A 51,457-nucleotide genomic window follows, 5' to 3' on the forward strand; every position below is an offset into this window, starting at 1 on the left:
GTGCAGTGACAGCGGCGCTGGCCGTGCCTGCTGGGTCAGCGCCTACTTGGGCAGGCGTATGCGCGCTGGCCTTTTCTTCGTGTGCAGTGACAGCGGCGCTGGCCGTGCCTGCTGGGTCAGCGCCTACTTGGGCAGGCGTATGCGCGCTGGCCTTTTCTTCGTGTGCAGTGACAGCGGCGCTGGCCGTGCCTGCTGGGTCAGCGCCTACATCACCAGGGGTTAGCTGAACCGCGCCTGTCTTCCCTGCTACGCTTGCCACGCTGTCCGTATTGTCGATCTTGGACCAGGTACCACCGCCGCCATCGGCGGGCGTCCAGAGCAGCATGTCTTTATTGCGGTACTCAACACCGCCGATCGTCACGCCATCGGCCGCGCCGGTGACTAGCCAATAACTGGCGCCCGCTGGCTCACTCGGCAATGTGCCGGTGCTGGCATCCCATGCGCCTTGGGCAACCATGGCGTTAACTGCGCGCTGGCGTGAGATCTCGGCCCAGTGCATGGCGGAAAGTTCGGTACCGTCCCCTTCTGGCACTGGCGAATCGATTGGATAATTCGCCCAGTGCTTGGCTTCTAGGGCATCCTCGGCCGTGGCCACGCGATCAGCGGCGGTGGCGGCGGCGTCTTCTCCAGTAGCAACCCGGTCCTCTCCGGTCGCTATTCGGTCGGCAGCGGTTGCGGCTTTATCTTGGCCCGTGGCCACGCGATCAGCGGCGGTGGCGGCGGCGTCTTCGCCGGTGGCGGTGCGGTCAAGGGTGGTTTGCTCGGCATGGGCGCTTGCGCTTGCCTCGGCCGCCAGCGCCTCATCGCGCAGCTGCTGAAACTCAAGGATGATCTGCGGGGTTAGGTTATCGTAGCCGATGGAGGAAACGACCAGGGCGTTGATGTCCGCCTCCGTGTTATCAGCATTGATAAGCACGCCAGTGGCCAGCGTGTAATAAGACTGACTGGTCTTCACGCGGATGTCGTAAGTGCCGTACTCAACGCTGATGGCGTAGTCGCCGCTGTTGTCGGTGATCGCTTGCGCATTGGTGTAGCTGAGCACGGCGCCCGAGGTTCGCACCGCATCGAAGCGGATAACAGCATTGGGCAGTGGATCGCCGAAGGGCGTGGTCAGGCGACCGGATAAGCTTAGGGGCATGAAATTCTCCTATCGTTTTACGCCAAGGCATGAAAGGGAGGATAGCTCCGCCCAGGTTTCGCCATTTCCGTAATTAAACGCTGTCATTTCTAGGCTGTAGGTGTGAGATCCCGAACCGGGCGACCTTATTACCGTGGCTGAGAATGGCTTAGTGGCCGAGTTGCTGTTTGTTTCAAAATTTCCGACTATTTGTTTTCTGAAAACAGTAGCGCCATCTTCCTTTAATGTTACATATACCGCTGATCCCGCTCCTGCATCTGCGTAAACGATGGCGCTTACAGTTACCATTATGCTGCCTCCCTCAGCGTCAAGCGTGGCCGAGTGAAGAGAAACGCTATTGTTGATGTTGGTTACGTAAAAATACCTCTTGCCTATAGATGACGAAGCGGCTGGCACTGTAACCGCATTTTCACCTATTTGGAGAGACCCCACTTGTGCGTCAGCAATTTGAGCCGAGGTAATCGCCGCGTTTTGAATTTTCGCGCTAGTGATGGCGCCGTCTTGAATCTGCGCATTGCTGATAGAGGCGTTCTTTATTTGAGCCCAATCCACATTGAGTTGATCGACCGCGATGTACTCAGCCTGTAATTTTCCATTCTGGAAGATCAGCGAGCCGGAGCTGTCGCGCAGCTTGGTGAACGTCAGCGATTGTATCAGCGCCTCTTTGAGATACAGCGCGCCATCGGTGAAGATGAACGGGATCACCTCCTCTGCCCCATCGCCCGGTTGCGCAATGTAGAAGCGATCGGCCAACACCCCAAAATCGAACACGTCCTGATCTTCGTCGTAGGCAGTACCAAAGCCCGCCACGCGGCCGCCACCGGTAATGTTGAGCACATAGCTTGAATTCAGGCCGTCAATGTTCTGACTCAGGTCGGAAAACAGATCCGTCTGCTTAATCTGACCTGAAATCACCTGCATGATCTTGCTGGGGTCATTCTCCGTCGTGGCTTGCACCGGGTACCAATCGCTGACGCCGTAGGCATTGATGCCGCGCACGTAGTAGTAATACGTGGTGGCGGGCGTTAGCTCGGTATCGGTCAAGCTGCTGGCCACGGCGCGGCGAATCGCGTTGCTCTCGATCATGCTTTCATCAAGCGCGGTCGTCGCGCGCCAGAACTCCCACTGCTGACCAGGGCGGCCACCATTGGGGATCAGCGTCACCGTGAACGTGCCCACCTCGATATTGATGCTATCCGGCGGGATGGGCAGCAGCAGCCCTGCCACGTTGGTCGTAAGCGCTACCCAGGGCGACAGCGTGCCAATGCCGGTCACGGCTCTTACGCGCACCATCCATTCGCCGGCGCCCGCATCGGTGATGTCGAACGATACGCCGGTACCGGTGTATGCCGTCCGCCAACGCACGTCGTTGGGGCCCTGTACTTCGGCAATGTAGCTGGTCACGCGCGCGTCATCGCTTGGCGTCCAGCTGATCGTCAGGCCCTGGTGTTCGGTGCCGCCCGCAATATACCGCCACGTTTCAACATTGATGCTCAGCGGCGAGGACACTGGGCCCGTGGGCAGCAGCGACGTATCCGGCTCCGGCAGATTGAGGCCCTGCTCGACACGCGCGTATTTGGTCGGGTCGTGCTCGATCCCGGTGACCTGGTACTTTGCCTGCTCTTGCTCGGAGACAGACGCAACGCGAAACAGGCGCGGCTCGACTGACTGACTCGACAGCATCCACACGGCGCCGATCATCGGTTCCGCCGATAACGGGGCGGCGAGATCAACGCGATGATCAACAAACGCGTCAACAGCCCGTCGCTCAATGCCGCCGCTGGGTAGTAGCACGTCAATAAACCAATCGCTGCCGCCAGCCTCCTCCGGCACGGCATCCAACTGCAGCGACTCAAGGCCCACGCCACGGAGGCGGCCGGATAAGCGTGCACCAACGGTAATCGGGTCAGATTGTTGGAAGATTTCTCCAGGGCGAACATCAGCGTGATCAGCTGAGGCCGTATAGGTCACCGTATCAGTTTCGGAGCGCTCTTTATCCAGTATCATCTTTCCGTATCGGTGCGCTTGCCCCCTTGATTTGCAGCCTATCAAGGTAACTTCAACCGGCTTCCACCCGAACTGCTGAATCGCCTCCGCATCTTCAACTACTTCAACTTGTAGGCGACCGCCGTCCTTAGGATCGTTCCAGCTAACCAATGCAACTGAGTGGCGAGCTTTCAGAGCTGTGCCGGAATACTCGAATTCACCATCAACCACGTTTGCCGGGGTGACTAGCTTCACTGGGTCGCTAGGCATATCAGCGGTGACCATTACCGTATTAGAGCCCCAATACGTCATGCCCATAAAAACAGACGCCAGAGTATTCAGCGCGGTGATGGCTTCCTCACGGCTGGCCAGTACGGTGTTAAATGTGAATCTGGGTTCTAGCTCGCCATAGCCATTAGGCACGAGCTCATCACAATACTGAGCGATCTGATAAAGACCCCACTTGTCGACGTTGTCCAGGCCCGCGCCATAGCGTTTGTTGGTTGCCAGGTCCATGAAGACCCAGGCGGGGTTATCCGTCCACGCCAGTTTCCAAGAGCCATCCCACATGCCGCTATAGGTTCGGCTCTCGGCGTTGTAGTTGCTGGGAACGCGGATGATCAGGCCTTTCACGTCATACGCGCGCGAAGGGATCTGGTTGCCGAATTGCTGTCTATCCACCTCTAACCCCACCAGGGCGGAGTCTGGGTACGTCAGCTTGGCGTCGATGATCTCGGTGTACGTGGCCCAAAAGGTTTGGTTGCGCAGCGTTGAGGCATCGCTATCTGCCGTAAGCCGCCGCACGCGTACTTGCCAGGGCCCGGCGCCAGGCAGCTCAACCCGATAGGCCCGCTGATACGGCGATATAGTTTTGCCGCTAATGGTATCGGTGCGCGCTGTTGACCAGCTGCCACCGTCGGGGCGCACGTCGATCGCCACCGACACCAATGTGCCGTTTAGATCACCGTTTTCAACGTTCTGCTTTGTGAGCGCAGGCAGCTGAACAGTGATGCGGACCGCGTCGGCATCCAGGTTATTGACGGTGCGCACGATCGGGAGGTCATAGGTCACCTCGGTGGAGACATCGTTCGCTGTCTCTACGGATGGAAACCCTGCGATATGCGCTTGATCCGGCTCACCGTCGCGGGTGTGAACGGTCACGCCGTTGTAGTTGTAGCTACCGTCTTCACCTTGCAGCGGCGTCTCGTCAATGAAGATCGACTTGTGGCCCTCGGCCAGGCCGACAATCGGGCCTTCGCCCAGCATATCGAGGATCCGCGCCTTGCTGGTTGAGCGCAGCGTGTTAGGCGCTTCGCGGGGTGTACGGCTGGAGCCACCGCCGCCCTTGCCACCACCTTCACCGTAGAGCGAGGACTGCACGTCGGCTTGATACGCCTCATTCATCGTCAGGTCGCTCATTCGTCCAGTTCCTCAGCGGTCATGCCCGCGCTAATCACCACGCTGCCAACCCGCACACGGCCGTAAATCACCGGGACTGGCAGCCCCTGGGTGCTGGTATTCACCGGGCCATCAAACAGGAATGAGGGCCGCTCGGCGGGGGATTCGCGCTCGTTGTAGTTTGAGCCCGGTACGGAGGTGGTCATTTGCACTACGCCGCCGATGGCCATACCCGCGCCAGCTGAGATCAAATACGGGTTAAAGCCATTGAGTACGCCCACTGCAATCAAAGCCGCCCCGGCGATGACGTTGAATACTTCGCCTGCACCTTCCACGGCGGGCATGATGTGGATCTCGTGCTGATTCCCAAGCGCTACGGTTAAACCGTCTTCGTCCAGGTCGTCGCCGCTTTCCAGCGGGCCGCGAATCACATGCCAATTGTTCGCCTCAATAGCAGAGCGAAAGCCGGGCAGTTGGACGGTAAGCGCGCGGACGGCTTCGGCGGGGTCGCGGACGTCCAACGAAAAACGCTCACCGAAGTGAGCGCCTAGCGAACCGTGCAAATGGATCTCTTTCATTCGTCCCTCTCGCTATGCCGGTACCAGTGCGTGATGTAGTGCTGCCAGCGCCCGACCGGCTCACGCCGTGATAATCGTGCTGGGTCTACCGGGTTACGGGCAGACGGGTGATGCAGGGTCAGGCCGTTATCCAGCAGCACGCCGCCATGGTTGGGTACCGGGCTACGGAATTGTGCCAACCACATATCGCCCGGCTTGGCGTCTTCCGCCTCGATGCGCCGAAACCCTGCTGACGCCACGCCATCCAGGTAGAGGTTTTCGCCCTGCTCGTGCCACTGCCAGTTGCGCGGGTACTCCGGCAGAGCAATGCCCAGCTCCTGCGCGTAGTAGTCACGAATCAGCGCGTAGCAATCCGTAATGCCGTGGACAAACCCGCGGCCGATCAGCGGCGCTTTCTCCACGCCTTCGCCCCACCAGCGGATGGGCGTGCAGTTCTCGCCGTTGGTGGCCACAATGCCCCAGGGCACGACGGTGGCGAGCTGCCCGCGCATATCGGCCGCGCTGGGGCAGTCGGGAAAGTCGGGGTGACTGTGCACAACGGCCTGCAGGCCGCGCTTGATAGCGGCGGCCATGGTGCGCTTATCGACCTTGAAGGTGCTTTCGGGGTCGGTGGCAATGTTCTTCACCTGGCGGCATTCGCCCGGGGTGATGAGCCACACGGCTTCATTGGGGTACGCCTCGAGCGCGCCGGCATTGATTTTCTCGCGGTACTTATCAAACATCAGCGAACCCTCCCCACACCGGGGAATCCCCAGAACGGCAACGCGCCGTTTTGCCCGAATCGCAAGCGGCAATCGCTCAGCCGTTTGCCGCAGCGGTCCTCACCTGGTGCCGCTGGAGAGCCGTTTGCCTCGAACTCATCGTTGCCCGCATAGGGGCACGTGACGCCTGCGTACTGGTACTGCGAGCCATCCCAATAGCGGTAACGGTGAGTGCATGTATCACGCAGCACCTGGCGCGCCGGTATCTGTTTGCCCTCCTGGTCCATCTCGACCGAGAGCTCAAACTGAATCTGGCGCCGGTTCTGGCTGGTCTTCCGCTCGATCACGTAGTAATCGACCGGGAACAGCGCTTCGGGATCTGGGTCGGTACCGTCATCCAGGTGCTTTCGGTAGGTGCGGATCCGCTTTACCGGCATACCCACAAGGTCGTCTTCCGAAAGCACCAGCGAAAGAAACGCCAATTCCATGGCGGTAACGGTCAGCGTAGGCCGGGGAAGCGTGCCTTTACCGTTCCACTCGAACCCTTCTGCCGTAATTGGCAGGGGCTGGTAGGTGTAGCCGTTAAAGCGAACCGGCCCGCCGTCTACCGCCTCCGGAGCAAAGCGCAGGATGCCGTCACCGTACTGTCGTGCGTCCAGCTCGAACACCGTGACGATTGCGTCTTGCTCTAACCGCTGCACGTCGGAAGCAATCACTTGGCTCATGGGTTGTGATCCTCTACTAGTGTGGCGGTGATGGAGCCGAGGTTCGGGCCGATCGGGCGAACGCTGCTTAATTCAGAGCATACCCACCGCTTTAGCTCGTGCTCCCAGGGCGGCTGCCAGTAAAACGCATGCACGCCTTTACGGGATTTCAGGAAGGGGTAAAGGATGTCGTAGCGCTCACGCTTTAACGCGCTCCATTCCAGGCTCCATGATTCGCGCACGCTGTTGGCCCCTGCCTCGCGGCGTTGTTCATAGCCATCGCCAAACTGAACGCGGTCCACTGAGAATTCAGGGCTCACCGAGGGCGAGTAACTGGCGGGGATGTTGGGCAAAATATCCATACGGCTCCTTAACTGGACAGAAGCCCGCCCTGGCGCTTCTCGTTCTGCATGATCTTCAGCACTTCGTTACGGAAGGCTTTGCCCATTTGCTGGCCCTGCCGGCGGGACTCTTCGGCGCTCATGCCTGGTTTGGCGTCAACGCTTATCGCGACCTGGAAGTTAACGCCGCCAGAATCGCCTCGAGGCTCAGTGTCACGCTCAAGTCGCGCCAGCGTGGCGTCCATCTTGGCGCTGGTTTCCGCCGTAGTGACGCGTTCGCCTTTCTTGAGGTTCCATGTGCCATCCTCAGGTACTGACATGATGCCGTCGTGGGCCTGTCCGTCGATCGACACACTCTGAATGGTGGAAACAATACCGGCGGTCTCAGCGGCCACGGTGGCCATGGCGGGGATATTGGCCGGAAACTGGAGACGCGCGGCTCTGGCGATACCCTCCTGGATGGCCATTATTGAAGAGGCAATAGCGAAGGCTTTCTCAGCGGCAAACATCGTTTTATAAATATCGCTTTGCTCGCCGGCAAACGTTTTGGTTACGTCCGCCATATCGCCAAAGGCGCCCTCTGCAGCGGATAGCCTGGCCATCATTCGAGCGTCTTCAATGCGCGCCAGTTCGTCTTCATGCTCTTGCTTCAGGGCGCGCTCTTGCTCGTCCCATTCCGCATTAAGGTCTGAGCGTTCCTGCCGGAATTGCTCGAGCATTTCGAGCTGCGTGTCATACCACTGCTGAAGCTCTTCTTCTGCCTCATCGATCTTGGCGAGTTCACCAAAGGCACCGCCAATGCTGGCATCCAGCCCGCCGTACTCGGGGGCGTCTTCAAAAGAAGCCGCGGCAATCTTCCCGGCAATATCCGCATACTCATCACTTGCCACGTTGACGGCATCAAGCACGGCCAGACGCTCATGCATCTGATCAGTTAGCTGCTCTTCGGTAGTGCGCAAGTCCTCGAGGAGTTTTTGATAATCGTCAGCGGCTTTCTCGCTCTCCTCATAGGCGGAGATGGTTTCGAGGGCAGCACGTGCTGCTGCTAGCTGTTTTGTAGTCGCCCCTTCTTGAGCCATTTCATAAAGGGCGGCGGCATCTGAGGCCATGCCAAGAGTTTCAACTTGCAGCTTTAATGCATCAACCTGCTTGTTGATCGCGTCAATGGCCTCCTGCTCTTCCTTCGTTGGCTTATTGTCATCGTCATCGTCGTCATCGTCTTTCTTGGTCGGTGGCTCAACCTCTATGGCCGCTGCCGCCTCGCGAGCCTGGCGTATAAATTCATTTAACCGCTCTGATGGAGCAACACCCTCGGCAAGTTCATCCAGTTCGAATCGGGCATTTTTTAATGCGCCTTCAAGCGCTTCTACTTGCTCCCTCATGGAGTAAGTAAAATCAGGCTGATTGACAAACGCGACATCAATGCCGGGCACGTTATTCATTTGCTCAATAAGGAAATTGAGGGCGTCTACAGGGCCTTCAAGAATGGCTGTTGTGGCCGAGGCCATACTTCTAGCGATAACAAGCGCGAACTCTCGCGTGCTAACGCCAGCAGTTTGAATAAGGGTGTCTATATCCCAAACCGCATCAAGGAAAGCGCCCAGGTAGTCAACAGATGTATCCACCATCTGTTGAACAACAACTTGCATATCGCCAGCTTCTTTGGCGGCGTCACTGAAGTCTTCAGCCAAGGCAAGTACAAAGGGGGCTAGCTCTATCGCTAACGCGTCTCCCATGGAGCCTACCAGTGCGCGCCCTTTATCAAGCTCTGTTGCCACCTTGGATAGTTGCGCAACCTCAAGCTCTGACATGACAATGCCGAGCTGGTCGGCTTCGTCTGCCATTTCACCCAGCCGCTCACCGCCGTTACGCAATAGCGGGATCAGGGCCGTGGTGTCGCTGGCCATCTCTTCCAGGTAGGTCGTCATCTCTTGCTGAGAGACGTTAGCCTTTTCCAGGCTGTCGTAATACAGCTGGAGCGCCTCGGGTCCTGACAAGCCCTTGAAGGCCTCAGCGGTTAAACCAATCTTGGGTGCGACGTTTTCAAAAAACGACGCCATGGGCCCGCCGCCTTCGCGTAGGAAATCACCAACGCGATCGTTCACATCCTTGAGGATGTCCGCCAGCTTCTCTTCTTCGATGTTAACTTCACGCACGCCATAAGCCATGCGCTGAAACTCTTCCACTGTGGCGTTTGCCAGCTGGGCTTGATTGGTCAGCCCTCTCGCGTTTTGAGCCGCCCGATCTGTAAAGGCTATAAGTGCCGTAGCGCCAGCAGCAGACGCCGCTGCAACGGCGGTTACCGCGCCCGCCACCTTCTTAAAGTCATCTGATATTTGCTTAGTTTGGCGCTTAGTTCTACGCCCCGCCTTATCCATTGGGCCTAGAAAATTGCCAGTTTCCAGCACTAGATCCAACGTCAGGCGGCCCAATGAACGAACTGACATACTTTTCTCCAGACGTAAAAAAACCCGCCGTGGCGGGTTTTAATTAACAAAAGAATTACGTGCTTGGTTTATCTCGACCTATCAGTAACCCCGTGACCAGAAAAATTGCGGCCAAGAAGATGCTAAAAAAGCCGGTAACCAATGTAGCTCCACCGTAGCCAATCGCACTGCCCACAGTGTGGACAGAATCTCCCTGCGGGCCACTCGATAAAAGCGAGCTAGACATGATGATTGCCGATATAGGTAATGCTAGCGAGAAAACACCACAAGAGATAAGAAGCCTCCGCCATGCTTTTGACGCACTATTAGCTTTCCAGGTAATACCAACAGCAATAATAAAGAGAGCCAGCATTAAAAGCCCACCTACTCCATCATCTTCTAACGGGCCTATGGCCATTGAAATAACCGTAAAACCGAGAATGGTGAACATTAGCCCACCCACCAACGCCGCAACAATCTTCCAAAAGATGCCCATCGACTGCCCCCTTTTTCGCCTATTTGGCAACTTTTGCTATCGGTGCGCCAGCCAAGGTGGTTTAACTCAACCCAGCCGCCACAGCCCTCGCAAAGCTCCATGTAAGTTTCTCCGGGCTTACAAAGTCCTTTAAAGCTTCGGGCCGCTGTTGCTTCTCCGAATATACTTACCGCGCAGTCCCTGCAATATTCAGCCACGCCAAATTCCCCGTTGAGCAAGCCCAACAGGGAACGTATCGCACTTAGCTAAATTTGGCTAGGCTTAATGCGCCAGCGTGCTTTCCAAAAAGCCGCCGCTTTTTTCGGGTGAGTCGGCAAATTGATTGACCCCCATACGCCGCTGCACGGCATCGAACTCTTCGTCCAGATTTTTATGTAGACGGCTTGCCACTGATTGACCGTCTCTAAAGTGGTCAATCATCTCTGTACCGGCCCGGCTTCCCAACAGGCGCATTGCTTGGTAAAGCTCGTAACGCTTAAAGATGTCGTAGAGCACTTCTAGCCTGGTCGTCACAAACCAGACATCGTAAAGCTGAATGTCGGTCAACATGGCACCGCCCTGAGCCGGTTCCTTCCTTAGCACTGGGAGCGTCTGCTGTTCCAGGTAGTCACCTTCTAACGCCATGCGGTGAACGTATTCCACGGCAGCAGGCACCTGCTCGGTGCTAAGCTCGTCTATGTGCTCCACATTGAAACGGTGGTGCACCAAGCGGTAAGCATCGCTGTGCATCATGCCGCGCTTGGTGGTAAGCATGGTAACGGCAGCGCGCAGGCCCGCCCGCTCGTCTGGCGTGGCGGTGCGTGGATTTACTGCTTGACCTTTCTGCCAGTAGTCGCTGAGCACGTCGAAGCACTCTGCCTGGTATTCAACCAGCTTCTCGCGGATCTCTGGCTTGACCCGTGAGGCGTCTACGCCGAACAGCCAGCCGTTCAGTTTGTTCAACGGAAGGGTCGCCAGCTTGCGACTTTTACCGTCACGGGCAACCGTAGTCATCATGACTACGGTTGATTTTAAAACTGGATGGCGCTTGATGCGGTGCCACTGTGATTGCCAGCCGAGGCCGATAGCGTCACAGATCGGTTTCATGGCCACACGAACGACACCTTCGACGTTAAAGGTCGGGATGTTTGCGCCATGGAAATTGATAGAGACTGGGGTAAAGGCTTTTTGGACTGTCATGGTCTGCTCCGCTACTAAACGGTTGACCACCACGAATGAGGTGGCCGGGAGGTTAGTAGCCGTGCAGCACGGTGTGACTTCTTCCCCTTGCGGGTCTTGTATCCGTCACCCTCCCGGCCAAAATCTGGCTGGGTTGCCCAGAAACAGGCACAAAAAAACCACGTCTATCGGGCGCGGAAAGCCGGCTGCATTCGAGCTACTAAACTCTTACCGATAACCTTACCCACGGTTAGCGTAGTCGTCAAGCGTGAGACGTCTTGTCTAGCGCCTGGCGTATTTCCTCAGCGGTCTTCCCTTTCGTAGTCAAGCTGTCGTTACAGCGAATGGCAGTAATTTCGGCGTCATTCAGTCCAAGGTGGCGCATTTCCTCTACCCAGCGCAAAAGGCGCTCTCCTTGGGTGCGGCGCGAGGCCTTTGGCTGGAAACCATTGAGCATCTCACGTTCACGCTCACATATTTCACACATGTCTTGGCCGCCATACTTTTTATGCCATTTCCCCAACTTTTTGCGTAGCTCATACTTCCCGCAGTCGCACCGGACGACCCACCAGGATGATTGGCCGTTAGGAGTGGGGCGCAGCCAGAACATGGCTGTCATTCGCCCATTCTTCGCTCCCTCATGATTCCTGACTACTTCAGGACGGCTGGGCCGTCTCGGAGGCGCATCCAGAGTTAATCGTCTCTTTGGGCGATCTTCCGTAAACTCTACGTCAAAGTGAACGCCTGGAAAAAATCCAACACGCAGGGCTTGGCGATCTATGGGAGCGCCATGTGTCGAATCAATCATCCGCTGCCTCCTCTGAGAGATATAACTGGCTGAGCGCTACCTGTTCATTATGGTGGCGTCGGGTGCCTTTCTAAAGAGCCATGATGTGCCTGTTTAGATTTACAGTTACCCCCAACTCTCCATAGCCTCTTCCAGTGTGGCCACCGGCTCATCGGCGTGGGGCATGAAGGCAGTGAGAGTAAACGCCTCCGCGCCCTTCTTCCGGTTCATGTTGGCCTGCTGGCAGACGATCTGGGCAGCGGCGCGCTCGATGCGCATGCCGGTGTGGAGCGTGCCGCGCTTTTGACGGAACGCCACCCAGCTTAGGAACTCTGGGTAGCTGACGCGCTCTTGGGCTTCTTCGATGGTGCGCCCGCCGATGCCGTTGAGGACGAGCTCGTGCCAGAGTTCGGCTTCGTCACTGAGCTCGCCCGGTGCTTTCCCAGGCTGCTGGCTTCGCCAATCACCCGCAGTAGCTCATGCGTCAAGCCGTTGCTAAGCGGGCCGCGCTCTGGGTCGGCTTCGCCGGTAATGTCGCCCACGCTGAACACCGGCGCGCCCTCATCATCCACGATGCAGTGTGCGATGCGGGCGGCCAGCGGGTCGCTTTTCAGCTGGCTGGAAACAATGTCGCTCTTGGCCGTGGCGTAGGAGAGCGGTAGCACGTTCACCGTCGCGGTGAACTCCTGACCTTCATGGCTCCACTTGATCTCTTTTTCCACGGCCTTGCGGGAAACAAAGCCGCCATGGGCGGCCAGGTTTTCAACAGTTAGCTTCATGTGGCGGGCACCTCAGCTTTCGGCACCCAGGTACCGCCGCCGCTGCGCTGTAGCGAGCAGTTGGTGGCGACCAGGGCGTTGGTTTGGAAGTCGAACGGGAAGTCACTGACGTAAGCGGCGAATCGGTACCAGGTTCGGCCAGTGGGCAGCGTGACTTCATCTGTTTGGCTATCGTAAGTAGGAAGATCGGTACCGTCTGACCAGCCCACAAACCACTCTACAACCTCGGCTTCATCGCCCTCCGCCATTTCGTGTAGGCGAATATGTGACGGTTCCTTAGGGGTGGCGTTCACGGTAAACGATGCCTGGCCAGGGGTGCGCAATCCCCGCAGATAGGTACGGCTGTTGGTTTCTTCCAGGTCGGTATCTTCGATCTGGTCCGCCGGGTTGGTGCCGGGGTTGAACGCGGTGGCTTTACGTAGCCGCACGATCGCTGGACCGCCTTCGGCGTTACGGTCCAAGAAAAACACATGAGTGCCTTGGGTTAGCACGGACATGATGACGCTCCTCCGCCGCTGGCGGTCAGGTGGGGTGGTACCAGCTCACATCTAAGCTGGTGGTTTTCAGCTGGGTGTTGGGCTCGGTGTCGGTACCGCCGAGCCTGGTGATGTAGCAATGCGGCTCAAGCGCGCGGCGCATGGCTTTCAGTACATCGTTAGCGCTGCTGACGGTGTCGGCGTAAACATCAATCTGGATATTCCATTCGTCGATGTCGGGCGGTTCATCCATGTAGTTTTCAGGCACGCCGTTCAGCACCTGGTAAACCGCGTAGGGCTTGGCGACGTTTTCCGGCGCGTCACCGAACGGGAACAGGCGCGTTGGCCCGGTGCCCAGCAACGCGGTAACCCCCGCGTTAGCGGCGCAAACGGCAAACAGTGGGGGCATGGGGTCACTCCGGTTAGTGCTCACCGCGCTTGATGGCGCGGTCTAGGGACTTGTTGTAGTGCTTAATGAATTCGTCGGTGGCGGCCTGGATGTTTTCCGACAGGGCGCGGCGGGCAAACGGCTGCGCCGGGGCGTTGATCGTGCCGAGCTCAAGGAAGCGCCAGTAGAACGTATCGCCGCCCGGGTTTGATTTCCCTTTGCCTTTCACCTCACCGCTGGCAGCGGCGTGGCCACTTGCCCCGCCCAGCACGCCGACACGAAACACCAGGTTACCGTTACGCTTGAAATCCTTGGGCGAGAAGCGCACCACGATATTAGCGGCGATCTCTTCTGGCGTTTTGGGGTCGTTGACTTTTTCCGCATTTGCTCGGGCTTTATCCCGCACCAGGTTGGCCGCTTTGCGCATGGCAAAGCGCCCGCCTTTCTTGCGCAGATCAAAGCTGAGGTTTTCCATGCGCGCCAGCAGTGGCTCCAGGCCTTCGACGTTGGCGGAGACGGGATCAGCCATCGTTCACGCCCTCGCTGTAAGGCAGCGTCAGGTATTCCCGACCACTACGGTTATCGGGTAGCACGCCCTCAATGTTGTAGATCGTGCCGCCCTTGCGTACCCGCATGCTGCTATCGATCTGAAGGCCGGGACGGTGCCTCATGACCAGTTGCCCGGTGACTTCCGACTGCGCCGCCTGGGCGGCAATGAACGCCCGGGCGCTTAGCGGCTCGATGGCCATCCAGACCTTAGTGACTTCCTCCCACCCCTCTACCATCGCACCGGTGTCGGGATCTTGAGCTTGCCCGCCCGGCTTTTCGATGACGCATTGATGCCGAAGTTTACCAATTCTCATAAACGCCTCTGTTGTTAATCTTCTTCATCTGGATCGAGATAGTTTGAGGCTATATCTGTGTCGCTTTTTTCTGACTGATCCTGAATCAGGTAGTCCACCAACATCCGGTTGCTTTCTGCCAGATCGCTGATCGCTTGAGTTTGGTCTTTGATAGCTATGATTAGTTGCTGGATATTATCTTGCTCAGAACTCTGGGGGTCTTCGCCAGCATTGGAAACTGTGTTTTCTTTATTTTTCATTTTTTCAATCACCCCACGCAATGGATTCGATACGGCTCTAACAGCATCTCAACGCCCATTGGTATTTCGGTGGCAACGGTGCCGATCGCTACGCTTTCGCGGTTTTCATACCAGTGGCCAATCAGTAGCAGCACAGCCACGTCGACATCTGACGGAGTTTCTTCAGCGCCAGCGGTGGCGGTAATCGTGACGCTCTCGGGTTCGTTGGTCGTATGTGGCCACTCGGTGCCCCACTGCGGCGCCAGCAGCGGGTATATCGGCCGGGTGTCGAGCCTCAGTGTTTCGGCATCGAGTGATTGCTCGACACCCTCAGCATCGATGTAGTCCAGGGACTCAATGGCAGTGACCGGAGACCACGGAAGTTCAATGGAGCCACTGCCCTTAGGGAAGCCATCAAGTACCAACGTTTTGGTGGCCGTAGCCAACGTTGCCTGGGTGTAATTCTCGGCATATTGATAGGCGGCGTTGATAAGCCCTTGGATGATCGCGTCTTCATCGGTGTTGGCCGCTGCTTCCTGTTCGGTCGTGGCTAACCGCAGGTGCAGTTTGGCGCGTGTGAGCGTGAGCATTCAGGGACTCTCTGTCGTCGTAGTAGCCATTAGTCAGAAACAACAACGCCGCCAAGCGGCGGCGTTGCTACAGCGTTATCGGTGACAAGGCTCAAACCTTATCGGCACCTTCAGTGCCCTTTGCTGGGGTTTGTTTCCCCGCGGGCTTTTCTTCATTTTCTTCAGCTTTTACATCAGCACTACGCACCGCAATCTTTCGATCTTCCAACTGCTTAGCGCGTTCTTCCGGAAAGCCTGCGCGGTCGCCTTTGGAGTAACGGCCCCAAGGTTTACGGAAGGTCATAGATACTGTCTTGCGTTCGGTCTTCTTGACGGCTGCCATGGTGGCACTCCTTTAATGACAAGGTTGGCAAGCACTACCCGCCAACGGCGGGCAGGCTTAAAGGGTGGCTGAAATTACCAGGGCACTTCAGTGCCAAGCACCAGGCCTTCCGGATGACGGAAAGCAATGTCGTGCTCTTTCACCACGCGCAAAAGTGACTGGTTACGCGAGAATGCGCTGACCAGGTTGTCGCCAGCATCCTTGTAGGTCGCTTCACGGCTGAAGTCGATTGTCATCATGTCGCTTTCACCGATAACGACATCGTTCCAATCAGCAAAGAAGATCTCGGTTTCGTTGTTGTTGGTGGCACCCGAGGTATCCAGGTTATTGGGGATAGTGGTGGTGTGCTTGATCGGCCAGCCTTTCAACTCCCCTTGTGCCATTTCTGGATAGACCTTGTTGCCATTGCCGTCGCGCAAACCTGCAAGCTTCATGTAGGTACGCGGCGCCAGCGCCCAGCCTGGTGCGATCAAGAGGCTATCGCTTTCCATCAGGGTCAGAATCAGTGCATCGAGGTATTCATCAATGCCTGCCATATCAACCGTGCCTGACCAGGGAACTACGCGGCCTTCATCCAGGCAGATCTTGGCAAAGCCTGTCGGGGTGTCGCTGGTACCGGTATCGCGTAGAAAAGCCTTGTCTTCACGAACGGCCATGCTGCCGATCATGTCGTTAAGGAATAGCCGCTCGACGTTGAACCCGGCGCGACCTATCAGCTGGTTGCTCATCGGTACCAGGGTGATCATGGTTTTGGCTTGCAGTGCAACATCATCAGTGCTGCCTTCAGAGGCTAACACATCAGACCCTTCACCCACATAGCTGGACGTGGCGCCGGAAGCCATGCGCGGGATACTCAGGTTGCCATTGGGTAGCGGCATGGTCTGAGCGCCCAGGCCACGAACAACCGTGCGCGGGCGCAGGAGCTCAATCACTTCATCGTGCATGTTCTGCGGGATCAGTGAGCCACCTGATGCAGAGCTGGTATCGATCGCCATGGCCACGTCGGCGTCACCAATTTCACCACTGGCAAACTTGGAGGCCAACTGCATATCGCCTTTGCCTGCGGCAACGGCCATGGCCATACGCGCCACTTTGGCGCCTGGGTACTGCTTAAGCTCAGGCTTGGTGTGAACGGCCGGGGCCTTGCCACCGCCAAAGGCGGGCACGGCTTCGGATGCCGCAGCGTTCATGCGCTCGATGCTTTCAGCTCGAGTCAGGCTCGCGCTTAACTTGTCGAACTCGGCGGCCAACTTGTCAAATTCAGCAAGCTGCTCCTCGTTGAGCTCGCCGTTTTCGGTTTCGACAGCCGCCAGGGCCTGCACCTGCGCGTTAATCTCGGCACGCTTGCGGCGGAGTTCTTCGATATTAGGCATGATGTTTCCTCTTCGTTTAGGCGCAAAAAAAGCGGCTCGTGGCCGCCGATATGTCGCTCCGCCGCGTGGCTAGAGCTGACAACTGGTGTCGAGCGCTCGCGCCTGGGCGCGAATGCTCCGGTTATTTCGTGGGGTGGTCCCGGTACTGGTGGTGTAACGTTGGGCGATGGTATCGATCGCGTCTTGCGCGGGGGCAATTTCATCAATGAGGTTGGCGCTAAGGGCCTCTTTTGATCGGTATAGTCGCGCCTGGGTGTCTATCACCGCTGACACGTCTAGCCCGCGGAAGCTGGCGACCGACTCTGTGAACTCGGCATAACTTTCATCCAATATTTTGTTGATTTCCTGCACGGTTTGATCGGTGATCGGCTCATGGGGTGAGTTGTTGTTCTTGTGATCGCCGCGATAGTAGGTGTTGAACGTGATGCCCATCTCGTCTTCCATGCGGCTGACTTCGTAAGTTTCGACAATCACGCCAATGGAACCTACCCCCGCCGTTGGGCTGGCGACAATGCGCGAGCAAGCGGATGCCAGGTAATAGCCAGCTGAGTAAGCGGCGAAGTTGACGATCGCTGTGATGGGTTTGATCTGTGTGCTGGCTCGGATGAAGTCGGCAAGCTCCTTGCAGCCCATGGCATGGCCACCGCCGGTGTGAAAGTCGAGCACGATCTCTTCAACCATCTCATGCTTGAGCGCGGCGTTGATTTGGCCGCGCAGCTTTTCATAGGAGAGGATCTCTTCGCAGGCAGCGTTGATGTGCCCGCGGCGCGCAACCAGTACGCCATGCACGGGAATGATGGCCAGGCGGCCAGCAACGTTTAAGCGCTGCATTTCGCGCTCTTCGCCACTGCCTGAATCCAGACCCAAGCTTTGCGGCAGGTCATGGGTGCGCCCCAACAGGCGAGGCTCGAGGACGTTGCGCACGGCCTGCACCAGCGTGGGCGTGGCGTAGAGGGGTGTGTTGAACACCATCGACGCGATATGCGGGTAGTTGATCATTGCTGAGTGCATGCGAGTATTCCCTCGATCTCTTGCATTTGTTGGGGCGTGGCGTTGAGCGAATTCTGTACCTGCGAGTCGACCATGTTCATGGGGGTCAGGTAGCGGTCTCCACCACGGATGGGCGGCATATTCTCAAGCCGACGGATGTCGTTAACGCTGAGCCAGCCCCACTGGCGGGCAATGGCATAGGCTTCAAAGCGAGACTTCTGGTCACCGCGTAGCAAGCCGGACACATTGAATTCGATGTAGAGGTTCTTGCGCTCTTCCGGCAGCAGGAGGTCGCGCATCATCGCGGCCTCTTTGCGCTTGATCCACGGCATCAGCGTGTATATGACGAACTGCAGACCCAGGTGCTCGATGTTGTTGAACGTGGCTTTGTCCAGATGCTGGATCATGTTGGGCGCCACGCGGTAAAGGCGGCAGACTTCAACCACGCCAAAGTTGCGCGACTCCAGCAGCTGCGCTTTTTCGTTGTCCATCGCCAGCTGCTTGTACTGCATACCCTCTTGCAGAAAAGCAACAGAGAAGGCGTTACGTAAGCCGCCACCATGGCGCTGCGTGAACTTGTCCAGTATTCGATCAACGGCCGCCTGGTCTTTAATGGCTGTCGCTTCTCGGGGCCGCTCAATCACGCCTGACATCGTGGCGCCGCGCTGAAACACCGCGGAGGCGTGTTGCTCGGTGGCCATGGCAAGGCCGATAGTGTCGGCGTTGGTGGCAATGGGTGAGATGCCGACATAGCCATCCAGCGAGAACCCTTTGACGTGATGCACGGAGCGCATCGGTAGAATCTGGTTCTTGTAATCCAGTAGCTGGTAGTAAGGCAGCCCGTCAGGGCCTTTCAGCACACCCACCTTTTTGGGGTGGATGGGGATAAGCTCTGTTGGGTATCCCGCGCCGTCACGCTCAATCAGCGAGAACTCGTTGCCTTCCAGCGCCAGGTGCCCCATGCCCTGCTCGTAATACTCGAACGAAGTGTCTTTCCTGTTGGGCTGGCTATGGATGACGTCGTATAACGGGTGATCCGTCGCCCGATCGCGGCCGCCCCGGTCGTCACGGCGGTAGAGCTCGCAGGGCAACTGCGCCAGCGATTCAGCCAGCAAGGTGACGCAACCCCGTAACGCGCTAATGCCAAGAGCGGTTTCGGAGTTCACCATCGTGCCCGCCGCGCTTTGGCGGCTGGTATTGGAACTCACCCAGTTGCCTGTCCAGTTCTGGCTTTTCTGGGGGCTGCCTGTGGCGCTTGAGTTGAAGAGGCTAGGCCAGAACATTAGCTATCCTCTTCGTTATGGGTGATCGGTGCTGGTTGTTTAGCCTGGGCGGCCGCCTTGGAAGCGAGCCACGACCAGAACAGGCAGAAGCTACCCGCGACGATATAGCCGGCCGCGGGCAGAATCAGCCACGCGCCAAACGCGACGAGCCCGACACCCAGCAGGCCGACTGTGAAAGTAATGAGATTGATCAGCATGTAACGTCCGAGGTGTCGTAAATGGATTCTTCCGGCTCGTCGTTTTCGGTGAGCACGGCGCGACCGAGTGCCATCAAGATGGCGATGATGCCGTCGATCTTGTTGTCGGGCTTTTCTTTGCGTGGGTAGATATTGTCTTTGGCGTCGGCCTTGGCCACGACGTTGCTGGCCATCCAGGTCAGCACTGGATCCTTTGAATGACGGAAGCGGCCGCCGGTGATGGCGGCTTCCATTTCCCGCATGGCGGGGCTCATGTTTTGAACTGTATTGCGGTACTCAACAATGCTGGCACCGTCTGCCATGAGCTGGTGCGCCAGTTGGGTAGCGCGCCAGGGGTCGTAGGCGATCTCGGTTATCTCGAACAGGCCTGAGAGGTCTTTGATGTCGTCGCGGATCACATCGAAGTCGAGCTCTTCGCCGTCGGTGATGATCAGGTCACCGCTATTCACCCAGGTTTCGTAAGCAGCCTTGTTGTTGCTGGCCCGCTCTACGGCACCTTCGGGTAGATAGTTGCGAACGAACACAGTCCAGCGAGTCTTCATGCGCCCTTTCTTGTCGGGCACCTCATCACGAAATAACAGCGCGATACTGGCGATGTCGGTTTTGCTCGCCAGGTCGACACCTAACCAGCAAGGTTTACCGATGAAGTCTTCAAGCTTTAGCGACTCATCACCCAGCGCGTGCCAGCTGGCCATGTTGAGCCACGCCGTCCTTGCACTTACCCAGACGTTCAAGTGCTTGGTAAGGAAGCTGTTCTGGCGGCTGGGGTAACGCACGGCGTCCCGCTGCGCCTTGAGCAGAAACTCCTCACCTACCGATATACCGAAATTTGGGTTTGCCTTGCGCAGTACCGCAGGGTCTTTCCAGTCATCGCCCGGATCGATCGTGTAAATGACGGCGAACAGCTCATCATTCGGCAGCGATTTATCCAGCATTTGCTGGGCCTGACGGCGCTTGTCGTAACAGGGCCCCGCCAGGTTGAACCCCGCGGTAGTGATGATGAACATCAGCCCTTGATCCCGAGAGCCCATGCCGGTGGCCATGGTGTCGTACAGATTGGGCTTATCGTGTTCGTGGAACTCGTCAACTATCGAGCCGCTTGGCGAAGAGCCGTCGCCTGGGTCGCCTATCAGCGGTTCCAGACGGCTGCCGTCTTCAGGGATCGAGATGTTTTTGGCCATGATCTCGATGCCTGCCGCGCTTACCAAGGCTGGCGACTTCATCAGCATCAAGCGTGCTGGGCGAAACACCTCCCATGCTTGTTTCTCTGTGGTCGCACCACAGTAGACCTCTGCGCCATACTCGCCATCAGCGCAAAACAACAGATTCGCAATGGCTGCTGCCAACACTGACTTGCCATTCTTGCGCTCTACCTCGATGTAAGCCTCAGAATAGCGGCGAAGCCCTGTCTTCTTTTTCAACCAACCAAAGATGCTGGCAACGATAAACAGCTGCCAGGGCTCAAGCTTGATGAGCCGTTTCTCACGCGCCCATCGGCCCTTTGTGTGTGGCAGCAGTTGGATGAAGTCACAGCACCGCTCGGCTTCGTCTTTATCGAACCGGTACGGATTTGACCGGGACTTCTGCGCCTTGAGATCGTCCAGATGGCGCTGGCAAGCCTGCCGGACCTCCTTGCACGCGGGGATCCTGTTGGCCACTACGTCCCGAGCGTACTTGTTCGCGGCGTTGACGTTCGGGTAACTGGCCATGGAGCTTCATCGCTTTTTGCCTATCAGGTCTTTGAATGGGTTTCCGGCTTCTTTGGCACCTGGTACCGCAAGGCGCGCTCGGCTTGAAGGATCCAGACCAAGAGCGCTGCCAAACGTCACAAGCTGTTTCAGGGATTCATTCGCGACGGTGCAGGCCGGGTTCTTAACTTCGGAGTTCATGCCCGCCACCGTGATACCGTTCCTGGCGATGTCTTCCTCCGCCTTTCGCCACCGGGCATAGGCTGCGCAGTAGGCTTCAAGGTTGGCAATGTCGGAGCCGGTCAAGATCTTTGAGCTCACCAACCAGGGGCCGATTTTCTCCCACATCTGAATGCCGATCGGATCCAGCCATTCGGGTGGCAACGGCACTTCGGTCAGTTCATCGCCCTGGGGTTCATCGTGGTTAACGGCGCGCTTTCCGGCATTGCCTTGCACTGCTTTCAGGTGGCTCGGTTTAGGTTTGCGACCTCTTGTCATTTGCCACTTCCTCTCGCCGACCTGATTTTTCAATTTCGCGGGTATAAAAATTTAATTATGGCGTCGGTGTCCGCTGGCGAAAGGCTGGAGGGATTTGATCCCCCCTCCCCCTCAGGCGTCCACGCCACGGCCCCGGAGGGCTTCTTCCTGCGTCTTGGCCTTGTGGCACGGGTTGCATATCGCCTCAAGGTTATCGTCCGCGTCGGTGCCGCCTGAGGCTTCGTTGACGATGTGGTCGACTTCCGCTGCTGGCGTATAAATCCCTTTGCGAAGGCATGGCTGGCACAGGCCTTTATCCCGCTGCAGTACGCGTTCACGAATACGGCGCCAAGGCCGACCACCTCGACCCGACTTCTTGTGGGCTGGCTTCTTCCAGGTAACCGCCTGGTCGGCGTGTTTATCGCAGTAGCCGTGCTTGTGCGTGGTCTTGCCTGCGCACATCGGTGCGCGGCATGGGCGGGGCGGAGATGTAGGCATCAGTCTTCACCTATGTCTTTACCCACGATCTCCACTACCGCCGCCCGGTCCGCATTGAACCGGCGGCGTAACGCCTCGTACTCAGCAAGCAAAAGCAGCAGCCCGCGGTTGCTATCCAGCTTGGGCTCGGGTGCGGGCAGTTCACTCGTCAGATGGCTCGGGATCGTCGGGCAGTCGCACGCCATCACCGGTGGTTGGCTGCTGAAGCTCGCGCACCCAGTCATCAACAACGCCAGGCACGCCCCGATCAAGCCAGTCACGTATTTCCGCATTCTGCTCTCCCAGTTGCTCAAGCGCGGCGTTGCTGGCGCGCATGTCGTCGGCGATGTCGTTCAGCGTCTTGTCACGTGTGGACATGGCATCGTTGAGGGTTTCTATCTGCTGGCGCTGCCACTGCTGATGTTCCTGCAGTATCTCGGCGCGATCGCGCTGGCGCTCGGCCTCTGCCTGGTAGGCGTCTCGTTCACCGGTGACGTGCTGCCAGTAGAAGATCACGGACACCAAGGCCAACCCGCTTACCACCAGGCCAATCGCCTTGGCTTTCAGTGAAGCAATCATTTGAGCCACTTCTTAAGGAAGCCGAGCAGCACTTCATACAGGCCGTCAGCCTTAGCACGGATCCACTCAAGCCCCATGATCGATAAGAACACGCAGGCAGCGAAGGCAAACTCATCAGGCAGACCGTAATAGTCCGTCAGCCAAAGGAAGCCGGGGTATAGCGACAGCGATAGAATAGTGCCAACAGTCGCGCTCATCAGCGCCTTACGCCAAGGCCCACCGTTGTGCAGCACAGTGACAAACCCCACCGTGAACGTCGCTGCACTCAGCAGCAGGTACGGAATCATGCTGATCAACCACTGCCAGTTGTTTGGGTCGCGGTTAGGCATGGGCCGGTTCTCTTTAATTCGTTTGTGCATGGCGCACCTCGCGGGCGGGCCTCGTCAGTTAGTCGATGGAAATACCACCAGCCGTCTTGTAGACGTCCAGCAGTTCATCTGTTGCCACTTCTCTCTGCCCATAGCCAGCACCGGGCAGGCTCGCCCAGATCTTGCGGCAGGCGTGAATGGCTTCTCGGATGCGGCCGTCATGGATCAGCGACAGCGCCTTGCACTGACGGATCAAATGAACAGCGCCCAGGTCCTGGCTGGTGGGCGTGAAGTCCGGCAGGTCAAAGCGCTCGGCCAGGTCATCCCAGGTTCGGGTAAGGAACTGATAGCGCCCTGCCGCACTGGAATTGATCTCATATGCAGGCAGCCAGACCAGCTGGCGTGGATGGTCGTCGTAGGATTCGAAAAGCTCACCACCCACCAGCACGTTATAACCATCTTCATCACCGAAGCGCGTTGTGCCCTCCGCGCTTGCCAGCATGTCCAGGAACGCGGCCACGTTGCCCGCTCGGGTATCAACAGGCTCGGGAGGATCGAAGCGCAGAAGCTCCGCCTCCTCATACCAGTGAGCAGGCGAATGCGCCGTCATATCGAGACCTCAGAAATAGAAAAGCCCCGCACGAGCAGGGCAAGGCGCTACCAGGTGGCAGCGCAGGGGAACAGCGGAAAGCAAAAAGCCCCGCCGGGTGACCGGCAGGGCTTAGGGTGTTTGGCGGCTAGCGGCAACATGCGCCAGCCTATCAACATAGTAGGACAACCGTGGAGCTAATACAACATGTGCCAATCAGGTTTTCATTAGCAATCGATTGATGACAGCCGTTTTCGATTCGCCTGATCGCGATGCCTCTGCATCTAGCGCCCGCGCCGCTTCTGGCGTTAGCCAAACATCCAGGCGTTTCGCGCCTTCTTCTTTTGATTTTTCGCGGGATTTCTTAACACGCCGAGTCAACGGCTCGGGCGATGCCTTGTTGTCTGACATTCGCTACTCCTTTACGGGTCTAATTGTCGTTGGCAATTCCGCTTCATCATCAACGTTCACAGGGATAGGAGGCATCCACTTCAATGAGAAGGTTCGCTCATCTTCTCGACCTGGATCTCTAGGCCCTTTCCAAAAGCCGTGCCAGTGAGCGCGTCTTATGTGCGCGCGAGGCCTTGCTCTACCTGTATCCGGATCAACCTCCGTCTGCCGCGTTTCGGACTGCTGATAAGCCTTGCGTAGCGCAGAGCCAATGCGAACGCCAACATCCCATTGCGTTACCGACTTGGCAGGAAACAAACGCCACCCTTGCTTCGTCCGCTTTGGGCTCGGGTTTTCTGGTTTGCGTCCAGCGCCTGTTACTTCGTCTGCCTGGCTACAGAGGAACAATAAAAGCGATAGCAACGGCGCTATATTTTTCGCCACTACATTGACCAGGCCCTGAGACTTAAGGTCAGCCGCCGACTTGGGTAAATCATTCTTGACCGCTTGCCGCATGGACTCGCTTTTCAAACGGTCCAGCGCCTCGATTAATGACCAGTTACCCAAATGGAGCGGCAGCACTGCAAGAGCATCATCACTATCCATGACCAGCCTGAGCTCATGCCGCCCGGTGTTGATGTCATATTCAAGGTGGGCCCAGAAGCCATAAAGCTGGTTGCTTGGCCAAAGCCAGTGCATATCAGGCGTTTCAACATACACGCACCATTCGGGCAGCCGATAAAACACATCGCAGGGCAGGTCTCGGTCAAGCGGAGTGTCTGCCACACTCTGATAAATCGCAGGGTCAAAACGATAGATGCCCTGGGTGACTCGCCATGTCGCCAGGGCAGCAAGACGAGCAGGATCATGGAGTCGCTCTGGATGAGTGTGACCCAGCATTGATCCATCAACCCCGGCATCATCCGCAACGATGCCGTAGGTAGCGGATATGGGGATGAAACACCAGTCTGGCCAGTCAGGGTACTGGCGCCCTTTCTCTGACCGGAAGTGATCAATACGCTTCCAAGCACCTGTGTAAACCTTGCCCGCTTCTACCAGGTGCTGCTTGGGTCTAGGCGCTTCACTCATTATGATGCCTCATGCCAATTCACTCCCCAATCATTTACGCTACGCGACCACCAGGCTGCATTGCTCATTGCGCCTTGAGTCACCAGGCTATAAACCGTCTCGCACCAAGCATGCTTGTAGCCCCCTCGCGCCAGTTCCCTCTCCTTTGGTTCCTCAAGAAACGCATACCCTGATGCGTTCAATGTGTACCCATTGCGCGGCTGGCTCCACTCACCCATCACCCAGCGCCCATCTTTGCCATACATATGCAGCGCGGCATCTAGCGAGTCACCTAAACCTAAAGCATCACGTCGCATGTCATCACTTGCATCAAGCAGGTAAGCCACATCCGGCGGACACGCATCAGAGTGCAATGTTACTTCTGCATCATGCAGGCTGCCGCCACATAGGCGCGTAAGCGCCAGCAAACGCTTATCCAAACCAGTATGCCTACCACCATCTTTGCGGCGAATTAACAACACCACATCGCCGTTAGCCGTGATTTCATCGGTGGTATAGCCTGGTGTAACCGCCACTTTCTTGCCCGTTACGCGGGTATTGGTAGTGCGTTTAACACTTTGCCACTGGCAGTTTTTCATGCCAAAAGCGAATTCAAGCTCTTGATCTACCTGACGCTCTACCGCATGAACCAGCCCACCCAGTCCAGTAACCGCAGGAAAACCAACGGCCACCATGCCAGAAGAAATGTTCATTCCCTCAACCCGAGCTCGCAGGCATACGAAATTGCCGCGCCATTGGCTACCACCCTTAACATCAGCAACGCCCCTGCGAAGCATCCTCACGGCACCACGCTGCACAGAGAGCGGGTCACCATGGTTCGCCCAGGCAGCGGGCGTTGGCTGAATCGCCCACTTGCGGTAAGGCAGCTTTAGATCATAAAGACGATGCCAAAGCTCATGCAGAACACCAGCACTAGGCAGGGGCGTTAGCGTCAGATAGTCATCATGTACACGCCACTGATGAAGAGGCACCAATAGCTGTTTCACACGCCCATCGGTTAGATCTGGAAGTTCAACGCCACCCACCATGGTTTCGTCAGGGATTAATAGCCGGTCACGCTCTTCCTTAATCTGAACCGCATTACTAGGCATGGAAAAGAAGCGCTGGCGCTGATCGACCGTCTTGGAGCACACCAAATGCAAGGGAACATCCCCCACAATGCTGGCGCGAACGCCCGGCTGCTTAAGCCGGGCATTGAACATTTTGGCGGAATGAGTGCCGATCATTGCGGGTCACCTTCTACCCATCCTTCAGAGATCATTAGGCCCGCTAAACGGCAAAGCTCTTCATCCCAAGTAAGTGCATATAGGCGGCTTACCGTTTCCACTTCATCTTCGTACATTACGGTCATATTATAATTCGGTTTAAAGTCTACCTCTGCCTCAAAATCGCCGTCTTCATACGTGGAGTTAACAGAGAACGAGCCTTCGTTTTCGCCACCCTCTTCTTTGAACTCGACAATTGCCTTTTTAATAGCGTAAGCCAGCTTTGCTGCTTGGGGGCTTTCGGCGTTAGCAATTTGTCCCGCGATAAAACCACCGATTTCGTTTTGAAGCTCGTTTTGACGTGAAGTAGTCATGGCTAAATACCTTTAGAAGAGCGAAGCGCCTATCGCCTCGCTACACTTTCAATATAGTGATGTTATACGTATAACGCAAGCGCTACGAATAAAACTCGGCATCTTTTTCATCTTTCGCCCACGCTGCATTGAAATCACGGTCAGCGAACAGAGCCGCAATGCCGCTGATCTGTTTCAATCGCAGCAGCTCGTCAGCATCCATACCGATGTGCTTCATGATCCACGCGTCGGACATGCCCGACTCCACCAGCTCGCCTACAATATCGCGCATCAGGCTCACATCATGGGTGCCACGGGCACGGTTGTGCCGAATGGTGGACGCCATGCGGTCGCTGATAGGCTTGTCGATCACCGAGACTGGCAGCCTGCCATCCTCGCGCTCATAGATACGCTTACTGGTCATTAGCGTGGTGTAGCGGTGGTACCCGTCGACGATCTCGTAGCGGTCTTCTTCTTCCAAGTAGTAGCAAACCACCGGCATCGTGAAGCCGTCTTCCCAGATCGAGATTTCCAGCAGCTTCATTTCGGGCGGTGCCACGGCGTTGGGGTTGTAGCTGTTGGCCTGCACTTTCTCAACCGGTACCGCGATGACGTTATAAACCGGGCTCTTCATGATGCTTCCCCCCCCCTAACTTCAATTCCCAGCGAGCAAAGTTCTTGCGCTTGGTAGGCTGCGCCACAAAGCCCATTTTCGTCAGCACCTCAGAACCCTTGTGCCAATTCGTAAACACCAGAGACATCCCTTTATCCTGGGCGTGGTTGACCGCTTTCTTGATCAGGACTTCCTCGCTAAGCCCCAGCGCATTCTGTTCGGCGCTGTAAAAATAGCGTAGGTACAACGTGCCGTTCTTCATTTCCCGGGCGCTGGCAAAGCCCTTGGTCTCGCTTTTATGCGTCAGGTTGACCCACCAAATATCACCGGGCTCAGACGATATACAGTTGCCCATCAACTCCTGAACCTTACGATCCATAACGAAGCGGCCAACGTTGCCCCATAATTGGTAGTCTTTGCCCCCGCCGTGCACGTACTCTTTAATCGCCATGGTTAGAGATCCTTGTATTTTTCGAGCGCCGCTTTGCGCTTCTCGGTTTCGGCCTTCGTCTGGCTGAACCCCATGTATTTCCCCACATGGTCATTTTTTAGAATCGTCACACAGAGGCGCTTCCAGGTAGGGATCAGCTTGAAGTCTTTGCTATCGACCTCGTCGGCGTACTCCATACGCACCGGCAGCTTATCGGTTTTGTAGTTGGTGCCCGACCCTACCTCGAATGACACACCCGAGTCTTTCAGGTCAGCGATGGCCGCCTCTCCCAGCACGCCGCCCCGCTCCCGCCAGAACTTGATACTGGTGGCCAGTTTCTGCCGGAACGTCTCGGCGGTTTCGGGTGGCAGCGTATCGAGCAGGAACAGTGCGTATTGTTTCCATGTGAAGTGCGACGGCTTCTGAATATTCTTCCACCCCATGGCCGTGGTGCTGCCGTATATGGCCGTGAAATTGACGCCATTCACCCGTGAAACCATTTTTCCCCACACATGAGGGTCAATGACGCGGTATAACCGCAGGCTACCTTTTGCCGCACTATGGAACGGTGACGCCACTCGTTGGGCATGCAGCGGCACGCCCGCGTAGTGCATTAGGTCGTACAGCTCATTGTAGTCCCAGCCAAAACGGGCGTTAGCTGTCCAAATATCCTCAACCGACCAATCATAGATGGGGTAGGCGTTATAAACGCCCTCGGCCACTTTGGTTGTCCATACCCGCTTATCGAACTTATTGATGTTCCGATCAGAAACAATCGTGCGCCAGCGGTCCAGGCTCTCATCAGCACGAATGCCCACCAGCACACAGGTGCGCTCTGCCTGATGGCGCTGGTGGTGCCAGGTCGAAAATTCCACCTGAAATTCATAGTCACTCATGCTCGGTGCAACAATGTCGATCTCTTCCGCCGTCAAGCACTCTGGCGGAAGGTCACGCACCCATAGCTCACGCTTGTCTGGATCCCAGGGCCGCCAGTGCGTTTCGTACATGCTCGTGCAGGTCGGGCATTTCAGCGGTGCGCAGCAGCGGAGGTTTTCCACCTCACCGGAAAGGCGCTCATAGGTGCGGTCTACATAGTCGGTAGTGGCCGTGTACTGCGCTTCATAATCGATATGGAACACGCCAATCCGGCGATGCGGGGCATGCTCGCGCACATACGCCAGCGCCAGCTCAAGCAACACGCCAGAGTCTTTACCCCCGCTGAACGAGACATACACGTTATCGAAGTGCTCAAACACATAGGCAAGCCGCTTCATGGCCGCCTGATACACATCAATGCTCAACTCGTGCGCCGCCATCACAGGCCCCTTAGTAGCGTTTCAACGGCACCTTTGCCCTTTTCCCGCGCTGCGTCCAGCTCTTTTCGGAACGTCTCCAAGGCATCGCCTTTGCGGTTTATCGCTTTCTCGATACGTTCCTCAATGCCACACTTGGCCCATATATCCACATAGCTCACGTTACGCACCTGCCCAGGGCGATGCAGCCGATCCTCCGCCTGCAAGCGTTCGCTGTACTTGAATGAATTGCTGAAGAACGTCGCGTAATCAGCTTCTACCAGCTCATTAAGCCCGTACCCGCCACAACTAGCCGTACCCAGGAATACACCGCCCTCTTTAACCCAGGCTTGCAAGCTGTTATCCCGCTGACGCTCATTCATTACGCCGTAGTAGGTGAATACCGGCACCTCGGGCATTTCTTCTGCTATCGCCGCCGCCAGCTGCTTAACGTTGCCTTGGTAGCGGCACCACACCACGGTGTGCTTACGGTCTAACTGACGCAAAACGCGCAGCTGCTCATCCACCTTGTTGTTTTTGATCGGCTGGCCATGCCCCTCAAATCCTGCAGGCACTACCCCGCTAGCAATGGCCTGAAGCGCACCAAACAAGCGGTAAACAATGATCCCCATGCCGTCCTCTTCTTCGAGGCTCATCGCCTCGTTTTCAAAGCGCTCCTTGGCCTGGTCGTAAAGGTGCTGCTGCTCGCTGGTCAGGCTCACGTAGCGCGAGGTAGCGGGCAGCTTCTCAGGCAGGTCTAAGCACTCTTCCTTGGTGATCTGATACACATAGGGCGCCATGCGAGCGGTTAGATAGTCTTCACCGCGGCGCTTATCGATCTTGCCCTTAAACTTCTCGCTCCACTCCAGGTGTGCCCGCTGGAACGAATACCAAGAGCGATAGCCCAAAATCTTGTCGCTCAAGAACTGCATTTGGGAATACAGATCCTCAATGCCCTGGCTGATCGGCGTACCGTTAAGCACCAACCGGTACCGCGCACGCTTACCCATCAACACAAGGCGGCGGGTACGCTTAGCGCGATGCCCCTTGATATAGCTGGATTCATCCACCACCAGCATCGTCCGCTCATCAATCAGCTTGTTAAGCGCCATGACAACGCGGTCGCTGCTACCCAGGCTCTCAAGCCCCACGATGCACCACCCCGCTTCTGGCAGGCTGGCATCAGTCACCTTGTCGTCAAACAAGAACACGCTGTCGTCTGTCGCGTTGGTGTGCGTGAATATTTGGCGGGCTGTGTTGCGCTTGAGCGACACCGGGCAGCACCAGATCACCCGGCTGATCTTTTCGCGGCGCGCCAGTGCCAGCATGATCACTACCAGGCTCTTGCCGGTGCCCATATCCATAAACAGCGCACCTACCTTGCTGGGGCGCATATTTTCAAACGCCGCCACCTGGTGTGTCATAGGCGTAGATCGAAGCGCCAGCGTGGGCAATTGCTGTAACGATGCCGCCTCAGTCATCTCTTAGCTCCGGATCAATACCAGCAGGCGCCACCTGATCAGGCTCGCGGGTGTTGGCGGTGGCGCTAGGCGCATCGGGCAATGATTGCGCCAGCAGTGCGGCTTCATCAGCTACCTGGGCTTTTTTGAGGGCTTGCCAAGCGCCATCCGTCAGGCGGAAATCATGCACCTCGGCCATATCGAGCAGCGTGGCGTAGTGCTGAGGGCGTACAAACCAGCTGTTATCGCAGTAATAGTCACTACGCGCCTTTAGTGGGCGCAGGTCATCGGAGAGGTCTAAACCGTCGCGTGTTAGCACATGCAACCACCCCGCCATGCGACCACGCACCTTCATGCACATCCAGCGCGGGTAAATCGGCTCATAGCTGGCGGCCAGCGCCTTCTCCCGCACCTCGGTGCGCTGGCAGCTAACGATAAACCCCCCACCTAGCAGCTTATGCATGAGCTCCGCTGCACGATCTTCAATGCTGCCCATGGTGGGGTGGACGCGCATACGGTGGGCGCGCACCTCCCACTCAAAGCGATAACCCAGGGGCTTCACCACCTCCAGGAACGCGGCGCTCTTTTCTGGATAGGCAACGGTGATAACTTCCTTGCCCAGTGAAATCTCAGCCGTGAGTGCCGAAATGGGACGCTCAGGCTTGACCGCCACTTCCTCCGCGATCTCCCGGGCACTGGGCGCGCCCTTTAATACGTCCAGCACCTGGGTATGGAAGTGCTTTACCAGCGCTTCAAACGAAGCGCCGCGAAAATCAATCCACCAGCCTGCGTCTTGCTGCTCAGCGAGAAAACGGCACACCGCCAGCGCAGCCTCAGGCACCTGGTCTTCGCTTACATTGAGGTTTCTGAAGTAAAAGTCGCTAGGCTGCCAAGTAACCGGCACATCACGGTAGGCAGCGCGGGCAGCGTCTACGTTACCGGCCTGCACCAGGGTAATGGCCGTGGTCAGCTTTTCAGCAATGGCCAGCAGTTCAGCGCGAATGGTTTCCGCCCAAGCCACCTGCTTTTCAGTGCCGCGCAGAGTAGGCAACCCCTTATCAGCGGCTTCCTCAGCCGCGTTCAAACTGTCTTGCTCGCGTTTTTTGGCCGTGCAGGTATCGCACAGAGCGCCATGGTCGATTTTCCAATCAGCGTAACGCTCGACTTCTTTTCGGCTACCGGCAACAAACGTCAGCGTTTCAGTGCTGCAGCAGGGGCAGGGGCGGGTTGCTTTTGCCATGGTGGGTATCTCCTGGTGAGATGTGCCGGGTTTCGCCGGTGCGAAGGCACGACTGAGCGGGCAACAGGGTTCAAGTAAGACGCTCAAGCAGCCTCATTAGCGGGATATTCAATGGGCGCTGGCGCATATGGTGCTGGTATAAAGCTAAAAACAGCAAGTGAGCAGATGAATCCTGAGCACTATCCCACTCCATGGTCATGGTATCTTTAAGATGGTCATCGGTTGACAGGGATACGTTAGAAAATGAGACCAAAGAACGCGGTGCTGTTTCCCGTACGCAATCGAACCAGGACAAGCCTTCAAAGTCTTTATTGAGCCTATCGAACATCGTTACCATTTGCATGGCAGCAACCATCGATAATAACGATTCGGTAGAAGGCTTTTCTTCATCACCCGGGCTGTCATCCACCCCAGCGGCTAAACCGGGCTTAGGCAGAAGGGCTTTGTAAGCCCTCTTGGTTTCACTGATTGCGTTGTTTAATAAGTCCAGTTCTTTACCGGTCATGTTGATGCTTTTCATGATGCCATCCCCTTTCGAGATTTACCGGGTTCCGCCGGCGCGGAGGGCATATCGCCCTAACGTTTATTTATCCTATGACAGTTATACGTATAACGCAAGCGTATTTAAAGCCGCGCCAGCAACAACAGCTGCACCCTCGCCTGTTTAGCCGCGTCCTTCAGCGCCTGAGCGTTCTTAAACAGCGGCACCACATGCTTGGTCTCCACCTTCTCAAACCACACACGGCTATCCTTTTCATGCTTGATAGTGTCGTAGCACACCAGCGTTTTGCCGTGCATCACGCCGGGCGAGAAACCCAGGCTTTGCGCGTAAGGCCCTACGTTCGCCGCAATCTGGTCGTAGCTTTTCCCCCAGGGGCCGGTCACGCGTCGGTCTGTCTTCGCCGCTTGGATCAGCGCCGCCAGCAGGCTGCGAGGCGTCAGGCGTGCATGCTCGAGGAACTGGCGGGCTTCCTCATGCGCGGCGTGCAAGCGAATGCCTCGATCGTAAGCCAGCACCAGCGGATCAGCTGCCGCAGTACCGCCGCCAGGGTGCTCGCCAAGCTTGGCGGCCGAGCTGAATGGCTGATAGCCCGGGTTCTCATGCGCGTACCAGGTGCGCCGCTCCACCTCCATATCAAGTATACGATTGACGAACACCCGTGCTGCCTCCGGGTCATGGTCTTCATGAGTCTCCCGCACGATCTCACGCAACCGGCGCATTGGCATCCCCTCTAACTCTTCCCGCATCGTCATCCCCTCTTTCATCAATGCCATGCCCATTAGCCCATTCTCCCGTTAGTCATTGCTAGAAAGTGCCGGCTTCTATGATTGGCCCATCGAGCACAGCTGTAGCTTTAAGCTCTTCAAGCATGTAGCTGGCATGCTCCGATGAAGTGGCGTGTAGGTACCCGCTAAATTTGCCGTCGGGTGTTTCGTAGCTAAACCCGTAGAGCTGCCATTGAAGGCCATTCACTTCACAAGTCAGCTCAAGTTCCACTTTTCCCTCATACATTTAACAGGCCTCCATTTGAGGTGCTGACGGGCGCTTGAGGCCCGTGGGCATCCAGTGAGTTAGGTGGTCAATCCTATTTACAACCGTATCCCAGGGAATACGAAAGACTGAGTTGCTTGGCTCCCCCATAAATCCAATTGGCATAAAAACCCAAATATCACCCTCACAGTCTGATTCCGCTAAAGTTGGTAGGCGATTCACGCAACTGATCCATTCATAATCCTGCAGCCTGCCCATTAGCCCTTTCTCCACTCGGTACCGCGAACGTTAGCTTTTGTGTACTGGCTGTAAGACGGCCCTAAGCACGCATACTCATCAAGCACGCGCTTAGCCTCTTCCAGCCCTACCGCCAACACAGCGCAATAACCGCGCGCCTCAGCCAGCGCCAGCCAATCATGCTGACTCTGCGCCAGCGCGGCGGTATGCGGCGGTGATGCTTTGAACTCCATGTAAAGACCGTGCCAGCCCCCGCGGGCCTCCATCACTACCAGGTCGCTTACACCCGACTTAACGCCCTGTCGCTTCAAGGCCGCGCCAGTGCTCTTGCTTCGCTGCCCTCCATTCGGTACGTGATAAATCGCGTCGTACAGTCGCCCCACCGGCTCACCGCGCTTCTTCTCGCCCAGCAGCCAGCGGATGAGCACGGCCTGCTCCTGCCCTTCCCAATCCACCGGGCGGGCCCGGGACGTGCCGTCATTCCTCAAGGCGCGAGGGCGGCGCTTTAATCCAGATAAGCTTCTGGTGGTCATTCGGCTTTCTCCCAATGGCCACTTAGCCATGTCCAAGGCTTCAATAGCTCAGCCTCATTCACATAACGCTCAACGGAATCATGAAACCCGTGATGACCACAGCTGGCGCAAACATTGCTCTCAAAGGCGTTATAAAAATTCGCATCATGAGCATCAGTGCGGAAAATGGCTCTGCACTTATCGCAGCGGACGTTAAGAACAAATTCGCTCATGCCTTCACCTTGCGCGCATCGCTGAACCACAACAGCACCCCGCTCAGCGTATGTAGCGCCGCTAGCCAATGCATGCCGTGGTAAGCGGCCCAGGCGACAGCGCTCCACCAGCCCAGGGAGAATGCCCACCGCAACACCGGGTGAATGTGAACGGGCTCTTCGTGCACCGATCCCAGCCAGATGCCGAGGACTGCCATCACAAGCGCCAGCAGCCCAAGTGCCCACGCTGCGAAACCGGCCAGGTTGGCCAGCCCGCCGTCTAACACTGGGGCCAGCCATGTCGACGCGATCAACGCGTGCACAATGAACATCGCTGCCACGCGTTCCGATTGATCGTCACCTGCTTTAGGTTTATGTATCACTCGCACACCACACCCCCTGCTATCCGGTCGTTTAGACGCTCCTGGCGCTCCCATTTGCTGTAGTCGGCAACGATCTTGTCCAGCATCGATCGAGCCTCATCGTTGTGGTCGATCTCTGCGCGGCTTTTGACGCCGCACGCCTCGCGCAGCCATTCCACGCAATCGCTAGGGCTGTGAGTGCCATCAGGCAGCTGTGCGTAATACAGTGCGTTGGCTTGCCGGCGGCGCTGGTCGAGATATAGGCCGAACCGTGCGTTCTGGCACAAGAGCGCTGCGCGCCGGGCATGCTGTCCGCCCTTCATAACATCAGTCATTGCGAGGCTCTCCCTGGTCGTCCAGCCCTTCAGCGCCCCAGCAAAAAGCGCCAGCAGCGCATGCGATTACCAGGAACACCCCAAACAACACGCCAAACAAAAACGCGGTGACGCTATCCATGGGCGGCACCTCCCCGCTGCTTTGTCCGGAGACATTGCTTACACGCGGGAAGCGGCTCACCGGTCCCAGGGTCGCGAAACTCGGCAGCCGCCTTTCGGTATTGGCATGAAGGGCACTTGGGCTGTACATACGCCTGATGCTTCATTTGGCTGCCTCCCGCTCTTCCTTCTTCGCTCTCTTATCGTGAGGGCAATAGGCGCAGTAGCCGTACTTACCGCATGGGTTGCTGCCATCCGGGCACAGGAACGGTGGCTCCTTGAATCTAGGCATGGCGGGCCTCCTGCTTTTTCTCGACCGCTGGAATGCCATCAATGCGCATCAGGTCTCGCTCGGCATGTATCGCGGTTACGCTGTCTGGGTGCTGAACAATCCAGCCCGGCTCCTGGGTTTCGATAACACCGCTACCGTTAAGCGGGCTGTACTTGAACCCTGGCGCGGCATACTGAAGGCAGGTAACCGTGATGCCGGCGTCAGGCCCGCCGGTAACATAGGCAAGGCAGTTGGGTTCCAGAGGCTTCATGCAGCACCCCCGGCACCAGCGCCAGCCGTGTAATAGCTCTCCAGCAACGGCACGGCGGGCAATTCAACCTCACCGGCGGCGGTCAGGCGGTACGCGTGACCAGGTGCACGCTCGACAAACTCCTGCTCGACCAGGGCGTCACAGGCGACGCGGATCTCATGCAGCGATACCGGCAGCTTGTGAGCATGCGCCAGCGTCGTGAGGTGGGCCGCGTTGCAGGTCGTCATGCCGAGCAGGCGAATGACGATGTTCTGGTGGTCGATCGGGTTAAGCGTGTTCACGACGCCACCCCCTTGGCCGCCTCGGCAACCATCGCCTTTCCGCTTTCAGTCAGCCCCAACACCTGGCGCGCTGGTGAATCGGCACTCATGCCCGCCACTTCGATGTAACGCATATCGAGTAGCTCACGGCAGCGACCGCAAATGCTGGCCAACGGCAGTCCGGTGGCTTCGGCCAGCTGGTTACGCGTCAGCGGGCCCTTGCTGACCAGCGAGGCAGTCACCAACCCCCGCGAGGCGCTCAATTTGCCTGAGCGACGATGGTCACGAAACGCGGCATGCTTCACTTCGTTACCGCTTGGTTGAAATCCGGTTGTCATGATTAACGTCCTCCCAGGGCGGCGCGAAGACTGCGCATCCCTTGCTCTGAATTCATGCGGTGAGGCATACCCGCTGCCTCTGCCTGCTGCTGTGCGGCTTCACGGCTGGCGCGCTCTGCTTGTTCGGCTCGGTTCAACTGGCTGTCGTGGCCGATCAGGTGGCGCGGCTGCAGCTGCTCGCCTGCCATCACCCGGTTGACCAGGGCGGCGTATTCCCGACGAAAGCGGCGCTCCATCCGTTCTGCGCGGTTCTCGCCACCACCGTGGGTCAGTTCCCACCAGCCAACGGCTTGGCCTGCCAAACGCACGGCCTCATGGCTCCAGCGGTGCTTGGTTGGCTGGTGGGCGTTGCCGCTGGCTTCGCGCCAAGCCGCCGCTTCGTCGGGCAGTCCCATATCTTCGGGCTTGGGCTGGCATAGCGCGGCGAAGGCGATCGGCGTCGGTGGCCACGCTTCATCGTTCTGGCGAGCCGCGTCTTGGATCTGCTGGCGCAAACGGCGCAGGCCCAGCGCCAGCTGTGCGGGCTGGATGTGCTGCAGCTCGGCCCACCAGGCACCGGTTTCATCGAACGCGCCCCACTGGCTGGCAAACTTGCTGCCGTACATTTCGCCCATGGCGTTGAACAGGTTGTCCACGTCAGCCGCCGTGATGGACGTCGAGCCATTCGGCGTCGAACGTGTCGCCGCTTCCTGCTGGCGCTCGGCCCTCGGCGGCGGCTCGTGCCTCTTGAGCGGTTTGACGGCGTTTTGGAGTGCTGCTGCGGCGGTTTGCATGGGCGTTACCTCCGGTGGTGGCGGGTGCAGTGCGCTGGCGCTGTTGGTTTTCGGATACCCAGCGCACAAAGCGGCGGGTCCAGTCGGCCTGGGTGTTGGTGCGGCTGGGCTGGGCAGCGAAGTACTCGCGAAAGTCGATCAGGGCAGCGTGCACGTTGGCATCCGGCGCCAGCCCACGGCTCCAGCAGGCGGTGGCGTAGGTTTCCGGCTCCGGTTCCCAGTCGAGGGTCATGGCGGTTTTTCGGGGTTGGCTCTGGTCGTCGGCGGCGGGCTCGCCGTCGTCGGCTTGCTGGGCGGCCTGCTCGAACACGTTGGGCGTCGGCGGTGGCGAATCGTGTTCGTCGCCCGCGCTAGTGTGTGAGGGGGTTATGATCTTGGTATCTTGATTCGTCGGAGATTTTTCCGACCCTTCACGGATATTTTTCCGACCCTGATCGGATTTTTCTACGTGGGTCGGATATTTTTCCGACCCTGCCTCTTTGCCCTTAGAGGTCGGATTTTTTTCCGACCCTTGGGCACGATTCCAGCCCTTCGCTTTTTCGGTCAGGTGGATGTACGTCTTGTTGTCGCAGCTGGTCATGCAGATCAGCCCAAAGCCGCGCAACTGCTTCATCAGGCGGTAAACCGTATCCGGCTTGTCGGTCAGCAGCGGCAGCTCTTCAATCACCTTGCCCTTGCCGATGTTGAACCACACAACGCCGTCTATCTCGCGGGAGTCCGCCCACGTAGGCACTTGGTGCAGGAACGCAAACAGCATGGCCTGCTGTGCATTCAAGCCCCATTCGAGCGCCTTGGTCTGGTTGATAGAGACGAGGTACTGCATGGGTCATCGCCTCCCCAAATAGAAAGCCACGCCGAGTGCCTTTACAGTGGAAGCTGCGACACTACCCACCCATAGAAGGAAAACGACGTGGCTGAAAACGAAACAGACAACCTGCTGAGAGCTATGCTGGTGATGCAGGCCGATATAATTGCGCGCATCAAGCGTCTCGAAGGCGCTAGCGGTGCTGGCCTGCCTTTCGACGCGGGGCACATAGATAGAATGGAAGCTCTCGACAGCGTCAGCGAATTGCTTAAAGACACCCAAGGGGACGAGCTGAAAGAAATGATTCGCCGGATTTCGGCTGGCGAGGAATAACATTACTTACCGTCCTCGATCCTGAACGGATCAGTGCCTTTGGTGCGGCGGATATATGCCTTCACTTTGCGGGCATACGCCGCACCTAATAGCTCGTCAGTGATCATGTAGCGAGAACCGGCGCCACGCATAGCGTGCTCGCAGCGCCCACCGTCTTTCGCTAGCGCCAGCAACATAACGCCAGCGGCACCCTCAAAGCGCGCGCCCTCTTCAATCGCGCTGATGACTCGATCCAACTCATCACCACGGCCAGCGCGGCTAGCCCGGATAACAAGCGAAAGTCGACGTAGCAGCTTGCTCATACAGCACCCCCGTAAAACACTGTACGCATGCCCAGACACACCGCAGGCGATGTGCAAATGAGCATCGTCAGATAAACTGGAATCATTGGGACGCCACCTCATCAACCGGTGGCTGACTAAAAACAGACGGACACAGCTGAGCCGCCGTAAACGCACCACCGGTCAGCTTTTGAGCTCGCAGCGCGACAGCAGGAGACATGCCGTGTTTGCCACGGACCCAGCCTGATACGGTTGCTTGATCAACCTTCAGCAGCTCAGCTGTTTTTATCTGCGTACCGAAGTAACCCACCAAGCTTTGGAAGGTAGAGGTTTGGCTCATCTTTGGGCGCTCCATAATAGGAATACCTATATATTAGGTATAGGTAAACCCGTTTGCAAGTATATGGGCGCACCTATATAAAAATGCTTATGGAATTCAAAGACCGCCTCAAAACAGCCAGGAAGCACGCTGGCCTTAACCAAGCAGAACTCGCCACTCGAATTGGCGTGCAGCAGACCAGCATTTCTGATCTGGAGCGCGGCAAATCAAAGTCGACATCCTTCTCGACTCAGATAGCGCACGAGTTAGGCGTCAGCGCCTTGTGGTTAGCTACAGGGAAGGGTGAAATGGTGACTGGTGTTGGCGACGCCCGCGCCAGCTACGACGCCAATACAGCGCCAACGGCGCAGCCATTGCGCTATCACCGCTATCCTGTGGTGTCAGAAGTGCAGGCGGGCTGGTTTGCGGAATGCGTAGTGCCGTACCCTGAGGGCATGGAAGAGCGCCACGAAACCACCGACTATGAGGCAAAGGGTCCCGCCTTCTGGCTAGAAGTGACCGGTGACTCGATGACGGCGCCCGCGGGAGTAAAGCCAAGCGTGCCGGAAGGCACCCTGGTGCTGGTGGATACCGGCATTGAGCCTTCTCCAGGCAAGTTAGTGGTCGCACAGCTGGACGAAAGCAACGAAGCGACGTTCAAGAAGTTGATCGTTGACGGTGGGCAACGCTACCTAAAACCCCTAAACCCCTCCTATCCGCTGATTCCCATCAACGGCAACTGCCGAATCCTCGGGGTAGCAGTAGAGGCCAAGACCAAGCTTTAGCAAGAATGTGTTTCATCGCGGAAAAATTCATTAATTTCACATCAGAATTTCAATTACATAGCTATTAACTCTGGTTATCACAAATGCAACAGGGGATGATCAATGGATTCAAGCTTGAACAGCAGTATGTCCTTTTTCAGTATGAACGATCACCAGCATGATGAAAGTACTGAATCAGAAGACTCGAGCACCTCACATAACTCCAAATTCTCGGCGTCAAGAAACTTCCTTATATCCAATCCTGCTGATTTCTATATTTTTTCAGGAGAAATCAAGACTGGTCAGGAAAGGGAATTTGCAAGAATAATTAAAAAAGGTCAGGCCTCTGATAAGGCTATTCTATGGCTGACAACGCCTGGCGGCAGTCCAGACGGCGCCTATATGATCGCTCGAACATTCCAGCGCCATTACAAGCATTTTTCAATTTTTATCAATAGCTTCTGCAAAAGCTCCGGAACACTTATCTGCTTGGGAGCCGATGAGTTACTAATGGACCAAAATGGCCACCTAGGTCCATTGGATATTCAAATTTTGAATCGAGAAGAGTTTGGCGAAAGACATTCAGGCCTCAATCCCATGGAGGCATTGAACTCGATAGGCACCCAAGCAACTGATTTCCTCAAAGAACAGTTTCTTAATGTCAGGTTTGGTGGTGGCTTAAGCACAAGACAAGCACTTGAAGTTTCCACAAACCTGGCGGGCCACCTTTTTAGTCCTATCACAGCCCAGCTGGATTTCATGAAATACGGTGAATTTACTCGATCAATGAGGATCGGTATCGAGTATGGGTTGAGACTTGCTAACCACAGGGACCAGCAAAACCTACATCCTCAGGCGGTGCAGCGCCTAGCCATGCACTACCCTTCGCATGGATTCGTAATTGATCGCGAAGAAGCCGCTAATGAGCTATTCTCAGGAGTGGTGAATGCCCCTGACCTGCTTTTAGGGCTGGCAGATGAGCTTCAAGCTGCGATAGACAAAGCGTTATATAACCCAGAAAATGCAGCGCTTATCTTGGATTTGAGAGATGCGCTAGGGGTTAGACTCCCACTGGAACCTGATGAACCATCGGGCAGTCAGCCAGTCGAAGCTGTACCTGAAAGCGAATCAGATAGCAATATTCCAGAAGAGCCAATGGAGAATCATGGAGACGATCATGCACCTCAGGACACCGATGATGAACAAACAAAATGATAAAAACCATTCGCCATCAGACGTTTATGATGAGGTCATGCGGAAAAATAGTGAAATGATTCGAAATGCATCCAAGGCTTCACGCATTCCGCATACAGTCTACCCAAGCAAACCTCACTACATTGGTGTGGAAGCTTTGCAAGAACACTAAAAAGCTTTTCTTACCGCTACTAACTCAAAAAACCCGCTGTTAGCGGGTTTTTTGTGCTTGCCAAATAAATAATCACCGCCCTCCGAGGCGGTTTTTTTGTGCCCAAACAACAAATATGGGAATACCTATTGACCTTTAATATGTGTTTGCCTATATTTTAGATCATCACATACAGGCAAAGGGATACACCCATGCAAATCACACAAGGCAACTGGAAAGCCAATATCAACCCAGAGCGCGGCAGCCTCGGGTTTACCCGCACCGAAGCCGTCGACCTGATGCTGCTGGCCGGTGGCAACACCTACAAAGAGATCGCCCGGGCCACCGGTCGCTCGCCGGAAACCGTCCGCGCCAGCCTCAAGAAGGGCTACCACAAGCTGGGCGTTTACAAAGCCGCTGGCGCTGTCGCCGAAGCCATGAAGCGCGGCTGGATCGCTCCGCTACTCGTGGCCCTGCTTGTCAGTGGCATCAATCCCGACGTCGAGGCCATGCGCCATCGCCCGCCGGTGCGCACCCGCCACCAGGTAAGCGCCAGCCGCACCCTCGCCCGCCGCGACAACGGGAGTCTTTACGCATGAAGCCACGCATTCTCAAAAAACTCAGCAAGAAGACGCTGGCCATATACGCAGCCAGCCCACGCCGCGACATGCAGAGTGATGTAAAGCGCGCATGGATCGATGACGAGTTTGAGCACGATTACAGATTCCGCCAGAACCCGAGCCCGAAAGAAGAGCGTCAACACCGTGAAGGGCGCGTGAGCGTTAACCATGTCCACAGCATTGGCGGCGAATGGGACTCCTGGGCTGGTGAAGGAACCGATGTTTGGCCCTTCTATGAATACGCCACAGATCACGTATTTCTGGCCTCAATGGATTGGGAAGGTTTCAGCATTGAGTCAGACGGACGCGGCTGGCCGGAAAGCAATATCAAAGGCCGACTAACCGGCAAGAAAGTAATTGAGCGTCTGCACAGGATGGCATGTGAGGTGCCGGAATGAGCGCCCATGACCAAACCATCAAGCAGCTGGTGCGGAATCGCATTCACGAGCTATCCGACCGTGTGATGGATATGCACATCAAGCAAGGGCGCGAAGTGTCATTGAGCATCACGCCTGGTCGAGTTGCTGTGACAGAAGAAAAAGCCAATCAATTGATCGGCTCCTTCTCCGTCACGCTGCCACCGCTTACGACGCCAGTGAGGGCGCTGGATAACCTTGAAGACATGCTTTCCAGCGTTCGCGCACACCAGAGCCAGGGAGCGAATCAATGAACCACACCACAAGCATTCTCTTCCTGATCCAACACTGGCGCCTGTTCGCGATGGCCGACGGCTATACGCTGCACAACACAGTGATAGATGCCGAGCCGGTCGAGGGCGGCTACCTACCAGCGTTCACTGGCGCTTACGGCACCCGCGTGGTTGTGGATATGGCACAGCCCATGCCCACCGAAGAAGCTGCCCGCAACTGCCTGCGTGATGTGCTGTGGGGTGCTCACATCGAAGGCCGCATTTGCCTACTGCGCCACCCGCTCGAAGCCAACGCCACACAGGAGCGCGCCGCATGAAACAGCAAACGAAAAACGGCCTGTGGGCGGCTGCCCTGGTCGCGATCATCGGCACCATGGTCGCCCTCGCTGGCAACGATACCCACGCCGAGCAAGAGCAGACCGTTATGCAGTACTGCGAAGGCGTGGCGGTGTTCGCGGCTGAGGAAGCCCGCGGCGTGCCGCTCAAAAACCGCACCGGCCACCGAGACTGGGACGACGACATCAACGTCGAGGAACAGTGCCCGGGCATGAAGCCAGCAGCGCCAGCGCTCGACGAGTACGCGCCAGCACAGTACGCGATGCCCGAGGGCTCAACCGATAACCAGCTTGTTCAGTTCTGAGGTGATGACGATGACGACTATTCAGAAAACGCCGCTTGAGCGCTTCCAGGAAACGATTACCGAGCACCAGTTAACGGTGATTCACGATGACGGCCTGCATCGCCACCTGCGTTGCGCACGCCCTGAGAGTAACGACCGCTATTTCAATATCACCACTTGGCCAGGCTTCCTCTGCATCAGTGGTGACATGGGCTGTTACGTATTTCAGCGCATTGAGGACATGTTCCAGTTTTTCCGCGATGAAGAGCTGCGTATCAACCCCGGCTATTGGCAAGAAAAGCTACAAGCCGGCCCCAGCATTGCGCCGAAAGAGATCACCAAAGAATGGCAGCCCGAAAAGTTCCGATCGGAAATCACCGAGTGGTTTGAAGACGCCACCGAGGATTGGGAAGCCGAGGATAAAGCAGAAGCTTGGGCGGACGTCGAAGACGAAGTGTTGAGCCAGGCAGACGACGAGGCTGCCGCCATCAGGTCAGCGCTGGCCTTCAGGTCCACTTTCGGCAGAGATCTATTTCAAGACTTCTGGGAAGTCGACTGCAAGCAGTGGGAAGGCCACTACCTGTGGTGCTGCTACGCCATCGTCTGGGCTATCCAGCAGTACGACGTCGCTAAGCAGGAGGCAGCGTAATGACTCAGCTAACCAAGGTTCAGCAGCGCGTTATCAGCAAGATCGCCAGCGGCGCAGCGCTCAATTACATCAATGGGGGGGGGGGTGGCGGCTTATGGACGGCACGAAGGTCCACCACCGCACGGTGGCATCGCTCAACGCCAAGGGCCTTCTGGAGCCATCAGGCAAGGACTTACTCGGCGACGCCGTTACCAGCTACGCACTGAATACGCATTAGGGATAAAGCCGTGATCGACCAAGCCGCATTTGACCGGATTTTTAAACAGCCTGCGCCAGCGAAAGCCAATGATCAGCCGCCCCGCGACAGCCAATAAGGATTGCCAACATGACCATGATCAAAAACGCCATCGTATTGAAAGCCCTTCTGCCCGAAGTAGCCCTCCTGCGCCAGCAGCTAGAGGCCGCTGAATGGGGGGAGATTGCAGAAACAGAATTCCGCCGCAATTCGTTTGTGCAGGCCGCTTCGGGTGAAATGGTGGCCGAGTTTCCTTCCGGCTTTGCGCTGTGCCTGCGCTGCCAGGAGAAGATCATTCCAACCGGCACTATCGGCGATGCCGTATTCAAGCGCGTGACTGAAGTTGAGGATGAGCGCGGCGAGCCACTCGATGACGAAGAACGCGACCAGTTGAATGTTGATGTAACCATGGAGATCTGCAAGCAAGCGTTCGTGAAAACGCGGTATGTGCAGGCTTTCTACCATCCTGAAAGCGAGTACCTGTTCATCAACTCAAGTTCGCCCGGCGATGTTGACCGCTTCATGGGATCGCTTATCAAGCTCGCCGGAAAGGTTCAGACCGTCACGATTCATATCAGTGGCGTTAAAAACGGCGTGACCGCTCGCCTTCGTGACGCTATCGAGCACCAGGACGACGAAGAAACGAAACCATTTGGGCAGCTAGAGCCGGATGATCACGCTCGTGTAAAACGCAAGCTTGAGCCGGGCGAGCCTGCCGAGGTGGTCACGTACAAGGGCACTTGGCTTGCGAATAACGACGAGCTACTGAGCCACCTGCGCGACGGCTTTGAGGTGGAAGAAATCGGCCTGAGTTACCCACCCGCCGCTATGTCATTCCGGCTGACGCACCAGTTTCGCTTCAAAGGAATCGACTTCGAGCCGCAAGAGCCCGAAGACGATAGCGGCGAAGGCGATGACGTTCATGACTGGCGGATGATGGCCATGCGTGAGGTGGAAGGCATGGTGGGCGTCGTCAATGAGCTTTGCGAGCTGATGGAGTACGAACAGCCGGTGCTTGAAGAAGAGGCAGATGACGACGACGAGAAGGAGCCGACGGCATGAAACGCATCTACATCAGCGGCCCCATGACGGGGCTGCCAGGCCTAAACTTTGGCGCGTTCCACCTCACGGCTCACCAGCTGCGGGCGCTGGGCTATGAGGTCGTCAATCCAGCAGAGAAGCAAAGCGAATCCGAAGACCTCAGCTGGGAGGAATACCTAAGGGAGGATCTTCGCCAGATGCTGACCTGCGACACCATCGCCCTGCTGCCTGGCTGGCAGGCATCGAAAGGCGCGCACCTCGAGCTGCACGTTGCCCACCGCGTCGGCATGCAGATCGTCGACGTCGAGCAGCTGCACCGTGAGGAAATCGCCCAGGAGGTGACCTATGCCCAAGCTTAACCACACGGTGACCGACCCGAATACCGGTGAAGAGGTCTCGCTTTCCCAACTGGCCGGCATATACGGCGTCAACGCGGGCACCGTCTACAGCCGCTATATGTCCGGCAAACGCGGCATGGATCTGATCACCAAACCGAAGCGCGGCAGCCTGAGTGCGTGCGAGCAAGAGCGCCAGCGGCGGGAGGATTTAAGCCGCTGCATTGAACTGGCCAAGGGCACGGCCCTTGCGCGGCCGCTAACCCATATTGCGGATGCCAGCAAAATGGCAGGAGGAAACCAGCATGTCTAAAGCCATCATCAAAGCCTTTGAAGAGCGCCAGCGGCAGATCAGTAAAGAGGGTTTTGACGCCACCCGGGATGATCAGTACATAGAGAACGAACTCACTGCCGCCGCTCTTTGTTACGTAGCCGTGCTTGTTGATACCGCTAACGGGGTCGCCCATCCACATGCGTTCCCTGCATTGACCTGGCCACGCACCTGGGACAGGTCTTGGTGGAAACCCAGCCACGACCCCAAGCGCAATATTGAAAAAGCTATGGCCCTGTTGGCTGCCGAATACGATCGTATCGAGCGCGCCGAGGAAGCAAGCAATCTAGAAGAGGAAAATCAGTTTGAAGTATGGGGGCTTAACGACAGTGACCCATTCAAAACCGATGACCTCAGCGAGCTGATCAGTGACCACGACCTTGAGGCAGGCAGCACCGTTTATGTGGGCATGCGATCGGAGCAGCTTCACGGCAGCACCTACTGCACAGGCGCTTACGATGCAGTTACTGAGCAAATGCAGGCGGCAGCGGAAGGCGATGTTGGCGAGCTTGCCGAAGATTATCCAGACGTAACACCCTCACAAGGCGCCCTGCTCGAGATATTCATCGACGCTTGGGCAGACGCCTACTGTAAGCCGAGTTTTTACCTGGTCGAAAACGTCCGTGAGTACGTCATCACCGCCGAAGACGTGGAGGCCAGCCAGTGACAGCCACGACTCACCTACGCGGCCACCCTATCGAATGGGACATTCTGGCCACACAATGGATCTACACCGATACGCGGCAGCCCACTGCCTCTACCTGGGAGGAACGGCCTTGCGGTCACTGCGGTGACCACTGCACGCCTGAAGGCCATGACCCATGCCTAGGCACGCTGCCCGGTGTCATGAACGCTTGCTGTGGCCACGGCGAGGCTAATGCCGCCTATGTGCAGTTTGGCGATAGGACAACTGTTCGCGGCCAAGAGGCGCTCAGCGTTATTGACGAGCTCCGCGCAAGCGATAAGGAGGCCAGCAAATGAGCCGCTACGCAGAAAACACCAGCGTATCCAGTGAGCGCAGCCGTGCCGAGATTGAGCAAACGGTATCCCGCTACGGCGCCAGCGGTTTCATGTACGGCTGGGACGGTGACACTGCAGTAATGGCGTTCCAGATGAACGGCCGCCGGATTCGCTTCGACCTCACCATGCCCGATCGCCACAGCGATGAGTTCACCACCACCGAAACCGGACGTAACCGGGCGCCAGCACAGGCCGCCAAAGCATGGGAGCAAGCATGCCGCCAGCGGTGGCGCGCCCTCGCCCTGGTCATCAAGGCCAAGCTTGAGGCGGTCGAGTCAGGCATCACCGAGTTTGAAGAAGAGTTCCTGGCGCACATCGTCCTGCCCAACGGCGGCACAGTCGGCCGCTGGATGCTGCCGCAAGTTAAAAGCGCCTACGAAACCGGCGACATGCCGCCACTACTGCCAGCCCCGAGAGGTTCATGATGGCTTACGGAGATTACAGCGGCCCAGATAAGGCCGACAAAGGCAAAGAGGGTGGCAGCTGCAATCGCACGCTCTGCCAGGTATCGCCAGCCATCTGGTTTAACCACGGATCGCGCTCTTGGTATTGCGCTGACTGTCGGCGTGACATCGAGCAGGACGCAGTAAACAAGCGGGATTGGATCACCAACTTTTACCCGTGGTGTAACCACCCCATGTTCGAGACCCGGGAAATGATGAATTCTCGCCAAGCCGAGGGCCACCCATGACCCAGCCAACCCACACCCATAGGGCAAGCGGCGGGAGATACCGCGAGCAATCGCAGCATCAAGGAAGTGGCCCCCTGGAAGGCCAGTGGCTGGTCATCTATGAAGACCTCGACAAAGGCATCATCAGTGGCACCACCCAGGCCGACTGGACACAGAACTGGCGGGAAGTAGCACCGGACGACTGCAGTATCTGCATGGGCTCCGGACACGACCACATCAAAGGCAATCGCGACAAGCCCTGTGGCCACTGCTTCGGGCTGGGCAAGGTTCTCGAGGACGGAGAAACACCAGCCGATCGCTGGGAGCTCGCCACCGTAGCCACCGGCATTATCCAGCGCCAGCAAGAAGAGCTGCTCAACCTGCGGCGTATTGCTCACAACCCCGCGGTGCAATCGCTCCTCGAGGAGCAAAAGCTCCAGGCGATCGAGGACAGTATGGGGCGGCAAGAGCAAGCCTGGCGCAGTGGGAAAGGCTACGGCCCTGGCGGCCAACGGATAACAGGAGACTGACATGCAACCACTACTCACCCCGCAAGAGGTGGCGGGCCTGCTCGGCGTCAGCGCCAGCTGGGTGTATGCCAACAAGGCGCGCATTGGCTTTATTACCATCGGCAAGGCGGTTCGCTTTGAGTCCGATGACGTTACGCGCTACGCTCTGAGCCGCAAGCGCGGCCCTCAGCACGAGGAACGCAAATGGGAATCACAGTCCGATACAGGGAAAAGCGCAACCGCTGGATCGTCACGGAAACGCACAACGATCAGCGACATCAATGCACGTTTGCAGGCACCAAGGAAGGGGAAAGGGAGGCACGCGAATACGCAGCCGCACGCCAGGCTGCAGTAAACGATGCCCGCTTTAACGGTGAAGTGATGGGGCGCCAGCCGCGGCGCACCTTCCTCGAAGCCGTGGAGCGCTGGATAGACGAGTATGACGTGACAAGCCAGATCAAGGCGATCAAGCCGGTGATTGCCTACATGGGCGAGGACGTCATGCTGGGGATGGAAACCGTGGACAAAGCGCGCAGGATGGCGCGCGACCTCGCCGGGCAGGGCAGAGCGCAAAGCACGATCAATAACCACATTCAGGTGGTGAAACGTGTGCTCAACCTGGCGTACCGCGAATGGGAATGGCTGGATAGACCGCTGGGCGACAAGCTCAAAAAGCCGAACCCGAAGAACGAGCGCCACGTATATCTAACGGTGGGTGACCTGCAGCGGCTACTGCAGGCCATACCCGATACACGCGGCGACGATAAGAAGATCATTGCCCTGGCTGCACTGACAGGGCTACGTCAGGGGGAGTTGCTGTCGCTTGAGCCGACCAACTACCACGATGGCCGCATCATATTGCGACCAGATCAAACGAAGAACGGCAAAGCGCGGGTGGTGCCGGTACCGGCGGATGCTCAGTCCTGGTTGAGCAACTTACCGTTTACCAGCCACAAGTATACGCTGCGCTGGACGTGGGATGAAGCGCGCAAGGCGATCGGTCGAACGGATCTGCGCTTCCACGATCTACGCCACAGCTACGCCAGCCTGTTAGCCCAGGCGGGTGAAAACATGACGACGGTGCGAGACCTGCTGGGGCATTCGAGCCTGCTTGTCACCAGCCGCTACAGTCACATTTTTGACGGAGGATTGGATGCAGTCGGCAGCAAATTGCCGAGCTTGAATGGAGCGTTTGGCGCGGCGATATGCGACCAAACTGCGACCAAGCACTAAACGCAGGGGAAATTGAGGCACAAAAAAAGGGGCCTAAGCCCCTGATTTTAAATATGGTGCCGGTGGCCAGACTCGAACTGGCACGCCTGTTACAGCGGCGGATTTTGAATCCGCTGCGTCTACCAATTCCGCCACACCGGCAATGGCTGCGCATTATACGTAGATCACCTTCTAGGTCAATCACATTGACTGACTTTATCGCCACAAAGCGCTATCCTATGCCGCCCGTTTGGTCACCGATATAGAGCTTTTTCATGCAGCGTGCGGATTTTCATTTTGAGCTACCCGACGAGCTTATCGCCCGTTACCCGTCTGAACAGCGTAGCGACTGCCGTTTGCTGTGCGTGGATGGCCAGAGCGGTGCGCTCGAACACCGCCGTTTTCCCGATTTGCTTGAGCTTCTCGAGCCCGGCGACCTGCTGGTGTTCAACGACACGCGAGTGATCCCGGCGCGCCTGCACGGCCAGAAAGCCAGTGGTGGCAAGGTGGAAATGCTGCTTGAACGCCCGCTGGATGCGCACCGTGGCCTCGCGCATCTCCGGTCGAGCAAATCCCCCAAGCCCGGCACCGAGCTGGTCTTTGAAGGTGATATTCACGCCGTGGTGGAAGGCCGTCGTGATGCGCTGTTCGAACTGCGCTTTTTAGGCGATACGCCCATGATTGCGCTGCTGGAAAAGCATGGCCATATGCCGCTACCGCCCTACATTACCCGGGAAGACGAGCTCAGCGACCGCGAGCGCTATCAAACCGTCTATGCCCGGCGCGATGGTGCGGTGGCAGCGCCTACGGCAGGCCTGCACTTCGATCAGCCGCTGCTCGATGCGCTGGCGGAAAAAGGGATCAATAGCGCCTTCGTGACCCTGCACGTCGGCGCTGGCACTTTCCAACCGGTGCGCGTGGACAATATTCTTGAGCACCACATGCATAGCGAATGGATTGATGTCTCAGAGGACACCTGCCAGCAGGTGCGCGCCACCCAGGCAGCGGGCAAGCGGGTGATTGCGGTGGGCACGACCAGCGTGCGCTGCCTGGAGAGCGCCTGCCTCAAGAGCCCGGACAATCAAATTGCCCCCTTCAGTGGCGATACCGATATCTTCATCTATCCCGGCTATGAATGGCGATGCGTGGATGCGCTGATCACCAATTTCCACCTGCCCGAATCAACACTGCTAATGCTGGTCTCGGCATTCGCAGGTTACGATAACATCATGCACGCCTATCAAACGGCGGTTGACGAGCGCTATGCGTTTTTCAGCTATGGCGATGCCATGCTGCTGACCCGCTGATCATGTCGCGCTTTAACCGCTTTCTGAACGAGTAACAACGATGCGAAACGAATGCTTTATGCGCTTTGAGCGCCTGGCCGAGGACGGTCGCGCGCGCCGGGGCCGCCTTCACTTCCCGCGCGGGACGGTCGAAACACCTGCCTTTATGCCGGTAGGCACCTACGGCACGGTAAAAGGCATGACGCCCGAGTCCGTCAAAGAGATCGGCGCCGAGATCATCCTGGGCAATACCTTTCACCTCTGGCTGCGCCCCGGCACCGAGGTCATCGAAGCCCATGGAGACCTTCACGACTTTGCCCAGTGGGACAAGCCGATCTTGACCGACTCCGGCGGTTTTCAGGTGTTCTCGCTGGGCGAGATGCGCAAAATCACCGAGCAAGGCGTGCATTTCCGCTCGCCGGTGGACGGCAGCAAAGTGTTCATGGGCCCGGAAGAGTCCATGGCGGTTCAACGCTCGCTGGGATCCGATGTAGTGATGATCTTCGACGAGTGCACGCCTTACCCGGCGACGTTCGAAGAAGCCGAGAAATCCATGGAGCTGTCGCTGCGTTGGGCCAAGCGTTCGCGAGACGCCCATGGCGACTCCCCCTCGGCACTGTTCGGTATTATTCAGGGCGGCATGCATCCTGAACTTCGTGAACGCTCGTTGAAGGGATTGCTCGATATCGGCTTTGATGGGCTGGCGATCGGCGGTTTATCCGTGGGCGAGCCCAAGGACGAAATGATCAAGGTGCTCGACTATTTGCCCACCTGGATGCCCGACGACACGCCCCGTTACCTGATGGGCGTCGGCAAGCCCGAAGACCTGGTGGAAGGCGTACGCCGCGGCGTGGATATGTTCGACTGCGTCATGCCCACGCGCAACGCGCGTAATGGCCATCTGTTCACCGCTGACGGTACCGTCAAGATCCGCAACGCTGTCCATCGCTTTGATACCCGGCCGCTTGAAGAAGACTGCGATTGCCATACCTGCCAGCATTTCTCACGTGGTTACCTGCACCATCTTGACCGCTGCAACGAAATGCTTGGCTCAATGCTCAATACCATCCACAATCTGCGTTATTATCAGAGGGTGATGGCTGATTTGCGCGCGGCAATCGAAGCGGGTACATTGACGAACTTTGTGGAAGGCTTCTACGCACGGCGCGGCCTGCCGGTGCCTCCCCTTGCGAATTAATCGGCGCGCGTATTAAGCGGGCGCTTTCTCTTGCTCATTCATTGAGTTTATAACCCAGGAGTTCTCTGCAATGCTGGATTTCTTTATCTCACCAGCCTACGCCCAAGAAGGCGCTGCTGGCGGTGGTATTGCGCAAATCGTGATGCTGGTCGGTTTTGTGCTGATTTTCTACTTCCTGCTTTGGCGCCCCCAGGCCAAGCGCGCGAAGCAGCACAAGCAATTGATCAGCAACCTGGACAAAGGCGATGAAATCGTCATCGGCGGCGGCATGGTAGGTCGCATCACCAAGGTGAGCGATGAGTTTCTGACCATGGAAATCGCCGAAGGCACCGAAGTCAACGTGCAGAAAAACGCCGTTGCCACCGTACTGCCAAAGGGCACCATCAAGTCCATCTAATGTAATGATGTAGCACCCCTGCCTTAATGCCAGCCATCCCGGCAGGGGTGACATGGTATCCACGATGGTGAACCTTGCTGTGCATAGTGAGTCTGTGCACAGCATTCCGTTTGTAATTGAAGGCAGGGCTTGCATGCTCAACCGTTACCCCCTGTGGAAGTATCTCTTGATACTGGCTGTTTTAGTGGCCGGCCTTATCTACGCGCTTCCCAACCTGTTTCCTGAAGATCCCGCCGTCCAAATCAGTAGCGCCGAAACCGGCGAAACACTGAATGAGAGCGAAATCGAGCGTGTC

The 51,457-nt window shown here is 57.2% G+C and carries 75 protein-coding genes, 1 tRNA gene and 1 pseudogene (1 of these 77 cut by a window edge); 23 read left to right on the forward strand and 54 right to left on the reverse strand.

The window, feature by feature from the left end:
* From NH395_RS08660 to NH395_RS08910, 51 genes are all read right to left on the reverse strand, one after another.
* A partial coding sequence (locus NH395_RS08660; protein WP_253024034.1) for a prophage tail fiber N-terminal domain-containing protein occupies positions 1-1,138 on the reverse strand: 1,138 nt, incomplete at its 3' end.
* 9 nt (positions 1,139-1,147) lie between these two features.
* A complete protein-coding gene (locus NH395_RS08665) occupies positions 1,148-4,543 on the reverse strand; it encodes a phage tail protein (RefSeq protein WP_253024035.1) in 3,396 nt (1,131 codons plus the stop codon).
* Entirely contained in the window at positions 4,540-5,100 is a 561-nt protein-coding gene (locus NH395_RS08670) for a hypothetical protein (protein WP_253024036.1), read from the reverse strand. The genes NH395_RS08665 and NH395_RS08670 overlap by 4 nt, the downstream gene beginning before the upstream one ends.
* On the reverse strand, positions 5,097-5,822 hold the full coding sequence (locus NH395_RS08675; RefSeq protein WP_253024038.1) for an NlpC/P60 family protein: 726 nt from the start codon (positions 5,820-5,822) through the stop codon (positions 5,097-5,099). Before NH395_RS08675 ends, NH395_RS08670 begins: the two co-directional genes overlap by 4 nt.
* On the reverse strand, positions 5,822-6,526 hold the full coding sequence (locus tag NH395_RS08680) for a phage minor tail protein L (RefSeq protein WP_253024040.1): 705 nt from the start codon (positions 6,524-6,526) through the stop codon (positions 5,822-5,824). Before NH395_RS08680 ends, NH395_RS08675 begins: the two co-directional genes overlap by 1 nt.
* Positions 6,523-6,867 carry a phage tail protein gene (locus tag NH395_RS08685; protein WP_253024042.1) on the reverse strand — a complete coding sequence of 115 codons (345 nt, stop codon included), beginning with the start codon at positions 6,865-6,867 and terminating at the stop codon, positions 6,523-6,525. Before NH395_RS08685 ends, NH395_RS08680 begins: the two co-directional genes overlap by 4 nt.
* Positions 6,868-6,875: 8 nt before the next feature.
* Entirely contained in the window at positions 6,876-9,293 is a 2,418-nt protein-coding gene (locus tag NH395_RS08690) for a hypothetical protein (protein WP_253024044.1), read from the reverse strand.
* A 55-nt stretch (positions 9,294-9,348) separates the two neighbouring features.
* On the reverse strand, positions 9,349-9,768 hold the full coding sequence (locus tag NH395_RS08695) for a hypothetical protein (RefSeq protein ID WP_253024046.1): 420 nt from the start codon (positions 9,766-9,768) through the stop codon (positions 9,349-9,351).
* Between the two features lie 261 nt (positions 9,769-10,029).
* Positions 10,030-10,947, reverse strand: a complete 918-nt coding sequence (locus NH395_RS08700; RefSeq protein WP_253024048.1) for a phage antirepressor N-terminal domain-containing protein — start codon at positions 10,945-10,947, stop codon at positions 10,030-10,032.
* Positions 10,948-11,188: 241 nt separating this feature from the next.
* On the reverse strand, positions 11,189-11,413 hold the full coding sequence (locus tag NH395_RS08705; RefSeq protein WP_253024050.1) for a hypothetical protein: 225 nt from the start codon (positions 11,411-11,413) through the stop codon (positions 11,189-11,191).
* Positions 11,414-11,839: 426 nt separating this feature from the next.
* Positions 11,840-12,031 (reverse strand): hypothetical protein, encoded by a 192-nt coding sequence (locus NH395_RS08710; RefSeq protein ID WP_253024052.1) that lies wholly within the window; start codon positions 12,029-12,031, stop codon positions 11,840-11,842.
* Positions 12,032-12,036: 5 nt separating this feature from the next.
* Positions 12,037-12,492, reverse strand: a complete 456-nt coding sequence (locus tag NH395_RS08715) for a phage tail assembly chaperone family protein, TAC (RefSeq protein WP_253024054.1) — start codon at positions 12,490-12,492, stop codon at positions 12,037-12,039.
* Entirely contained in the window at positions 12,489-12,989 is a 501-nt protein-coding gene (locus NH395_RS08720; RefSeq protein ID WP_253024056.1) for a phage tail tube protein, read from the reverse strand. Before NH395_RS08720 ends, NH395_RS08715 begins: the two co-directional genes overlap by 4 nt.
* A 25-nt stretch (positions 12,990-13,014) precedes the next feature.
* Complete coding sequence (locus NH395_RS08725) at positions 13,015-13,377, reverse strand: DUF3168 domain-containing protein (RefSeq protein ID WP_253024057.1); 363 nt, start codon at positions 13,375-13,377, stop codon at positions 13,015-13,017.
* A 13-nt stretch (positions 13,378-13,390) separates the two neighbouring features.
* Positions 13,391-13,885 carry an HK97-gp10 family putative phage morphogenesis protein gene (locus NH395_RS08730; protein ID WP_253024059.1) on the reverse strand — a complete coding sequence of 165 codons (495 nt, stop codon included), beginning with the start codon at positions 13,883-13,885 and terminating at the stop codon, positions 13,391-13,393.
* Positions 13,878-14,219, reverse strand: coding sequence for a phage head closure protein (locus NH395_RS08735; protein ID WP_253024061.1), 342 nt, complete (start codon positions 14,217-14,219; stop codon positions 13,878-13,880). Before NH395_RS08735 ends, NH395_RS08730 begins: the two co-directional genes overlap by 8 nt.
* A 14-nt stretch (positions 14,220-14,233) precedes the next feature.
* The gene (locus tag NH395_RS08740) at positions 14,234-14,458 is read right to left on the reverse strand and encodes a hypothetical protein (RefSeq protein WP_253024062.1); all 225 of its coding nucleotides are present in this window, start codon (positions 14,456-14,458) and stop codon (positions 14,234-14,236) included.
* A gap of 8 nt (positions 14,459-14,466) precedes the next feature.
* Positions 14,467-15,027 (reverse strand): head-tail connector protein, encoded by a 561-nt coding sequence (locus NH395_RS08745; protein ID WP_253024063.1) that lies wholly within the window; start codon positions 15,025-15,027, stop codon positions 14,467-14,469.
* A 91-nt stretch (positions 15,028-15,118) separates the two neighbouring features.
* Positions 15,119-15,349, reverse strand: coding sequence for a hypothetical protein (locus NH395_RS08750; protein WP_253024064.1), 231 nt, complete (start codon positions 15,347-15,349; stop codon positions 15,119-15,121).
* Between the two features lie 74 nt (positions 15,350-15,423).
* A complete protein-coding gene (locus NH395_RS08755) occupies positions 15,424-16,722 on the reverse strand; it encodes a phage major capsid protein (RefSeq protein ID WP_253024065.1) in 1,299 nt (432 codons plus the stop codon).
* A gap of 69 nt (positions 16,723-16,791) precedes the next feature.
* A complete protein-coding gene (locus NH395_RS08760; RefSeq protein WP_253024066.1) occupies positions 16,792-17,733 on the reverse strand; it encodes a S49 family peptidase in 942 nt (313 codons plus the stop codon).
* Entirely contained in the window at positions 17,718-18,995 is a 1,278-nt protein-coding gene (locus NH395_RS08765; RefSeq protein WP_253024067.1) for a phage portal protein, read from the reverse strand. The genes NH395_RS08760 and NH395_RS08765 overlap by 16 nt, the downstream gene beginning before the upstream one ends.
* On the reverse strand, positions 18,995-19,192 hold the full coding sequence (locus NH395_RS08770; RefSeq protein ID WP_253024068.1) for a hypothetical protein: 198 nt from the start codon (positions 19,190-19,192) through the stop codon (positions 18,995-18,997). The genes NH395_RS08765 and NH395_RS08770 overlap by 1 nt, the downstream gene beginning before the upstream one ends.
* Positions 19,186-20,901, reverse strand: coding sequence for a terminase TerL endonuclease subunit (locus tag NH395_RS08775; RefSeq protein ID WP_253024069.1), 1,716 nt, complete (start codon positions 20,899-20,901; stop codon positions 19,186-19,188). Before NH395_RS08775 ends, NH395_RS08770 begins: the two co-directional genes overlap by 7 nt.
* A gap of 6 nt (positions 20,902-20,907) precedes the next feature.
* On the reverse strand, positions 20,908-21,378 hold the full coding sequence (locus tag NH395_RS08780) for a phage terminase small subunit P27 family (RefSeq protein WP_253024070.1): 471 nt from the start codon (positions 21,376-21,378) through the stop codon (positions 20,908-20,910).
* Positions 21,379-21,489: 111 nt separating this feature from the next.
* Positions 21,490-21,855 carry an HNH endonuclease signature motif containing protein gene (locus NH395_RS08785; protein ID WP_253024071.1) on the reverse strand — a complete coding sequence of 122 codons (366 nt, stop codon included), beginning with the start codon at positions 21,853-21,855 and terminating at the stop codon, positions 21,490-21,492.
* Entirely contained in the window at positions 21,855-22,040 is a 186-nt protein-coding gene (locus NH395_RS08790; protein WP_253024449.1) for a hypothetical protein, read from the reverse strand. Before NH395_RS08790 ends, NH395_RS08785 begins: the two co-directional genes overlap by 1 nt.
* A complete protein-coding gene (locus tag NH395_RS08795; RefSeq protein WP_253024072.1) occupies positions 21,997-22,413 on the reverse strand; it encodes a hypothetical protein in 417 nt (138 codons plus the stop codon). The genes NH395_RS08790 and NH395_RS08795 overlap by 44 nt, the downstream gene beginning before the upstream one ends.
* Positions 22,410-22,772, reverse strand: a complete 363-nt coding sequence (locus NH395_RS08800; protein WP_139197164.1) for a phage holin family protein — start codon at positions 22,770-22,772, stop codon at positions 22,410-22,412. Before NH395_RS08800 ends, NH395_RS08795 begins: the two co-directional genes overlap by 4 nt.
* A 28-nt stretch (positions 22,773-22,800) precedes the next feature.
* Positions 22,801-23,331, reverse strand: a complete 531-nt coding sequence (locus tag NH395_RS08805) for a glycoside hydrolase family 104 protein (protein ID WP_253024073.1) — start codon at positions 23,329-23,331, stop codon at positions 22,801-22,803.
* Positions 23,332-23,526: 195 nt separating this feature from the next.
* The gene (locus NH395_RS08810; RefSeq protein WP_253024075.1) at positions 23,527-23,721 is read right to left on the reverse strand and encodes a hypothetical protein; all 195 of its coding nucleotides are present in this window, start codon (positions 23,719-23,721) and stop codon (positions 23,527-23,529) included.
* A gap of 3 nt (positions 23,722-23,724) precedes the next feature.
* A complete protein-coding gene (locus tag NH395_RS08815) occupies positions 23,725-24,789 on the reverse strand; it encodes a hypothetical protein (RefSeq protein ID WP_253024077.1) in 1,065 nt (354 codons plus the stop codon).
* Complete coding sequence (locus NH395_RS08820; protein ID WP_253024079.1) at positions 24,789-26,015, reverse strand: hypothetical protein; 1,227 nt, start codon at positions 26,013-26,015, stop codon at positions 24,789-24,791. The genes NH395_RS08815 and NH395_RS08820 overlap by 1 nt, the downstream gene beginning before the upstream one ends.
* On the reverse strand, positions 26,012-26,368 hold the full coding sequence (locus NH395_RS08825; RefSeq protein ID WP_253024080.1) for a hypothetical protein: 357 nt from the start codon (positions 26,366-26,368) through the stop codon (positions 26,012-26,014). Before NH395_RS08825 ends, NH395_RS08820 begins: the two co-directional genes overlap by 4 nt.
* A gap of 82 nt (positions 26,369-26,450) precedes the next feature.
* A complete protein-coding gene (locus tag NH395_RS08830; RefSeq protein WP_253024082.1) occupies positions 26,451-26,981 on the reverse strand; it encodes a ParB/RepB/Spo0J family partition protein in 531 nt (176 codons plus the stop codon).
* Positions 26,962-27,411: a hypothetical protein gene (locus NH395_RS08835; RefSeq protein ID WP_253024084.1), complete on the reverse strand. Its 450-nt coding sequence runs from the start codon at positions 27,409-27,411 to the stop codon at positions 26,962-26,964. The genes NH395_RS08830 and NH395_RS08835 overlap by 20 nt, the downstream gene beginning before the upstream one ends.
* Before the next feature lie 2 nt (positions 27,412-27,413).
* On the reverse strand, positions 27,414-28,706 hold the full coding sequence (locus tag NH395_RS08840; protein WP_253024096.1) for a DUF3440 domain-containing protein: 1,293 nt from the start codon (positions 28,704-28,706) through the stop codon (positions 27,414-27,416).
* Entirely contained in the window at positions 28,706-30,163 is a 1,458-nt protein-coding gene (locus tag NH395_RS08845; RefSeq protein ID WP_253024098.1) for a DEAD/DEAH box helicase, read from the reverse strand. Before NH395_RS08845 ends, NH395_RS08840 begins: the two co-directional genes overlap by 1 nt.
* Positions 30,156-31,382, reverse strand: a complete 1,227-nt coding sequence (locus NH395_RS08850; protein ID WP_253024100.1) for a hypothetical protein — start codon at positions 31,380-31,382, stop codon at positions 30,156-30,158. The genes NH395_RS08845 and NH395_RS08850 overlap by 8 nt, the downstream gene beginning before the upstream one ends.
* Before the next feature lie 70 nt (positions 31,383-31,452).
* On the reverse strand, positions 31,453-31,902 hold the full coding sequence (locus NH395_RS08855) for a hypothetical protein (RefSeq protein WP_253024102.1): 450 nt from the start codon (positions 31,900-31,902) through the stop codon (positions 31,453-31,455).
* A 104-nt stretch (positions 31,903-32,006) separates the two neighbouring features.
* Positions 32,007-32,663 carry a hypothetical protein gene (locus tag NH395_RS08860; RefSeq protein WP_253024104.1) on the reverse strand — a complete coding sequence of 219 codons (657 nt, stop codon included), beginning with the start codon at positions 32,661-32,663 and terminating at the stop codon, positions 32,007-32,009.
* Positions 32,664-33,131: 468 nt separating this feature from the next.
* Entirely contained in the window at positions 33,132-33,644 is a 513-nt protein-coding gene (locus NH395_RS08865) for a VRR-NUC domain-containing protein (RefSeq protein WP_253024106.1), read from the reverse strand.
* Entirely contained in the window at positions 33,641-33,856 is a 216-nt protein-coding gene (locus NH395_RS08870; protein WP_253024107.1) for a hypothetical protein, read from the reverse strand. The genes NH395_RS08865 and NH395_RS08870 overlap by 4 nt, the downstream gene beginning before the upstream one ends.
* On the reverse strand, positions 33,853-34,218 hold the full coding sequence (locus NH395_RS08875; protein ID WP_253024109.1) for a hypothetical protein: 366 nt from the start codon (positions 34,216-34,218) through the stop codon (positions 33,853-33,855). The genes NH395_RS08870 and NH395_RS08875 overlap by 4 nt, the downstream gene beginning before the upstream one ends.
* Positions 34,215-34,532 carry a hypothetical protein gene (locus tag NH395_RS08880; protein ID WP_253024111.1) on the reverse strand — a complete coding sequence of 106 codons (318 nt, stop codon included), beginning with the start codon at positions 34,530-34,532 and terminating at the stop codon, positions 34,215-34,217. The genes NH395_RS08875 and NH395_RS08880 overlap by 4 nt, the downstream gene beginning before the upstream one ends.
* Positions 34,525-34,782, reverse strand: coding sequence for a hypothetical protein (locus NH395_RS08885; protein WP_253024113.1), 258 nt, complete (start codon positions 34,780-34,782; stop codon positions 34,525-34,527). Before NH395_RS08885 ends, NH395_RS08880 begins: the two co-directional genes overlap by 8 nt.
* A 133-nt stretch (positions 34,783-34,915) precedes the next feature.
* A complete protein-coding gene (locus NH395_RS08890) occupies positions 34,916-35,173 on the reverse strand; it encodes a hypothetical protein (RefSeq protein ID WP_253024115.1) in 258 nt (85 codons plus the stop codon).
* Positions 35,170-35,454, reverse strand: a complete 285-nt coding sequence (locus NH395_RS08895; protein ID WP_253024117.1) for a hypothetical protein — start codon at positions 35,452-35,454, stop codon at positions 35,170-35,172. Before NH395_RS08895 ends, NH395_RS08890 begins: the two co-directional genes overlap by 4 nt.
* Positions 35,451-35,771: a MarR family winged helix-turn-helix transcriptional regulator gene (locus NH395_RS08900; RefSeq protein WP_253024118.1), complete on the reverse strand. Its 321-nt coding sequence runs from the start codon at positions 35,769-35,771 to the stop codon at positions 35,451-35,453. Before NH395_RS08900 ends, NH395_RS08895 begins: the two co-directional genes overlap by 4 nt.
* Before the next feature lie 2 nt (positions 35,772-35,773).
* Positions 35,774-36,385: a replication protein P gene (locus tag NH395_RS08905; protein ID WP_366065605.1), complete on the reverse strand. Its 612-nt coding sequence runs from the start codon at positions 36,383-36,385 to the stop codon at positions 35,774-35,776.
* A 22-nt stretch (positions 36,386-36,407) separates the two neighbouring features.
* Positions 36,408-37,367, reverse strand: coding sequence for a DnaT-like ssDNA-binding domain-containing protein (locus NH395_RS08910; protein WP_253024120.1), 960 nt, complete (start codon positions 37,365-37,367; stop codon positions 36,408-36,410).
* Positions 37,368-37,454: 87 nt separating this feature from the next.
* Between NH395_RS08910 and NH395_RS08915 the strand changes: the two genes are divergently transcribed.
* Complete coding sequence (locus NH395_RS08915; RefSeq protein ID WP_253024122.1) at positions 37,455-37,682, forward strand: hypothetical protein; 228 nt, start codon at positions 37,455-37,457, stop codon at positions 37,680-37,682.
* A gap of 2 nt (positions 37,683-37,684) precedes the next feature.
* Here the strand turns inward: NH395_RS08915 and NH395_RS08920 are convergent, their stop codons facing one another.
* Positions 37,685-37,984, reverse strand: coding sequence for a hypothetical protein (locus NH395_RS08920; protein WP_253024124.1), 300 nt, complete (start codon positions 37,982-37,984; stop codon positions 37,685-37,687).
* 82 nt (positions 37,985-38,066) lie between these two features.
* Positions 38,067-38,303, reverse strand: a complete 237-nt coding sequence (locus NH395_RS08925; RefSeq protein ID WP_253024126.1) for a YdaS family helix-turn-helix protein — start codon at positions 38,301-38,303, stop codon at positions 38,067-38,069.
* An 89-nt stretch (positions 38,304-38,392) separates the two neighbouring features.
* On the opposite strand from NH395_RS08925, the pseudogene NH395_RS18365 reads away from it, so the two are divergent.
* The 18 genes and pseudogenes from NH395_RS18365 to NH395_RS09010 all read left to right on the forward strand — a co-directional run.
* Positions 38,393-38,581, forward strand: a pseudogene (locus NH395_RS18365) (helix-turn-helix transcriptional regulator); the annotation flags it as partial.
* 9 nt (positions 38,582-38,590) lie between these two features.
* A complete protein-coding gene (locus tag NH395_RS08930) occupies positions 38,591-39,067 on the forward strand; it encodes a S24 family peptidase (protein WP_290443769.1) in 477 nt (158 codons plus the stop codon).
* A gap of 102 nt (positions 39,068-39,169) precedes the next feature.
* A complete protein-coding gene (locus NH395_RS08935) occupies positions 39,170-40,261 on the forward strand; it encodes a hypothetical protein (RefSeq protein WP_253024129.1) in 1,092 nt (363 codons plus the stop codon).
* A 342-nt stretch (positions 40,262-40,603) separates the two neighbouring features.
* Positions 40,604-40,990, forward strand: coding sequence for a LuxR C-terminal-related transcriptional regulator (locus NH395_RS08940; protein ID WP_253024131.1), 387 nt, complete (start codon positions 40,604-40,606; stop codon positions 40,988-40,990).
* Entirely contained in the window at positions 40,987-41,409 is a 423-nt protein-coding gene (locus NH395_RS08945; protein ID WP_253024133.1) for a hypothetical protein, read from the forward strand. The genes NH395_RS08940 and NH395_RS08945 overlap by 4 nt, the downstream gene beginning before the upstream one ends.
* Positions 41,406-41,681, forward strand: a complete 276-nt coding sequence (locus tag NH395_RS08950) for a hypothetical protein (protein WP_253024135.1) — start codon at positions 41,406-41,408, stop codon at positions 41,679-41,681. The genes NH395_RS08945 and NH395_RS08950 overlap by 4 nt, the downstream gene beginning before the upstream one ends.
* On the forward strand, positions 41,678-41,977 hold the full coding sequence (locus NH395_RS08955; protein WP_253024137.1) for a hypothetical protein: 300 nt from the start codon (positions 41,678-41,680) through the stop codon (positions 41,975-41,977). Before NH395_RS08950 ends, NH395_RS08955 begins: the two co-directional genes overlap by 4 nt.
* Positions 41,974-42,300 (forward strand): hypothetical protein, encoded by a 327-nt coding sequence (locus tag NH395_RS08960; protein ID WP_253024139.1) that lies wholly within the window; start codon positions 41,974-41,976, stop codon positions 42,298-42,300. The genes NH395_RS08955 and NH395_RS08960 overlap by 4 nt, the downstream gene beginning before the upstream one ends.
* A 10-nt stretch (positions 42,301-42,310) precedes the next feature.
* On the forward strand, positions 42,311-42,928 hold the full coding sequence (locus NH395_RS08965) for a hypothetical protein (protein WP_253024141.1): 618 nt from the start codon (positions 42,311-42,313) through the stop codon (positions 42,926-42,928).
* Positions 42,929-43,253: 325 nt separating this feature from the next.
* Positions 43,254-44,225 (forward strand): recombination-associated protein RdgC, encoded by a 972-nt coding sequence (gene rdgC, locus NH395_RS08970; protein ID WP_253024143.1) that lies wholly within the window; start codon positions 43,254-43,256, stop codon positions 44,223-44,225.
* On the forward strand, positions 44,222-44,563 hold the full coding sequence (locus tag NH395_RS08975) for a DUF4406 domain-containing protein (protein ID WP_253024145.1): 342 nt from the start codon (positions 44,222-44,224) through the stop codon (positions 44,561-44,563). The genes rdgC and NH395_RS08975 overlap by 4 nt, the downstream gene beginning before the upstream one ends.
* A complete protein-coding gene (locus NH395_RS08980; protein ID WP_253024146.1) occupies positions 44,550-44,852 on the forward strand; it encodes a helix-turn-helix domain-containing protein in 303 nt (100 codons plus the stop codon). Before NH395_RS08975 ends, NH395_RS08980 begins: the two co-directional genes overlap by 14 nt.
* Positions 44,845-45,537, forward strand: a complete 693-nt coding sequence (locus NH395_RS08985; RefSeq protein ID WP_253024148.1) for a hypothetical protein — start codon at positions 44,845-44,847, stop codon at positions 45,535-45,537. Before NH395_RS08980 ends, NH395_RS08985 begins: the two co-directional genes overlap by 8 nt.
* A complete protein-coding gene (locus NH395_RS08990; RefSeq protein ID WP_253024150.1) occupies positions 45,534-45,851 on the forward strand; it encodes a hypothetical protein in 318 nt (105 codons plus the stop codon). The genes NH395_RS08985 and NH395_RS08990 overlap by 4 nt, the downstream gene beginning before the upstream one ends.
* Complete coding sequence (locus tag NH395_RS08995) at positions 45,848-46,315, forward strand: hypothetical protein (RefSeq protein WP_253024152.1); 468 nt, start codon at positions 45,848-45,850, stop codon at positions 46,313-46,315. The genes NH395_RS08990 and NH395_RS08995 overlap by 4 nt, the downstream gene beginning before the upstream one ends.
* Before the next feature lie 262 nt (positions 46,316-46,577).
* Positions 46,578-47,090: a hypothetical protein gene (locus tag NH395_RS09000; RefSeq protein WP_253024154.1), complete on the forward strand. Its 513-nt coding sequence runs from the start codon at positions 46,578-46,580 to the stop codon at positions 47,088-47,090.
* 1 nt (position 47,091) lies between these two features.
* Positions 47,092-47,424, forward strand: coding sequence for a helix-turn-helix domain-containing protein (locus NH395_RS09005; protein WP_253024156.1), 333 nt, complete (start codon positions 47,092-47,094; stop codon positions 47,422-47,424).
* Between the two features lie 26 nt (positions 47,425-47,450).
* Entirely contained in the window at positions 47,451-48,302 is an 852-nt protein-coding gene (locus NH395_RS09010; protein WP_253024158.1) for a site-specific integrase, read from the forward strand.
* Positions 48,303-48,356: 54 nt separating this feature from the next.
* On the opposite strand, the gene NH395_RS09015 is transcribed toward NH395_RS09010, so the two are convergent.
* A tRNA-Leu gene (locus NH395_RS09015) sits at positions 48,357-48,443 on the reverse strand.
* Positions 48,444-48,556: 113 nt separating this feature from the next.
* Here NH395_RS09015 and queA point away from each other — a divergent pair.
* From queA to secD, 4 genes are all read left to right on the forward strand, one after another.
* Positions 48,557-49,588: a tRNA preQ1(34) S-adenosylmethionine ribosyltransferase-isomerase QueA gene (gene queA / locus NH395_RS09020; RefSeq protein ID WP_253024160.1), complete on the forward strand. Its 1,032-nt coding sequence runs from the start codon at positions 48,557-48,559 to the stop codon at positions 49,586-49,588.
* Positions 49,589-49,628: 40 nt separating this feature from the next.
* Positions 49,629-50,765 carry a tRNA guanosine(34) transglycosylase Tgt gene (gene tgt / locus NH395_RS09025; RefSeq protein WP_066321863.1) on the forward strand — a complete coding sequence of 379 codons (1,137 nt, stop codon included), beginning with the start codon at positions 49,629-49,631 and terminating at the stop codon, positions 50,763-50,765.
* A gap of 70 nt (positions 50,766-50,835) precedes the next feature.
* Positions 50,836-51,162 (forward strand): preprotein translocase subunit YajC, encoded by a 327-nt coding sequence (gene yajC, locus NH395_RS09030; protein WP_253024162.1) that lies wholly within the window; start codon positions 50,836-50,838, stop codon positions 51,160-51,162.
* Positions 51,163-51,295: 133 nt separating this feature from the next.
* Positions 51,296-51,457 carry the 5' end (the start) of a protein translocase subunit SecD gene (gene secD, locus NH395_RS09035; protein ID WP_253024164.1) on the forward strand. Its footprint extends 1,689 nt past the window's final position, so the window shows 162 of its 1,851 coding nt (coding positions 1-162); it begins with the start codon at positions 51,296-51,298; the stop codon falls past the right edge of the window.

Origin of the sequence: Halomonas sp. Mc5H-6 (genome assembly GCF_024124705.1) — a bacterium.
In the GTDB taxonomy this organism is placed as follows: domain Bacteria; phylum Pseudomonadota; class Gammaproteobacteria; order Pseudomonadales; family Halomonadaceae; genus Vreelandella; species Vreelandella subterranea.

What these genes read in the sequence shown, in the direction of transcription:
- NH395_RS08730 (WP_253024059.1), bottom strand. Translation starts at nt 13,885, where the DNA reads ATGGCTGATCCCGTCTCCGCCAACGTCGAAGGCCTGGAGCCACTGCTG.
- NH395_RS08790 (WP_253024449.1), bottom strand. Translation starts at nt 22,040, where the DNA reads ATGGCGTGCGACTGCCCGACGATCCCGAGCCATCTGACGAGTGAACTG.
- NH395_RS08955 (WP_253024137.1), top strand. Translation starts at nt 41,678, where the DNA reads ATGAACCACACCACAAGCATTCTCTTCCTGATCCAACACTGGCGCCTG.
- NH395_RS08755 (WP_253024065.1), bottom strand. Translation starts at nt 16,722, where the DNA reads ATGCCTAATATCGAAGAACTCCGCCGCAAGCGTGCCGAGATTAACGCG.
- NH395_RS08780 (WP_253024070.1), bottom strand. Translation starts at nt 21,378, where the DNA reads ATGACAAGAGGTCGCAAACCTAAACCGAGCCACCTGAAAGCAGTGCAA.
- NH395_RS08815 (WP_253024077.1), bottom strand. Translation starts at nt 24,789, where the DNA reads ATGAGTGAAGCGCCTAGACCCAAGCAGCACCTGGTAGAAGCGGGCAAG.
- NH395_RS08930 (WP_290443769.1), top strand. Translation starts at nt 38,591, where the DNA reads ATGGTGACTGGTGTTGGCGACGCCCGCGCCAGCTACGACGCCAATACA.
- NH395_RS08800 (WP_139197164.1), bottom strand. Translation starts at nt 22,772, where the DNA reads ATGCACAAACGAATTAAAGAGAACCGGCCCATGCCTAACCGCGACCCA.
- NH395_RS08665 (WP_253024035.1), bottom strand. Translation starts at nt 4,543, where the DNA reads ATGAGCGACCTGACGATGAATGAGGCGTATCAAGCCGACGTGCAGTCC.
- NH395_RS08940 (WP_253024131.1), top strand. Translation starts at nt 40,604, where the DNA reads ATGCAAATCACACAAGGCAACTGGAAAGCCAATATCAACCCAGAGCGC.
- NH395_RS08735 (WP_253024061.1), bottom strand. Translation starts at nt 14,219, where the DNA reads ATGAGAATTGGTAAACTTCGGCATCAATGCGTCATCGAAAAGCCGGGC.
- NH395_RS08750 (WP_253024064.1), bottom strand. Translation starts at nt 15,349, where the DNA reads ATGGCAGCCGTCAAGAAGACCGAACGCAAGACAGTATCTATGACCTTC.
- NH395_RS08850 (WP_253024100.1), bottom strand. Translation starts at nt 31,382, where the DNA reads ATGGCAAAAGCAACCCGCCCCTGCCCCTGCTGCAGCACTGAAACGCTG.
- NH395_RS08840 (WP_253024096.1), bottom strand. Translation starts at nt 28,706, where the DNA reads ATGGCGGCGCACGAGTTGAGCATTGATGTGTATCAGGCGGCCATGAAG.
- NH395_RS08685 (WP_253024042.1), bottom strand. Translation starts at nt 6,867, where the DNA reads ATGGATATTTTGCCCAACATCCCCGCCAGTTACTCGCCCTCGGTGAGC.
- NH395_RS08785 (WP_253024071.1), bottom strand. Translation starts at nt 21,855, where the DNA reads ATGCCTACATCTCCGCCCCGCCCATGCCGCGCACCGATGTGCGCAGGC.
- queA (WP_253024160.1), top strand. Translation starts at nt 48,557, where the DNA reads ATGCAGCGTGCGGATTTTCATTTTGAGCTACCCGACGAGCTTATCGCC.
- NH395_RS08900 (WP_253024118.1), bottom strand. Translation starts at nt 35,771, where the DNA reads ATGACAACCGGATTTCAACCAAGCGGTAACGAAGTGAAGCATGCCGCG.
- NH395_RS08670 (WP_253024036.1), bottom strand. Translation starts at nt 5,100, where the DNA reads ATGAAAGAGATCCATTTGCACGGTTCGCTAGGCGCTCACTTCGGTGAG.
- rdgC (WP_253024143.1), top strand. Translation starts at nt 43,254, where the DNA reads ATGACCATGATCAAAAACGCCATCGTATTGAAAGCCCTTCTGCCCGAA.
- NH395_RS08705 (WP_253024050.1), bottom strand. Translation starts at nt 11,413, where the DNA reads ATGTGTGAAATATGTGAGCGTGAACGTGAGATGCTCAATGGTTTCCAG.
- NH395_RS08960 (WP_253024139.1), top strand. Translation starts at nt 41,974, where the DNA reads ATGAAACAGCAAACGAAAAACGGCCTGTGGGCGGCTGCCCTGGTCGCG.
- NH395_RS08950 (WP_253024135.1), top strand. Translation starts at nt 41,406, where the DNA reads ATGAGCGCCCATGACCAAACCATCAAGCAGCTGGTGCGGAATCGCATT.
- NH395_RS08720 (WP_253024056.1), bottom strand. Translation starts at nt 12,989, where the DNA reads ATGTCCGTGCTAACCCAAGGCACTCATGTGTTTTTCTTGGACCGTAAC.
- NH395_RS08765 (WP_253024067.1), bottom strand. Translation starts at nt 18,995, where the DNA reads ATGTTCTGGCCTAGCCTCTTCAACTCAAGCGCCACAGGCAGCCCCCAG.
- NH395_RS08890 (WP_253024115.1), bottom strand. Translation starts at nt 35,173, where the DNA reads ATGAAGCCTCTGGAACCCAACTGCCTTGCCTATGTTACCGGCGGGCCT.
- NH395_RS08965 (WP_253024141.1), top strand. Translation starts at nt 42,311, where the DNA reads ATGACGACTATTCAGAAAACGCCGCTTGAGCGCTTCCAGGAAACGATT.
- NH395_RS09010 (WP_253024158.1), top strand. Translation starts at nt 47,451, where the DNA reads ATGGGGCGCCAGCCGCGGCGCACCTTCCTCGAAGCCGTGGAGCGCTGG.
- NH395_RS08880 (WP_253024111.1), bottom strand. Translation starts at nt 34,532, where the DNA reads ATGACTGATGTTATGAAGGGCGGACAGCATGCCCGGCGCGCAGCGCTC.
- NH395_RS08920 (WP_253024124.1), bottom strand. Translation starts at nt 37,984, where the DNA reads ATGAGCAAGCTGCTACGTCGACTTTCGCTTGTTATCCGGGCTAGCCGC.
- NH395_RS08805 (WP_253024073.1), bottom strand. Translation starts at nt 23,331, where the DNA reads ATGACGGCGCATTCGCCTGCTCACTGGTATGAGGAGGCGGAGCTTCTG.
- NH395_RS08745 (WP_253024063.1), bottom strand. Translation starts at nt 15,027, where the DNA reads ATGCTCACGCTCACACGCGCCAAACTGCACCTGCGGTTAGCCACGACC.
- NH395_RS08925 (WP_253024126.1), bottom strand. Translation starts at nt 38,303, where the DNA reads ATGAGCCAAACCTCTACCTTCCAAAGCTTGGTGGGTTACTTCGGTACG.
- NH395_RS08760 (WP_253024066.1), bottom strand. Translation starts at nt 17,733, where the DNA reads ATGCACTCAGCAATGATCAACTACCCGCATATCGCGTCGATGGTGTTC.
- NH395_RS08985 (WP_253024148.1), top strand. Translation starts at nt 44,845, where the DNA reads ATGTCTAAAGCCATCATCAAAGCCTTTGAAGAGCGCCAGCGGCAGATC.
- NH395_RS08865 (WP_253024106.1), bottom strand. Translation starts at nt 33,644, where the DNA reads ATGACCACCAGAAGCTTATCTGGATTAAAGCGCCGCCCTCGCGCCTTG.
- NH395_RS08675 (WP_253024038.1), bottom strand. Translation starts at nt 5,822, where the DNA reads ATGTTTGATAAGTACCGCGAGAAAATCAATGCCGGCGCGCTCGAGGCG.
- NH395_RS08700 (WP_253024048.1), bottom strand. Translation starts at nt 10,947, where the DNA reads ATGACAGTCCAAAAAGCCTTTACCCCAGTCTCTATCAATTTCCATGGC.
- NH395_RS08835 (WP_253024084.1), bottom strand. Translation starts at nt 27,411, where the DNA reads ATGGCGATTAAAGAGTACGTGCACGGCGGGGGCAAAGACTACCAATTA.
- NH395_RS08695 (WP_253024046.1), bottom strand. Translation starts at nt 9,768, where the DNA reads ATGGGCATCTTTTGGAAGATTGTTGCGGCGTTGGTGGGTGGGCTAATG.
- NH395_RS08775 (WP_253024069.1), bottom strand. Translation starts at nt 20,901, where the DNA reads ATGGCCAGTTACCCGAACGTCAACGCCGCGAACAAGTACGCTCGGGAC.
- NH395_RS08870 (WP_253024107.1), bottom strand. Translation starts at nt 33,856, where the DNA reads ATGAGCGAATTTGTTCTTAACGTCCGCTGCGATAAGTGCAGAGCCATT.
- NH395_RS08830 (WP_253024082.1), bottom strand. Translation starts at nt 26,981, where the DNA reads ATGAAGAGCCCGGTTTATAACGTCATCGCGGTACCGGTTGAGAAAGTG.
- NH395_RS08845 (WP_253024098.1), bottom strand. Translation starts at nt 30,163, where the DNA reads ATGACTGAGGCGGCATCGTTACAGCAATTGCCCACGCTGGCGCTTCGA.
- NH395_RS08980 (WP_253024146.1), top strand. Translation starts at nt 44,550, where the DNA reads ATGCCCAAGCTTAACCACACGGTGACCGACCCGAATACCGGTGAAGAG.
- NH395_RS09000 (WP_253024154.1), top strand. Translation starts at nt 46,578, where the DNA reads ATGACCCAGCCAACCCACACCCATAGGGCAAGCGGCGGGAGATACCGC.
- NH395_RS08740 (WP_253024062.1), bottom strand. Translation starts at nt 14,458, where the DNA reads ATGAAAAATAAAGAAAACACAGTTTCCAATGCTGGCGAAGACCCCCAG.
- NH395_RS08715 (WP_253024054.1), bottom strand. Translation starts at nt 12,492, where the DNA reads ATGAAGCTAACTGTTGAAAACCTGGCCGCCCATGGCGGCTTTGTTTCC.
- NH395_RS08910 (WP_253024120.1), bottom strand. Translation starts at nt 37,367, where the DNA reads ATGCAGTACCTCGTCTCTATCAACCAGACCAAGGCGCTCGAATGGGGC.
- NH395_RS08820 (WP_253024079.1), bottom strand. Translation starts at nt 26,015, where the DNA reads ATGATCGGCACTCATTCCGCCAAAATGTTCAATGCCCGGCTTAAGCAG.
- NH395_RS08885 (WP_253024113.1), bottom strand. Translation starts at nt 34,782, where the DNA reads ATGTACAGCCCAAGTGCCCTTCATGCCAATACCGAAAGGCGGCTGCCG.
- NH395_RS08935 (WP_253024129.1), top strand. Translation starts at nt 39,170, where the DNA reads ATGGATTCAAGCTTGAACAGCAGTATGTCCTTTTTCAGTATGAACGAT.
- NH395_RS08770 (WP_253024068.1), bottom strand. Translation starts at nt 19,192, where the DNA reads ATGCTGATCAATCTCATTACTTTCACAGTCGGCCTGCTGGGTGTCGGG.
- NH395_RS08795 (WP_253024072.1), bottom strand. Translation starts at nt 22,413, where the DNA reads ATGATTGCTTCACTGAAAGCCAAGGCGATTGGCCTGGTGGTAAGCGGG.
- NH395_RS08975 (WP_253024145.1), top strand. Translation starts at nt 44,222, where the DNA reads ATGAAACGCATCTACATCAGCGGCCCCATGACGGGGCTGCCAGGCCTA.
- NH395_RS08995 (WP_253024152.1), top strand. Translation starts at nt 45,848, where the DNA reads ATGAGCCGCTACGCAGAAAACACCAGCGTATCCAGTGAGCGCAGCCGT.
- NH395_RS08945 (WP_253024133.1), top strand. Translation starts at nt 40,987, where the DNA reads ATGAAGCCACGCATTCTCAAAAAACTCAGCAAGAAGACGCTGGCCATA.
- NH395_RS08855 (WP_253024102.1), bottom strand. Translation starts at nt 31,902, where the DNA reads ATGAAAAGCATCAACATGACCGGTAAAGAACTGGACTTATTAAACAAC.
- NH395_RS09005 (WP_253024156.1), top strand. Translation starts at nt 47,092, where the DNA reads ATGCAACCACTACTCACCCCGCAAGAGGTGGCGGGCCTGCTCGGCGTC.
- NH395_RS08690 (WP_253024044.1), bottom strand. Translation starts at nt 9,293, where the DNA reads ATGTCAGTTCGTTCATTGGGCCGCCTGACGTTGGATCTAGTGCTGGAA.
- NH395_RS08725 (WP_253024057.1), bottom strand. Translation starts at nt 13,377, where the DNA reads ATGCCCCCACTGTTTGCCGTTTGCGCCGCTAACGCGGGGGTTACCGCG.
- NH395_RS08905 (WP_366065605.1), bottom strand. Translation starts at nt 36,385, where the DNA reads ATGGGCGAAATGTACGGCAGCAAGTTTGCCAGCCAGTGGGGCGCGTTC.
- NH395_RS08825 (WP_253024080.1), bottom strand. Translation starts at nt 26,368, where the DNA reads ATGACTACTTCACGTCAAAACGAGCTTCAAAACGAAATCGGTGGTTTT.
- NH395_RS08680 (WP_253024040.1), bottom strand. Translation starts at nt 6,526, where the DNA reads ATGAGCCAAGTGATTGCTTCCGACGTGCAGCGGTTAGAGCAAGACGCA.
- yajC (WP_253024162.1), top strand. Translation starts at nt 50,836, where the DNA reads ATGCTGGATTTCTTTATCTCACCAGCCTACGCCCAAGAAGGCGCTGCT.
- NH395_RS08810 (WP_253024075.1), bottom strand. Translation starts at nt 23,721, where the DNA reads ATGTCAGACAACAAGGCATCGCCCGAGCCGTTGACTCGGCGTGTTAAG.
- tgt (WP_066321863.1), top strand. Translation starts at nt 49,629, where the DNA reads ATGCGAAACGAATGCTTTATGCGCTTTGAGCGCCTGGCCGAGGACGGT.
- NH395_RS08860 (WP_253024104.1), bottom strand. Translation starts at nt 32,663, where the DNA reads ATGGGCATGGCATTGATGAAAGAGGGGATGACGATGCGGGAAGAGTTA.